This is a genomic window from Catenibacterium sp. RTP21428st1_D7_RTP21428_210409, assembly GCF_040227455.1.
GTDB classification, from domain to species: Bacteria; Bacillota_I; Bacilli_A; order Erysipelotrichales; family Coprobacillaceae; genus Catenibacterium; species Catenibacterium mitsuoka_A.
Map to the genome: position 1 here is coordinate 1 of NZ_JBEHVX010000011.1, position 43,235 is coordinate 43,235.

Here is a 43,235-nt window from a genome sequence, read left to right on the forward strand (position 1 = left end):
TATTTCTGAGTGAACTGATAAAGAGAAGCTTTCTTAGGCTTTAATACTTTGTTTGACATATGATTATACCTCCATCTAATTTCTAATCTAATTGTAGAACAGATGGGAAATTCATGTGTCTGGTTCAGCTTCATGAACGCCGTTTAATCGGTGCTTATGAAATTTAATTTTCACTGACCTGTGGTTTGTGGGTATTCAAAAAAAATTATAGTTTCATAGAGAGATAGAATTGATCCACATAACTATGCGCAATCGCAATATTCAGTTCTTCTTTGTATTTACTATTGTTGATTGTTTCTACAAGTTCTTTATTTCTTTGATTCAACTGTTCAATCACTTCTTTACTAGGAATATGATTGGACTTAGAAGAATTATGACTCTTAGAAGTCAAAACAAGATTCCAGATATCATCACTATACATAAATGACCAAGGAATCACATGATCTACACTGATATCATCAGGCTGCAATTCTTTTCCTGTATAGAAATCAATCGGTTTATTCATATTTTCAAGTAATATGTTTTTATATTTAGTGAGATTATTTCTTCTGATCTGATTATCAGAGATACCTTTTACTTTAGATGTAATACGAGGAGCATTATTAAACTTCTCTAATAACTGTGCCCATTTGTAATTAAGTAATTGTGATAAAACAAAGCCATATTCTTTCAATAAGAGTACCTGTTCTTTATTGATTGAGATGTAGAGATACTCTTTATTAAGTACATAAAGATTCTTAGTTTCCTTATTCACATTCATAAAACGCCAAGATACATCATCTTTCAGCTTTCTTGCACATTTCTTCAATACACTCTTATAGAAGTCTTGTTCTTTAGTAAGTTCTTCTTCAGCTTTATCAAACCAGATAGGAATAGAAGACCCTGTTAATTCTTTATACTTGTCAATTAGTAAATCAACCTGTTGAACAATGATAGGTTTCTTTTTAATGTTAGATCCTTGTCTTAAGTTAAAGAAGAATGTCTGATTCCAGTAATACTTCACCATCTTATGAGCTACTGCATCAAAAGTAATTACATTGTTTTCTTCAATGTGATTAAGTGTATAAACATTCTCAAGAATAGCACGTCCCCAGGCTAACTTATATGTATTATCATTATTCATATACTCAATTACGTCAAGCCAATCCTGTATATACTTATTCATACGAATCCTCTACTTATTCTAGATAGATTTTCTTATCAAAGGCACCATTACTATGTGCCTTCTTTTATTTGATAGAAAGTACTTCTTGATGATCAATATGAAGTGTATTCTCTAATGCTTCTAATACTTCTAATACATCAGCTATCTCTTTCTTAATATCTTCACCTTCAGCATTCATTACTTCATGACATTCCTCCAATAACTTGCTTTTTAAACATTTGAGATACTCTTCATCATTGAGTATTCTTGTTGCACAAGTCTTATGATCATTTTCTATGATTTCAGGAATACGATCTCTAATTAGCTTGTTGTAGATATGCTTCATTGGAATCACCTCTTCACTAATCATACAACGAATAAAACAGATATAAAAGCATTGGTGATGATACGATCATCATCTTTTTAAATACGCGAAATTTACATCTTCTCTAATGGAAAGGAGATTCGTAGGGTGGGTATTGCTATCACGTTTACGTGATAGCGTATTCTCAAGTTACGAGGATGTAAAAAGTGTTTAAAAAGATTGATGAAGTGAGTAAGTTATCAGGAGTCAGTAAGCGTACATTACAATATTATGATGATGAAGGTATATTACCTGTTAAGCGCTCAAAGAATAATTATAGACTCTATGATGATGAGACTATGGAAAGACTATGGGAAATATTATGGTATAAAGAAATGGGATTTGATTTAAAAGGAATCAAACTGATTCTAGAAGGAATGAAGCAGGAAACTGTAATAGAAGAGAAAGTAAATAAAATCAATAATACGATAAGAGTATTAGAGGAACAAAAGAAAGTAATAGAATTTATACAGAGATATTCTATTCCAGCAAAGAGTGAAGAGAATAATAAGACTTATAAAGATCAAATTAAACAAATAAGACAAGAACAAGGTATGTAGGAGGGAAGAACTTATGAAAATTAGTAAAATGATTGATGATGTCAAAGATGGTATTGATGAAGCAAGAGTGAAAGTAGTTAAAGCAGTTGATGATGCAGAGTTAGATAGGCGCGCTAAGGAACTAGGAGATGTTGCAGCAGGCAAAGCAAAAGAACTAGGAGATACTGCATCAGAAAAAGCCCATGATGTTGCAGTAAAGATGGATGAAATGAAACGTCAATGGGATTTGAAAAGACTGAAACCAATCTTCTCTGAAGATTTAAATGGTATGCAATATTCACGACTTGTGAGAATTGTAGAAAGAGATAAGAAGTTTGATATAGAAGTATGTAGAGGATCAATTGGATATTGGGCTACCTGTAAGGGTGAGAGATGGGTGAATATCTTTAAAGATTCAGTGAATAAGTTTGGGTTGAATTTCTATCCTTACGAAGAGGTTAATTTCTATTATGTAGATCCTACTGATAAAGATAACTATATTGTGCTAGATGAATATTTTGATCGTTTGAAGCAGGCTCGTGTGAATGAATTACAGAAGATTGCACAAGATTTAGGTGCAAAAAAATTCAGAGTTACATATATGAGAGAAAAATCTTCACTTATTAAGAAGAAGTGGAATGGAAAAGCAGACGGAAAAGCTAAAGATGGAGATGGTACAGTGTCAGTTGATGTTGATAAACTATCAAAACAATACGATAAAGTAGAGATTGAAGCTGAAAATAGTTTCCCAGGACATGAGCCAGCTGAACCTCATGTAAGATATCTGAAGTATGATCAAAATGTTCAAAACTTGATAGATATGCGTATGGATACTAAGGGACCTATAAACCATCAGACACTAAGTATTAAATTAAGCAGTACATCAGGTTTAAAAGAAAATGATGCTGCAAAGCTTGATATGATATTGAAAAGTTTGAAGATGGCTGGGAATACAACTGTATTAAGTGAAGTACAAAATGAAGAGAAAAGCATATTGTATTATGAAGTAGACTTTTAATATAAGGGACTTGGAATGATTTCCAGGTCCCTTTGTCTTATGGTATTTTCATATTCAAAACAACTCTTTTCATATGCTATAATGGTGTTAATCCTATGAATGCATACTTAAGAATAGATAGCTATACCTTTACAGAAAATCTAATAGCTGACTATATCTTACAAGATTCTGCAACAGCTAATATCCGTTTCTCAACCTACTAAAGAAGAAAAACAACAAGAAGTAGAGTGGAGTAGTATTCGCCTTTATTATGCTTGCTTCATTTGCTATTTTTAGAGAAGGAGAAATTCTAATCACATTTATATTGGTTGCATATTGGGCAGCAGGCATATGAAGGTATTGCAGCTCAGAACAATATTTCAAATATAGCACATATAGTTGGTGCAATAATAGGTTATGGATTAAACGTGAAAGCAAAATATGGACTGTATAGATAGCGACGCTTAGTTCAATGTGAAATGAAAGATGGTGTTAACGTGAAAAAAATAATCATACTGCTTCTTTGTTTGGTATTAGTAAGCTGCGGTACAACAAATAAATCAAAAAGTACAACTAAAGACATATTAGAAAATAGTTTCTTTGGAGTTAAGAAAAAGGTAAAAGAAAAGTTGATTTATAAAAAAGATACAAGTATTAATTCTTTTTTGAATAAATATAACGAAATTAATGATCCAGATATTACTAGTGATATGGTAAGTATGAAAAAACTTGAAGGAAAAGATTCGCCTAGTATAGTTGATATATCAAACGAGAAATTAGGGATATGGATACAACGTAAAAACATATTTGGGAATAAAATGGCTGTTGCTATTCTAAATAATTCCGATAATGTGACTAATAACGATCTCAAAGAACAATTCCAAAAGTATTCAAAGGTATTTGATGATAGTTTAACTAATAAAGAAATAGATGAATATTGGGATAAAATGTTAAAGGGTAAGAATAGAGGAAAAAAGTTAAAAAACATAAAGGTAAAAAGAATTATATTCTATGGTAAAGTGATATATTTAATTCTTGAAGGGAAAATATAATTTGATAAGAATAATAAACAAAAAATCATAAGAAGGACAATGAAATAGGTTGAATCTTGGTAATCTTTTTAAGCACTGATTAAAATGATGTGAACAACTTAATTATGATGTTTTCTATAAAAAGTTGAAAACTGAATTTTTGACAGTATAAAATGGCAAGTACGGAAACCTCATGATTTCCAATCCCCCCTCTAGGGGATATTTTTATATACAAAACAACTCTTTCTATATGCTATAATAAGGTTAATCGGAGGTGATCTCATGAACGCATATTTAAGAATTAAAGAATACAATGATAGCTATACTGCAACAGAAAAGCTTATAGCTGAATACATACTAGAAAATGATATTTTACAGGATTCTGCACAGGCACTAGGTGAAAAGACAAATACCTCTGCAGCTGCTATTATCCGTTTCTCAAAGAAAATAGGTTTTAAAGGCTTCAGTGATTTAAAGATGAACTTAGCTCAATCTACTAAAGAAGAAAAACAACAAGAAGTAGATCTCATCTTTGAACCAGAAGATAATATCAGTACATTAGTAGAAAAAGGCTGTAGATTAAATATGAACACAGTCTTAAAAACATACCAGTTAATAAACATAGATACACTAGAAGCATCAATAGACTTACTCAATAATGCTTCTACTATCTATCTCTTTGGTGTAGGTGGTTCATCAGTCATTGGTTTAGATATCTACCAAAAACTCATGCGTATAGGCAAGAAGGTGATCTATAACGCTGATTTACATGTACAGATGACCTTTGCCCAAAGCATGGATCAAAATGATGCAGCACTTATTATCAGTTACTCAGGTTCTACAACTGGTTTAGTAGATGTTGCTAGAGTGTTACATGAAAAACAAATACCATTTATCTCTATTACACAGATCAACTCTAATCCAATTTCTAAACTAAGTACCTACTCACTTAAAGTACCAAGTGAAGAAAAAGCCTTGCGTATTGGTGCAGTCTCTTCTCGTATCTCTTCATTTGTGATAACTGACTTATTGTACTATGGTGTATTTAAGAAGAACTTTGAAGAACATAAAAAGAATCTCATAGATTCTAAAGACAATGTCTCTATACTCAAAAAGTAGACTCATATTTCACTATGAGTCTTTTATTATAGAAATAACATTTCATTTATAATGAAATATACTTGAAATAATATTTCAACAAGTCTATAATGATATTGGAAGGAGGGAACAAGAATGAACTTAAATAACTTAGATACAGAACAGTCAAATCCTGATTCATTACATATAGATGAAATGTCTACGATAGATATTCTTACTACTATTAATAATGAAGATCAGAAGGTGGCTTTAGCTGTAAGAGACGTCTTACCGCAAATTGCAGATGCTGTTGACTGTATCTATCAACAGATGAGTCAAGGTGGCAGATTGATTTATATTGGTGCTGGTACATCAGGGAGATTAGGTGTACTAGATGCATCAGAATGTCCTCCTACCTATGGTGTTGATCCTCAACTTGTACAAGGATTAATCGCTGGTGGGAACATCGCACTCACAACTGCAATAGAAGGTGCAGAAGATTCTCAGGAACTCGCTGTAGAGGACTTAAAGAATATCCACTTAACAGACAAAGATGTTGTATGTGGTATTGCAGCATCAGGCAGAACACCTTATGTCATTGGCGGACTTCAATATGCGCGCACACTAGGATGCCAGACAGTTTCTATCTGTTGTGTTCACAATGGGGAAATATCAAAATACTCCCACTATCCAATTGAAGCAATTACAGGTGCAGAAGTCGTGACTGGCTCTACAAGAATGAAGGCAGGTACTGCACAAAAACTTGTCTTAAATATGCTTTCTACATCTGTAATGATCAAAAGAGGAAAGGTCTATAAAAACCTTATGGTTGATGTACAGCCTACCAATGAAAAACTTAAGATCAGAGCTGTTAACATTGTCTCACAATCTTTAGATTGTTCTGAAGAAGAATCAATCGCATTATTAACTAAATGTCACTACAATGTAAAGATTGCGATTCTATCTGGTTTAACAGGTAGAGATGAAAAAGAATGTGAAGAAGCTCTTCTTAAAAATAATGGAAATATAAGTAAAACTGTAAAAAGTAATCTATAGGAGGATATGAGATGAATAAGTACATTGTAAAAAATCAAAACAATAAACAAAACAAGAATGTCTTTGGTATAACGGATTATGATATCCCTATGTTTGGTTTCAAGAGTGCATTACTTATTCTTGTTTCTACAATGTTGTCCCTTCTCATCTGTGTCAATGGATTCACTTATCTCCACATCGACTTCAGACTCCCTAATGCACTAATTAGTGGTCTTGCATGTGGACTCAGTGTTGCTTATTCCCAGTATTTCATTGAAAGAAAAGAAGGATTATGTAAAAACTTTTGGCTTGTAACAGGTCTCTTCTCTTTGATGGCCTTTGTATTAATATTAATGATTAAATAATAGGAGATTAAATTATGTTCGATGCAATTACAAATGTCATTGAGGGTAAACTAGCGGGTCCATTAGAAAAACTCTCTAATCAAAGACATTTACGCGCGATCCGTGATGGTATTATTGCGACATTACCGATTATCATTGTTAGCTCATTATTAATGGTTGTTGCTTTTTCTTACAACCAGATGCCTGCAGACTGGGCACTTGCAAAATTCATTAAAGCAAATGCAGTCGCAATTCTTTTACCTTATAGAATGTCAATGTATATCATGACACTCTATGCTGTATTTGGTATTGGTTACTCTTTAGCTAAATCATATGATTTAGATGGTTTAAGTGGTGCAATTATGGCAGAACTTACATTCCTGCTTACAGTTGTACCAGCATCTATTCCAGATGTCACAGATTCAATCGCAGCTCTTGCCACTAAGAATGCTGAATTAAATGCATTTTTACAGCAGCTCCCATCTGGTTATGTTATTCCTGCAGAACACTTAGGTTCAGCAGGTATGTTTATTGGTATTATTTCTGCCTTTATTGGTGTAGAAGTATATCGTTTTACACAGGTGAAAGGATTAAAGATCACTATGCCTGCAGCTGTTCCACCTGCAGTCGCAAGATCATTTGAATCATTGACACCTACTATTATCATTATCTTAGGTATTTCTACACTCACTATGTGGTTAGGTGTAGATGTTCACAGCATTGTAGGTGACCTTATTAAACCTTTAGTCAATGCGACTGATACATTACCTTCTACATTACTCATTATTTTCTTAATCATGTTCTTCTGGTCATTTGGTATTCATGGTGACTCTATTGTCAGCTCACTTGCTAGACCAATCTGGTTAATTCTATTAGATCAGAATACTGCAGCAGTTGCAGCAGGTAAGACTGCCACTCATATTGGTGTAGAACCGTTCTTACAGTGGTTTGTCCATATTGGTGGTTCTGGTGCTACTTTAGGACTTGCGATTCTATTCTGTTTTGCAGCTAAGAGTAAATATGGTAAAACACTCGGTAGAACAACTATCCTTCCTTCACTGTTCAATATCAATGAACCAATGATCTTTGGTGCACCAATCGTATTAAATCCAATGTTGTTAATTCCATTTATCTTAGTCCCATTAGTTCTTGCAACTATTGCTTGGATTGCAACAGCTATGCATTTAGTAAACTGTGCAGTCACTATTGCCCCTTGGACACTTCCTGGCCCAATTGGTGCATATCTTGCATGTGGTGGTGACTGGAGAGCAGCAGTATTAAGTATTGTACTAATTATACTTTCAGTTATTATGTATTATCCATTCTTTAAGATGTATGATAATAAATTATTAGAAGAAGAAAAGGCAAACGAAGCATCTGAAAATTAAGAGGTAACAGAAATGTTGTATATAGGTATAGATGGCGGAGGTACAAAAACAAAGATGGTTCTTTTTGATGAGAACGGAATACGTTTAAAAGAACTAATACTTCCTACAGTACATGTTTTAACTCAGCCACAAGATCAATCTATTGAAATATTAAGAGATGGTGTCAATCAGCTAGATCCTGATCATACTGCCATTATTGGTGCAGGACTTGCAGGATATGGCCAACAGAAAGAACTAAGAGACAAAATAGAATATATATGTAAAGAAGCATTTGGAAATCGACCTTTTGTCGTAGAAAGTGATGTAAGAATTGCGATAGAAGGTGCGTTAGATGGGCATGATGGCATTGTGGTCATTGCAGGAACAGGCAGTATTGCCTTATCACTTAAGAATAATAAGCTCACACGTTGTGGAGGCTGGGGTTATCAATTAGGAGATGAAGGCAGTGCTTATTGGATTGCGAAGAAGATGTTTAATACATTCTGTAAAGAAATAGATGGCAGACTAGAAAAGACAGCTCTTTATGATCTTGTTATGGAAGAATGTCATCTAGATATTGATTATGATATTATCACATTTATGAATCATCTAAATCGTACATCTACTGCATCCTATGCTTATATCAATGGATTAGCTGCCAATCAGGGAGATCCTTATGCGATAGAAATATATAAACAGACAGCATTAGAAATTCGTTCACTTATACAAACACTTTTAAAACAACATGATTCAACACCTCGTATTTCTTATATTGGAGGTGTATTTGATCATGCTTCTCACTATATTCTACCTGTTTTGAATGAAACAATAGATTATCTTATTTCACCTATCCATACACCGGAATATGGTGCTTACAAGCTTGCGAAGAAACTAGGGTGAAAACCTTAGTTTTTTTAATAAAGGAGGAAACTATGAAAAAGACAAAAGATATATTATGGGGTGGAGCCACTGCCAGCAGCCAGTATGAAGGTGGCTATAAAGAAGGCGGTAAAGGCTTAGATACACAAGATTGTAGACCCTATCTAAAAAGAACATCTGATGCGACAACATCTACAAGATTACTTACACAAGATATTATTGATGAAGCAAAGAAATGTGAAGGAATAGGACACTACCCATTTAGACAGGGTAGTGATGGTTACCATCATATTGATGAAGATATTGCCTTACTTAAAGAATTAGGTATTGATATCTATCGTTTCTCAATCAGCTGGGCAAGACTTTATCCTCATGGAGATGAAGAAACACCTAATGAAGAGGGAATTAAGTTCTATGATCATATCTTCAAAGAAGTACATAAAGCAGGTATGAAGATCTTTCTCACAATGAATCATTATGCTGTTCCATTATACCTAGTAGAACATTATGGTGGATGGACAAATAGAAAACTGATTGAATTCTATGAAAGATTTGCGACAGTTGTATTTGAAAACTGGGGAGAATATATTGATTACTTCCTCCCATTTAATGAAATAAATGCTGGATACTTTAGTCCTTATAATGGTGTAGGATTAGTAAAAGAAAAGGATCAGCCTTATAATCAGACACTCGTATTCCAGTCATTACATCATCAATTTGTAGCAAGTGCTAAGACAATTAAGATTGCGAAAAAACTCTCTCCAAAGAGTCAATCAGGCTGTATGGTGGCATGTTTCTGTTATTATCCACTTACATCTACTCCAGAAGATAACTTAAAAGCAGTCAGAGATGAAGAAATCCATCAGTGGTTTGCGATAGATATACTAGCGAATGGTCATTATCCAAGCTATATGGATCGTTTCTTTAGAGAAAATGATATTCATCTAACTGTTACAGAAGAAGATTCAGAATTACTTAAAAAATATACATGTGACTTTGTCAGCTTCTCATATTATTCAAGTTCTATCGCAACATGTAAGGAAGATGGTCAACAGACTGCGGGTAATCTCGTTGTATCTACAAAGAACCCTCATCTTAAGGCAAGTGACTGGGGATGGCAGATTGATCCTGTAGGACTAAGAATCATGTTGAACAAGATGTATGATAGAACACAGAAACCTGTCTTTATATGTGAAAATGGACTTGGCGCACATGATATTATGGAAGATGGTTTGATTCATGATCCATATAGAATAGATTATCTTGAACAGCACTTTAAACAAATTGATGAAGCGATTGATGATGGTGTAGACGTTATTGGCTATATCATGTGGGGTGTGATTGATATCGTTTCTGCAGGAAGCTGTGAAATGGAGAAACGTTATGGCGTTGTTTATGTGGACGCCAATAATCTAGGTCAGGGTACTTATAAGAGATATAAGAAGGATAGTTTTAAGTGGTACCATGACTTTATTGAAAATAAGCATAAACAATTCAACTAAGGAATTCTTTTTAGTATGATAGACATATGGAGGATTTCATATGACTTATATCGGACACTATCAATCTCCTCTAGGAGATATACTTATTGCGACAGATGAAATAGGTGTATATGGCTTATGGTTTGAGAATCAGAAGTATTATGCATCAGGATTAAAAGAACCTTATGAAGAAAAAGATACAGAACTTATTCTAAAAGTAAAAAAATGGCTTGATCTCTATTTTAAGAAAGAACAGCCACCTATTGATTTTCCTCTTCACTTCATAGGTACAGATTTCCAAAAAGAAGTATGGGAAATTTTATGTGATATTCCTTATGGCCATACAATGACTTATGGAGAAATAGCAAATATATTAGCACAAAGAAGAGGTGTTAAAAGATTCTCTGCACAGGCAGTAGGAGGAGCAGTAGGACATAATAGAATAAGTATCATAGTGCCTTGTCATAGAGTATTAGGCAGTAATGGAAGCTTAACAGGTTATGCAGGTGGTATTGATAGAAAAGAAGCGTTATTAAAATTAGAAGCATAATAAAGGGGCACCATCAGGTGCCCCTCATTTTTAATCAAAATCAAACTTATCTGCATTCTTTTCTTTAAAGATTTCAAACAGTTCATTAAGTAGTGCTTCATCATCTACTGAACGATAGTTTTCTTCATCAGAATCATCCTCTGATTCTTCACATTTCAAGATCACTACCTCATCTGATTCTTCATCTACTGGCAATAAAACAACATATGTTTCTTCATTATGTTCAATTAAATCAAGATATTCAAACTCTAATTCATTTCCATCATTATCATTCAATACGACAATATTATCCATTAGTCATCCCTCTTACTATATTCTTCACCATATTTCACAAGACGATCAAATTTCTTCTGGTTCTCTTCATTTTCAAAAGTAATCTTCTTTATAGCGTTCAACTTATAAATAGCTTCAGTACTTTCTTCGAATACTTCATCCTCATACTCGTGTTGCCATTTAGCATTATCCTTATCGATAAGATAAGCCATCTGTTTACCTTCAACTAAGGCTTCTACATAATCTTCAGCTGCTTCACCAATTTCATGATTATTAAATGAATCTTCTTTATGTTCATACTTGCTTAGATATTTAAGTTCAGTATCTACATAACGAGTATAGATTTCTGTAGTGAGTTCTGCATCATTTTCTTCTATTTCCCATCTTTCTTCTAATGCAGTTTTAAAATCCTTATAGAATGCTTCATCAATTGATTGTTCTGTTTGTGTTGGTGTATCAGTTTGTTTAGTAGGATTACTCTGTCCTGTATCCTTATTATTGTTGGTACATGCACTTAAACCAAACACTACCATACACGATAATAATAATTTAAATAGTTTCTTCATAGTGAAACCTCCTTTCATATTAATTATATAGGAAAATGATTTCTAATTGTGAAATAATGCATCATAAAAAATAAATAAGTATAGTATTGAGCTTAAAGCGTGCTTTAAAGATAGAATAGACAAGAAGGGGGGAAATTATGGCTAAAAGAATTAATCCATTAGAAGGATCATTATGGGATAAGATCCTGTCATTCGCATTACCTTTAGCAGCTACAAGTATTATTCAGCAGTTATTCAATTCCTGTGATGTAGCGACTGTAGGACAGTTTTCAGGAAGTCATTCACTAGCGGCAGTAGGGAGTACGGCCCCAATCACTAATCTATTTATCACAATCTTTGTAGGTTTCTCAGTAGGAGCTAATGTGATTATTTCACGTTTCTTAGGAGCATAAAGAGAAGATAGAGCCAATCAGGCCATACATACAGCACTTGTATTATCTATTATTACTGGTTTTATTGTATCTATTATTGGAGAAATTATTGCTCGTCCATTATTAGAACTCATGTTTACACCAACAGAAGTACTACCTCTTGCAGTACTCTACTTAAGAGTATGTTTTATAGGAATGTTCTTCTTAACTATCTATAACTTTGAATCTGCCATACTAAGAGCGGGTGGAGATACCAAAAGATCACTCTACTGTTTAATTGTTTCAGGTACTATTAATGTTGTATTGAATCTAGTATTTGTCATTTTATTTAAGCTAGATGTCGCAGGTGTAGCCTTGGCTACTACGATTGCTGATGCAACTAGTTCTTTATTACTCTTTAGAATTCTGTATAAAGAAGAAGGCGCTTTGCAGGTTAGATTAGACAATATGAAGATGGAATGGGTCTATACAAAAGAAATACTTATTATAGGTATTCCTGCTGCAATACAAGGAATAAAGATGTATCCAGTCTATTAGATGGTGTATGTTACTTGGTGCACTTTTTACAGGTGCTATCAGTGCACTCTTCGTATCATTCTCACCAGTCCTAGCAGGAATCTTTACATCAGATCCTGCCATTGTGAAAATAGCCTGTATCCGTATTTCTATTGTAGTCACATTTGAAGTAATCAATATGACTATAGAAATCATGTCAGGTGCACTCAGAGGACTAGGAAATCCAATGATCTCTACAGTACTCTGTATCATCTTCACATGTGCATTAAGACTTGCCTGGATCTTTATTGCCTTCGCAAGAATCCATACATTCCAGTCAGTGTTAGTTGTCTACCCAATCAGCTGGGCAGTGACTTCTGCATCCATTGTGATTGCCTATTTAGTTGTAAAAAAGAAAAAACTCACGAATGTCTAAGCCGGTTCTCTGGCTTTTCTTTTGGGCTTCTTTTTCACTTGTATTTACAATATAATTAATATTAGGAGGGGAAAGTGTGAAACAACATAATACATTTACACTTAAAGATTTCATTATTAGGGCAGTCACTGAATATTGTGTTACTCTCATTATATTCTGTTTATTTATCTTTAAAGTGATTCCGGGCTGTTCGTTACTACAATCTAAGCTTGTATTATTCTTGCTTACAGTACTTAGCTTTGGACTCATCTACTTTAAAAGGATGATAGAAGAAACTACTTAAGCATTGCGACAAACGTACTCATACCTTTTGGTATCTATACAACACTTGCCTATATGTTACTTCTTCCTATACCGCTAGGAATAGTATGGGTATTACTTATTGGTCTTGATTTAGTTTATGTAGGATTTTATTTCTATAAAGTAAAAAGAAGAAACTATAACTCACTCTTTGAAAAATTACAGCTTGTGATTGGTTTAGCTTCTCTCTTATCACTTGTCATTGTATTAAGTGTTACTTTGTTTGGTTCTTCTATCATACAATCATCTACAAAGATTACAAATAATACAGATGTCTATATGAGAAAATATGATGAAAAATCACTTAAAAACTTACATAACTGGTCTAAACTCACACGTAAAGAGAAGCTCAATACATTGCAGACTATATGTAATAACAAAAGAGACTATCTCGGTATATCTGCAAGAATCAAAGTAGGGGCTGGAAGTCACTTAACACATGCCTGTTGTCAGTATAATAATAAATCAAAAGAAATTACTTTTGATATCAGTCAATTAGATCATGCATCTTCTACAACTCTACTAGAGGCATTGCTTCATAGTTCATATCATGCTTATGAATATGCCCTTGTAGAATCTTATGACACAATGAGCAGTGATTATAGTAAGTTGTTTGACTATCGTATCATTGACACTTATAAGAAAGAATTCTCTACCAAAGTTACAAATAAGGCAAAATACTACAATCAGATCAACGAATCTAATGCAAGATCTTATGCTACAGATGCCCTGCAAGACTATCAAAATAAGTTAAAAAAATAGAAAACACAAAAAATGAACAATACAGGATTGTATTGCTCATTTTTTGTATATACGTCCTTTACAATTTAAAATATTGTACAGAATTTAGTACAATCTATTGTCAAAGTGATAAAAAGTTACTAAAAAATAGACACACATGTTTAGAATTTAGTAAATACAGTAATAAAAATGAGAATTGTCACTAAAATACAAAAATTTGTGTGAAATTATGTTGACAGTATACAATTTTTAGACTAAACTAATCACCATAGTAGAAAACAAATACTACAGGAGGAGAATATATGAAAACAGGTAAAACAGTAAAAGTATTGCTTACCGCTGCAACTGCTGCAGGAATGTTAGCTGGCTGTGGTTCTAAGACAGATACTGATACATTCAGATTTGCAAGTGAATTAGATATCCAGGGTATGGATTCTACAGTTGTTGATGATGGTATGTCATTCAACGCAGTTCACGCTATTACAGATGGTTTAACAGCCGTTAACGAAAAAGGTAAGACTGCACCTGCTATTGCTAAGAGCTGGGATGTAAGTGATGATGGTAAGACTTATACATTCCACTTAAGAAATGCAAAGTGGTCAAATGGTGATAAGGTTACTGCAAATGACTTCGTTTATTCTTGGCGTAAGATCATCAAAAATGCTGGTAACTATGCCTATATGTTAGGCAGCGGAGGTGCTTCAGTTAAGAACGCAGATGCACTTATGGAATTAGGTGCTAATGCAACTGATGAACAGATGGCTACTCTTGGTGTTACAGCTAAAGATGATCAGACTTTAGTAGTAGAACTTGAAAACAAAGTTCCATATTTCACAGACTTAATGGCATTCCCATGCTACTTCCCACAGAACGAAAAGTTCGTTGAAAAATGTGGTAAGAACTATGGTACTAAGCCAGAATACACATTATCTAATGGTGCTTATAAAATGACTAAGTGGGTTAAGGGAAACAAAGCAACATTCACTAAGAACGATAAGTACTATGATGCGAAAACAGTAGCAACTAAGAATCTTGAAATGTACTTAGTACAGGATCCTAAGACTGCTGCACAGAACTTCGATAATGGTAAAGTTGACTATGCAAGAATCAACTCTACATTAGTAGATAAGTATAAAGGTAAAGATACATTCACTACTTTCAATGAAGGTTACTTATTCTACTTACAGTTAAACTTCAAGAACGACACTGTTGCTAATAAGAACGTAAGAGAAGCTTTAGCTTATGCAATCAATAGAAAAGATTTATGTGAAAACGTATTAAAAGATGGTTCTAAAGGAGCGACTGGTTTCATTCCATCTCAGTTATCTACTAGCCCAGCTGGTAAAGACTTCCGTGATGATGCAGATAAATATGTAAGCTATGATCAGAAGAAAGCTCAGGAATATTTAGATGCAGCTAAGAAAGAATTAGGTACAGATACAATCACTATTGATTTATTATATGGTACTGATGAATCACCAATGGATACTATGGCTGAATACTTACAGGGTTCATTCTCTAAGTTAAAAGGCTTAAAGGTAAACATGGTTGCAACTGTTAAGAAAGATAGAATCTATAACAGAGAAGCAAATGGTAACTTCCAGGTTGTATGTACTCGTTGGGGACCAGACTACGCAGATCCTACAACTTACTTAAACTTAGCTTTAACTGATAACTCAAACAACTATGGTAAATATGCTAATGCTAAGTTTGATGCATTAATGGAACAGATCCAGAAAGAATCAGATTTAACTAAGCGTTGGGATTTAATGATCCAGGCTGAAAAAGTTATGATGGAAGATATGGCTTATATCCCAGTGTTCGAAAAGGGTGCTGCAGCATTAAAGGCTAAGAACGTAAAAGGATTGGTAGTGGTGCCAGTAGGAACTCCATATACTTTCAAATATGTTAAATTAAAATAACCTCTACTTTGTGTCAAAACAGAGTGGCCTAGGAGATAGCAGAAATGCTGTCTCCTTTTTTTTTTTTTTTTGTGTGTGTGTGTGTGTGTTTTGATTAAACATTTACAATATTTCTGATATTGCTAAAATGTAATGAAATTTTAATATATTTACAAATAAAATGTACAAAACGATTGACTATATCTGACGTAAAGCGTAAACTACACAATTGTTAACATTAATAATAAATTTTGGAGGGAAAATTAATGAAAACAGGTAAAACAGTAAAGGTATTGCTTGCATTAACTACTGCTGCAGGTATGCTTGCTGGCTGTGGTTCTAAGACAGATACTGATACATTCAGATTTGCGAATGATACAGATATCGTTGGTATGGATAGCACAGTCGTTGATGATGCAATGTCTTTCAATGCAATCACTGCCATCACAGACGGTTTAACAACTGTTGATGTGAAGGGCAACACAATCCCTGGTATCGCTAAGAGCTGGGATGTAAGCAACAATGGATTAACTTATACTTTCCATTTAAGAGATGCTAAATGGGCTAATGGTGATGATGTTACTGCGCAGGACTTCGTATACTCATGGCACAGAATCATCAAGAATGCAGGTAACTACGCTTATATGTTAGGTAGCGAAGGTGCTTCAATTAAGAATGCTGATTCTTTAATTGATTTAGGTACTACTGCAACTGATGAACAGTTAAACACACTTGGTATTAAAGCAACTGATGACAAGACTGTTGTCGTTGATCTTGAAAAGAATGTTCCATATTTTGTAGGTTTAATGTCATTCCCATGTTATTTCCCACAGAACCAGAAGTTCGTTGAAAAATGTGGTAAGAACTATGCAACTAAGCCTGAATATATTTTAGGTAATGGTGCTTATAAGATGACTAAGTGGATCAAGGGTAACAAGGCTACATTCACTAAGAATGATAAGTACTATGATGCAAAGTCTGTTAAGACTAAGAACTTAGAAATGTACTTAGTACAGGATCCTAAGACTGCTGCTCAGAACTTCGATAATGGTAAAGTTGATTATGCTACAATCAATTCTACATTAGTAGATAAGTATAAAGGTAAAGATACTTTCAAGGCTATCAGAGAAGGATATCTTGCTTACTTAATCTGTAACTTCAAAGCAGATACTACCGCAAACAAAAACTTAAGACATGCATTATCTTATGCAATCAATAGAAAAGATTTATGTGATAACATCTTAAAAGATGGTTCACAGCCAGCTACTGGTTTTGTACCAGCTCAGTTATGTAAGAGCCCTTCAGGTAAGGATTTCCGTGAAGAATCTGGTAAATATACAGACTATGATGTAAAGAAAGCACAGGAATACTTAGATGCTGCTAAGAAAGAATTAGGTACTGATACAATCACAGTTGATTTATTATATGGTACTGATGAATCTCCAATGGATACTTTCGCAGAATACTTACAGGGTTCATTTACTAAGTTAAAGGGCTTAAAAGTTAACATGGTAGCTACTGTTAAGAAAGATAGAATCTATAACAGAGAAGCAAGTGGTAACTTCCAGATTGCCTGCACTCGTTGGGCTCCAGACTATGCTGATCCAACTACTTTCTTAAACGTTCTTGCAAGCAGTAACTCAAACAACTATGGTAAATGGGAAAATGTGCAGTACAACTCATTATTAAAACAGGCTCAAAATGAAACTGACGTAAATAAACGTTGGAATGAATTGCTTGAAGCTGAAAAAGTAATGATGGACGATATGCCAAATATTCCAGTTGTTCAAACTGGTACAGCTGCATTACAGGCTAAGAACGTTAAGGGATTAGTTCATAATACAGTAAGTACTCCATACGTATTCAAATATGTAACACTTAAATAACATACAAAGAGGCAGGCAACTGCCTCTTTTATATTGATAATTCATGCTATACACTTTAGTATTAATAATAAGGAAGTGATAGAATGAGAAATAAGAATATATTCACAATACCTAATATATTATCTATGTTCAGATTGTTGCTGTTGCCGGTAATTGTATATATGTATATAAACCAAAAGGATTATGTCTTAACAGGAATATTATTGGTTATATCAGGCCTGTCTGATTTGTTAGATGGATATATAGCTCGCACATTTAATATGATGAGTGATCTAGGTAAAATACTTGATCCTGTAGCGGATAAAGCAACCCAAGCAGTAGTACTTCTATGTCTTATGACACGCTTTAGATGGCTTGTTATTCCTTTCATATGCATTCTTATTAAAGAACTGTTTATGAGTTGTATTGGTATGGTTGTTATTAAAAAAACAGGAGAAGTAAATGGGGCAGTGTGGCATGGTAAAGTTGCTACATGCATGTTAGATTTTATGATTATTGTGCATATTGTCTTCTATAAGATTTCCTATACTTTTTCTATTGTTCTTACAATTATCTCTACACTTCTTATTCTTCTATCATTCTATCTATATGCAAAAGAGAATATCAACATACTAAAAAAGGTGGGTTAAATCCCACCTTTTAGCTTCTTACTTTGAAATATGTTGCTGAAGTATCCTTTAAAGCGTCTTCTAAATCTTTAAGTTCTACTTTATCAGTAATATAAATATGATCTTCACCAAATGAATAGTATTCATCATAATTTAAATTGAGTGGCTGTTCACTTCTTACATAATACTTAGAAGATGTAATAGGATAGACGTTTTCAGTATAATCATAATCATGTGTCCATACATCTTTCTTAGCTGTCTTAATAATATCAGCCACTACAGCACTTGCAGTGACATAACGTCCTGCACCCTTACCATAGAATAATACGTTTTCTAGATAATCACATGTAATTTCTACTACATTATAAGCATCCATGACATTACCTACAATTTCACTCATTGGAACGAGAGTAGGAGATACATCAATACCTAAACCATTTTCTAGTTTTTTACTCATCGCAATCAACTTAATTCTATAACCAAGCTTCTTTGCATAATCCATATCTTTCTTAGTGACATTACGAATACCAGTACATTTGATCTTATCAAAATCAAAGAATGTACCAAAAGCATTCATAGTAAGAATATAGATTTTATGTGCTGCATCATAACCATCTAAATCTAGTGCAGCATTGGCTTCTACATAACCAAGATTCTGAGCAATCTTCAATGCTTCCTCAAAATCAAGATTATCTCTTTCCATTAAAGTGAGAATGAAGTTGGTTGTACCATTTAAGATACCTTCAACCTTATTAATATTGTTTGCTACTAGATCTTCCTTAGCAGGTACAACAACTGGAATACCTCCACCAACACTTGCTTCATAATAAAGGTTGACACCATTTTCTCTGGCAACAGTAAAGAGTTCTTTCGCATCATGGGCAATAAGAGCTTTATTTGCAGTTACTACATGCTTCTTCTTATTTAATGCATCTAAGATGATCTTCTTTGCGATAGTAGTACCACCAATAAGTTCTACTACAACATCCACATCTTCATCATTGATGACTTCATGATAATCCTGTGTATAAATAATACCATCAGGAAGGTCTACATCCTCAAGTGCACAACCGTACTTAACGACTACTTCTTCCCCAATTGTTTTTTCGAGTCTTTCTTTTTCTTTTGTAAGAATATCTACAGTTCCGAAACCAACAGTTCCTAGACCAATAACACCAATAATCATTTAAAATTCCTCCCCAATAGTATTAGAATTGTATAAAATTTACCATATTCATATAATGCTGTCAATTATCCATGAGTTAAAATTTGTATAATATGCGATAAATATTAGAATATTTAGAAATTAAACAAAAAAAGAGGAATTAATCCTCTTTTAAAATATCCTGAATAGCTTCACTTAAGCTTTCTACAACCTTTTCAGCTTTATCTTTAAGTTCATTTGGGGCATAAGTAAATGTATAACCATGTTTGACACTATCTAATAAAGGAAGATCATTCCATGAATCTCCTATACCATATACGTTACTCTCATTAATATTAAAATAATCTACAACATGATTAACTCCTGTTCCCTTAGAACATCCTACACCACATACATCCACATGATTTTTATTCTGGAATGCCGCACATGTATCACTATAATATTCATTAATATAATCCATGGCCTTTTTCGCATCCTCTAAATCCCCTTCAGGAAAATGAAATGAGAATGCGTCTGAATCATTAAATGTAAGTTCATCCAAAGAATCAATAGTAATTCCCCAGCTTTCATCTTCTGGACGATACATATAAATCTCATCCTTATATACAATAGACATATGTACAGGAATCGCTTCTGAGATTTCTCTTACTATATTCATAGGAATTGATTTCTCAAAAATGATTTCTTCTTTCTTATTAAAGATCACACCACCACTTAAAGTAATATAGAAATCAAAGTCTATCTCAGTTAATGGATGCTCTCTATCCCCACCAAAAGGATATTTAATTCCTTCTAACTGTCTTCCTGTACATAATCCAAATAGATTTCCCTGTTTCTGGAATGTACGAATCGCTTCTACATCTTCCTTGTGTACACCATCACTAAAAAATAATGTATTATCAAAATCACTCGCCAAAATTTTCATCTTTTTCTCTCCTATATATATAAGAATAAGGAAAATAGATAAAAAAAGCCATAGTAAAGTGACATAAAACGCTTACATTAAACAAAGGTGGATATTTGTTTATTGTTGCATTCATACGATAGGTGTATAACTAATGCAGAAAATAGGTATGAAATAAATGACTTATGGTCATATTGCCTATTTCCTAAAAAAGATATCCATTATGTTCGTTATTTCACAAAAAAACATGTTAACGCTTTACAAAATTAAGAGTATAATGGATTCATCAACCATGATACATATACATTTGATATGTCTGAATATGTCTGTTTGATATAGATGACGCTTTTTTATCACGATGAATTGTTTTTGGTTGAATTTTAAAATTTTTAGGAGTATTATCCTAGAGAATCAAAAAGAAGGAGGTATGTGGATTGGATAAAATGATTCTTGATATCATAGCTGTAGACCACAGATGTGCTCAGGCTGTAAAAGATGCCAAAAAGAAGAGACAGGATACAACTGCAGATATGAACAGTAAGAAGAAGGAAATCTACGATTCTTTCGTTAAAGAGTATCAGGTTACACTTGATGCAAAGAAGAAAGAGTTACAGGAAAGAATTGACGCAACAAAGAAGAAGAATGAAGAGGATTACAATTCTTCTGTTGAGAAGATCACCAGCCTTTATGAAGCCCACAAGGAGGAGTGGGTTGCATCTATCGTAGACAGATGTAAAGAAGTTTAGAGGTGAGATTATGAGTTTTTCATCTAATGCAGTTCTTGCTAAAGCAAGATCTATGTATGGTAAACATCTCACTCCTGAAAGCTATGATGAACTTTTAAAGAAAAGAACTGTCAACGATGTTGTCAGTTACTTAAAGAGTGAAACAGCATATGGTCCTATTCTTGAAGGTTTGAAAGAAACAAACATTCATAGAGGACAGTTGGAATCACTTCTTGATGAAGAGGAATTCTTACGTGCTATAAGATTGATTCATTATGCACCTAAGGGTGACCAGAAGTTTTATCAGCTAGGTATTATTAGACGTGAAATAGCTGTACTATTGAGTAAAGTACGTTTATTCAATAGTGATGAAACATTGAATTCTGAATTAGATATACCTTCATACCTACCTCGTTATTCAACGTTTGATCTTTATGGCTTGTTAAGTATTGAGGATTATCCATCATTATTAAGATATATGGAGAAAACACGTTATTACCATATATTACAGAAATATATGCCTGTAGATGATGAGAAGATCGATACAAACATGATGGAACTTGATTTCAAACGTGCTTACTATAAGTTATTCGTTGAAACAGTGAAATCTACATTTAAAGGTAAAAAACAGAAGGATCTACTTACTATGATCTATACTCAGATTGAGTTAGAAAATATTACGAAGATCTATAGATTTAAACGATTCTTTAATTCTAAGCCTGAACAAATCAAGAAACAGTTGATCTTGGATTACTCACGTATTCCACAATCAGTAATGAATGAATTGATTGAAACAAAAGATGCAGAGGAGTTCTTAAAAAAGCTTGCTTCATCACCTTACAAGTTATATGTGGATGATCAGGAATTCGTTTATATTGAATACTATACAGATAAAATCAAATATAATCTTGCAAAGAGATATATGAGATTTACTACAGATGCTGCCATGGTTTACATGACATATCTGATTGTATTCGAAAATGAAGTTGAAAATCTAAAACATATCATTGAAGGTTTAAGATATGGTGAAGAGGCTGAAAAAATAGCCCAGCTGCTTATCTACTAGGGGGAATAACATGGCAATAGAAGAAATGGAATTGCTGGACATGACCTTTGATAAGAAATACTTAAAAGAGGTTTTATGTCAGTTAAAAGAAACAAAGTATTTTTATCCTCAGCCAGCTACAAAGATTGTAAATAACGTTAAAGATGTATTTACAATGACACCTGATGAGGATTATAAGAACATGCTTGATGAATTAAAAGAGCTTGCTGAACATGTAAAGCTTGATACATCAAGTGTAAAAGAAGGATCTATTCATTTCGCAAAAGAAGATTATCGTAAGGCACTCGATGATGTGACAAAAGAAGTAAAGCAATATCTTGATATTAAAGAAGAATTTGTGACTGAACGTGGACAGAACCAGGCTGCTTATGAAATCCTAGAAGGTCTTTCTAATACAGAATTAAATATGGATGAGGTTAAAGAATGCGAATATATGGAAGCAAGATTTGGCCGTATTCCTAGAAGAAACAAAGACAAACTTGACTACTATAGAGGACAGTCAATTATGTTCTTAGATCTTGGTGAAGATGCTAAAAGTGTTTATTGTCTTTATATGACAACTAAGGCAGCTATCTTAAAGGTAGATAACATCTTCCAGTCAGTTGGCTTTGAAGAAATTGAAATTCCTGATTTCGTTCATGGTAGAATGGAAGACGCAAAGAAGGAATTACTAGAAGAAATTGAAAGTATGAATGCTTCTATTCGTAAAGCAGACAGCCGTTTAGAAGGTATTAGAGATGCACATGAAGAAGAATTATTAAAGATGTTTGCTGATCTTACTTTTGCTGCTAGAATTGAAGAATTCAAAGTGTTTGTTGTTGATTATCAATCTAAATATGCTATCTATGGATTTGTACCTGTAAGAGTCGCTAAAGATATTAAGAAGGCTTTTGAAAAGTACAACGTAGAATATCAGGACTTGCCTGCAGATATTTATGGTGATCAGCAGATTATTGCACCAACACTTACTAATAACTATCCATGGGCTAAACCATTTGAAGCGATCTCTAAAGTTAAACAGAGTGATCATGTGGATACTACTTTAGCAACTGCAGTACTATTTATCTTAGTATTTGCATTAATGCTAGGTGATATTGGTTTAGGTGTTGTGCTTGTATTACTTGGATTACTTATGAGAAAGAAAACTTCAGGAAAGATGATTAATGTTCTTGGTATTGCATCTTTTGTGGGAGGTTTAATTTATGGTGATGCTTTCTATAGTATTCATCTTTATCCATCAGTAATCCCTGTTGCAGATGCATTTAGTTATCAGCGCTTCATTAATGCGATTCTCTTACTTATTGTAGGACAGTTCTGCATTGGTAAAGTAAAAGCTATCTATAACGAACAATCAATGATTAATAAGGTATTCTCTATCAAGGGTGTCGTTGGCATCGTCATGGGACTTGCAGTAGCTGCTTATGTTGCAATTGCTGTAGATACAACTTGGCATGTCTCTTATTTACCATTAGTTGTTGTACTTGTATTAGGCATTGTATTGAACTTCATTAAGAAAGCGCTCGATAAGAAACAATAGAAGGGAGGATACTATGGCTATCTCAAAACTGCAGCTCGTTGAGATAGAATTCCCTGAAACAATGAGTGATGAAGTATTATCTAAGCTTGTTGATTCAGAAAAATTTCATCCAGAGCCAGCATCAAAGTTTGTGGATTCAGTAAGAGGTCTTAAGGTCATGAATAAGGATAATCCTTATGCTGATTTATTAGGACGTATGGATGAAGCAACTGAAAAGTATGGTATTCATATCAATACATCAGAAAAGCCTCAGATCATCAATATTGTAGAAGCAGATGATTACTTCTGCGAATGTCTTGATGAAGCAAACAAAATCTCACGTGTTAAAAATGAATTACAGGTTATGATTGATGAAAACAATCAGGCCAAAAAGTACTTGAAATATATGAAGGATCTCGATATAGACTTCGATGACCTTTTCTCAAGCGAATATATTCAGGTTAGATTTGGTAAGTTACCTACAATGAATCTTGATAAGTTATCTTATTATGATTCACAGGAATTCTTATTTAAATCAATCTATCAGGATGCAAAGACATGTTATTGTTTCTATATAACATCTCCTTCTAATGCTCCTGAAATAGATAACATATTCTCTTCATTATTCTTTGAACGTATTCATATTCCTGAATTCCTTCATGGAACTCCAGGTGAATCATTAGAAATTATTGAAGAAGAGAATGCAACTGCAGAAGCCTCTATCAAGCAATGTGATGGTAAATTAAGAGATTTATTCAGTAAAAAAGAAAAAGATTTATCAATCATTTATGCTTCATGTCAGGAACTTAATAAGACAAGTGAAGCACAGAGATATGTCGTGGTATTTGGAAACAATGCTGCTATCTATGGTTTCTGTGATAAACATTATGCACACTCTTTAAAAGAAGAACTTGAACAGATGGACAAGGTGCATGTTGAAATCAAACCAGCAATGGGAGATTCAAGACTTTATCCACCTACAAAACTCAAGAGCAACTGGTTCTCAAGACCATTCAAGATGTTCGTTGAGATGTATGGTGTTCCATCTTACACAGACTTTGACCCAACAAATTTCGTTGCGGTAACATATACATTCTTATTCGGTATGATGTTCGCCGATGTTGGTCAAGGTATCCTGCTTTCAATCATTGGTTTCCTTGCTTATAAATTAAAAGGCATGAAGCTTGGTGAAGTAGGTATGCGTATTGGTATTTCATCTGCAATATTTGGTGTAATCTTTGGTTCAGTATTTGGATCAGAAGAAATCCTCGTTCCATTCTTTGCACCAATGGCATCTGAAAATACTATGACGCTATTAGGTGTTGCAATTGGTGTAGGTGTATGTTTAATCATCATCTCAATCCTATTCAATATCTATTTAAATTTAAAGAAGAAACATTGGGGAGAATTATTATTCTCTCAAAATGGTGTCGCTGGTTTAATATTCTATGTTGCAGTATTAGTACTCGCAATGAATATGTTATTAAACCTTGGCTTAAATATCCCAATGGGTATCTATGTCGCAATCTTTATCATTGCCCCACTTGTAATGATCTTCTTAAAAGAACCTCTTACTTACAAACTTGAAGGTAAGAAGATGTTCCCACATGGATTTGGTAACTTCTTTACTGAATCATTCTTCGAGATGATCGAAGTATTGTTGACATTTGTTGCCAACACTATGTCATTCCTACGTGTCGGCGGTTTCGTCTTATCACACGCTGGTATGATGCTTGTTGTTTACACACTAGCTGAAATGGTTGGTGGATTCGGTTATATTATCGTTCTAATTATTGGTAACGCATTTGTAATGTGTCTAGAAGGATTAATTGTCGGTATCCAGGTATTACGTCTTGAATTCTATGAATTATTCAGTCGTTACTATGAAGGTAATGGTAAACCATTTGTATCTATGAAAGAAAGTCTAGAATAACGGAGGAAGAAAAAATGACTACTATCTTAACATTCATTATCCCTGCATTAATTGTTGTATTATTATCTTTACCACTAGTAAATGTATTCAAAGGTAAAGTTACTGCTAAGAGCGCTAAAATGCGTCTTGGTACTCATATCTGTGGTTTCTTTGGTGCTGTAGCACTTGTATTATTCCTTACATATGCAAATAGCCCAGTATTAGCTGCTGGTGCTGACAAGATGACTGGTTCTATCGCTCAGGGTCTTGGTTTCATTGGTGCTGCTCTTGCAACTGGTTTATCTGCTCTTGGTGCTGGTATTGCCGTAGCTGCTGCTGCTCCTGCTGCAATTGGTGCATTCTCTGAAAATGCTGAAAACTTCGGTAAATCATTGATCTTCGTTGCCTTAGGTGAAGGTGTTGCCATCTATGGTCTATTAATCTCAATCTTAATTATCAACACACTATAGGAGATTACTATGAAGTTCTTTCTGATCAGTGATAATATCGATACCCTCACTGGTCTAAGACTCGTGGGTATTGAAGGCAAAGTTGTTCATACCCGTCATGATTTCTTAAGCTTACTTGAAAATAAGATGAGAGATCCTGAAATCGCAATTATCTTGGTCACTACTAAGTTAATTGAACTTTGTCCTGATATTATCTCAGAAATTAAATTAAAACAGCCAAAGCCTCTTATTACAGAGATTCCTGACCGTCATGGACACTCTAAGATTGGTGAAGCCATCGATGGTTATGTCTCTGAGGCAATAGGCGTTAAGCTATAGGAGAGTATACAATGGAAGAAAATCAAGAAGTATTTCTCTCAATGAAGAATGAGATTGAAAAACAGTCTCAAAGAGAAGTCGATGCAATCATGGCTGAAGTAAAGAAGATGGAAGAAGAAGCTTATTCTTCTATGCGTGCTGAAGCTAAGAAAGATGCAGATTTAAGACTTAAACAGGAATTAGATGAAATGCAGTCAGAATCAGCTGCAGAAATTTCTGAATCCCATGTTGAGAGACAGAAAAAGCTTATTAATAAACGTGATGAGTATGTGGCTACAATCTTCAAGAATGCGAGAGAAGAATTAGTCGCATTTACAAAAACACCTGAATACAAAGAATTCATGGTCAACAAGGCTAAGAAACTTGCAGGTGATTATATGCCTCATTCAGTTATTTATGTAAAAGAAGAAGACTTAGGTCTTGCTGATGATTTAAAAGCTGCTTATGGTGATGCTGAAGTGAAAGCTGGAGATATCACTATTGGTGGTTTAATTGTTGAAAACACAGAAAGTTCTATTGTTCATGATGAAACATTAGAATTCGCATTAAAGAATCAGAAAGAATGGTTCAACCAGCATTCTGGTTTAATCATTAATAAATAAAAGAAGGGGGATAAACAAGTTGAAAGAAAATTTAATTTATTCAATCAACGGCCCGGTTGTTAAAGTAAAAGATACAGATGCCTTTTCAATGCTTGAAATGGTGTATGTAGGTAACAGTAAATTAATGGGTGAAGTTATCTCTATTACTAAAGAATTTACTACTATCCAGGTTTATGAAACAACTACAGGTCTTAAACCAGGTGAACCAGTATTCCCAACAGGTCAGCCTATTTCTGTAACACTTGGTCCTGGTATCTTAAGAAATATTTATGATGGTATTGAAAGACCACTAGAAGAAATCGCAAAAGAAAGTGGTGCTTTCATTCCTACAGGTAGTGCTGTAGAACCACTAGATACAAAGAAATTATGGGATGTCACTTTAACTGTTAAAGTAGGTGACCATGTTGAAGGTGGTACTGTATATGCCAAGATTCCTGAAACAGACATGATCGAACATAGATGTATGGTTATGCCAGGTATGTCAGGTACAGTTACTGAAGTAAAAGAAAATGGTCAGTATACAATCAATGATGTAGTTATGGTCTTCACTGATGATGAAGGTGTAGCTCATGAATGTACATTAACTCAGAAATGGCCAATCAAGACACCTCGTCCAGTCAACAAACGTTTACCTATCAGTATGCCACTAGTTACTGGTCAGCGTGTTATCGATACATTGTTCCCTATCGCAAAAGGTGGAACAGCTGCAATCCCAGGAGGATTCGGTACTGGTAAGACAATGACTCAGCATCAGCTTGCTAAATGGTGTGATGCCGATATTATCGTCTATGTAGGTTGCGGTGAACGTGGTAACGAAATGACTCAGGTTCTTGAAGAATTCCGTGAACTCGTTGACCCTAAGAGTGGTAAGCCATTAGTAGACAGAACTGTCCTCATTGCGAATACATCTAACATGCCAGTTGCTGCCCGTGAAGCATCTATTTATACAGGTGTAACACTTGCTGAATATTATCGTGACATGGGTTACCATGTTGCTATCATGGCTGACTCAACATCTCGTTGGGCTGAAGCCTTAAGAGAAATCTCTGGTCGTCTTGAAGAAATGCCAGCAGAAGAAGGTTTCCCAGCTTACTTACCTTCTAGATTATCTCAGTTCTATGAAAGAGCTGGTTATATGGAGAACTTAAATAACACAAATGGTTCAGTTACAATCATCGGTGCCGTATCTCCACAGGGTTCTGACTTCTCAGAACCAGTTACTCAGAATACTAAACGTTTCGTACGTACATTCTGGGCTCTTGATAAAGCATTAGCTTATGCAAGACACTATTTCGCTATCAACTGGAACTTATCTTATTCAGAATATATTCCAGATCTTGAAAGATGGTATTCAAAGAATGTTGATCCTAAATTCATGAGAGATAGACAAGAATTAGCTTCTATTCTTGCAGAAGAAACTAAATTAATGGAAATCGTACAGTTAATGGGTTCTGACGTTTTACCAGATGATCAGAAGCTTGTTATTGAAGTAGCCAGAGTAGTTCGTGTAGGTTACTTACAGCAGAACGCTTTCCATAAAGATGATACTTATGTACCACTTGAAAAACAGCTTAAGATGATGGAAGTAATCCTTTACTTAAATAACCGTTGTCAGCAGGTTGTTGCTCAGGGTAAACCTATTCGTACAATCATTGAAACAGGTATCTTCGATGAAGTTGTTAAGATGAAATATGATGTACCTAATAATGATTTAAGTAAATTTGATTACTATTATAAGAAGATTGATGCAATTTGTGCATCTATTGACTAAGGGGGGGTAACATGGCACTTCAATATGTAGGTTTAAGTGAAATTAATGGACCACTCGTCGTATTAGATCACGTTAAAGATGCATCTTATGATGAAATGGTTGAACTACAGTTAAAAGATGGTTCAACACGTTCTGGTCGTATTGTAGAAATTGAAGGTGAAAGAGTTGTTGTTCAGGTATTTGAAGGAACTAACGCTTTATCACTTGCGAATACTAAGACAAGACTATTAGGTCATCCAATGGAATTACCATTATCAATGGAAATGCTTGGCCGTGTCTTCTCTGGTGCAGGTAGACCAATTGATGGTCTTGGAGATATTTATGCTGAAAAGAGTGCTGATATCAATGGTCAGCCTCTTAACCCAGTTTCTCGTGTATATCCAAGAAACTATATCAACACAGGTATTTCTTCTATTGACTGTCTAATGACTCTAATTAGAGGTCAGAAGCTACCAATCTTCTCAGGTTCTGGTTTACCTCATAACCAGTTAGCTGTACAGATTGTAAAACAGGCTAAAATTGCCGATGAAGCAGGACAAGGCTTCGCTGTTGTCTTTGCTGCAATGGGTGTTACTAATGATGTAGCTAACTACTTCAGAAGATCATTCGAAGAAGCAGGGGTTATGCAGAGAGTAGTTATGTTCATGAATTTATCTAATGACCCAATCATCGAACGTATCTTAACACCTCGTTGTGCATTAACTGCTGCTGAATATCTAGCATTTGAACATGATATGCATGTTCTTGTAATTTATACTGATGTTACTTCTTATTGTGAAGCATTACGTGAATTCTCTTCAAGTAAAGGTGAAATCCCAGGTCGTAAAGGTTATCCAGGTTATCTTTATTCTGACCTTGCTTCATTATATGAAAGAGCTGGTATTGCAAAGGGCGCTAAGGGTTCTGTTACACAGATTCCAATCCTTACAATGCCTAACAACGATATTACACACCCAGTTCCTGACTTAACTGGTTACATCACAGAAGGACAGATTACTCTTGATCCTGAATTAAATGCGACTGGTATTTATCCACCAGTTGGTGTTCTTCCATCACTTTCAAGACTTATGAAGGATGGTATCGGTGAAGGCTTTACAAGAGCTGACCACCAGGATGTTGCCAACCAGTTATTTGCATGTTATGCCCATGTACAGGATGTTAAGTCATTAACATCAGTTATCGGTGAAGATGAATTATCAGAAGCTGATAAGAAATATATGGAATTTGGTCGTCTTTTCGAGCAGCACTTCCTTAATCAGGGATTCGATACAAATAGATCTATCGAAGAAACCCTAGACCTTGGATGGTTACTATTATCAGTTCTTCCAAAGAATACATTGGACCGTATTGATAATGCTGTTGTAGATAAATTCTATGATCATGAAAAAGCAGTCAAAGAATTTAATTTACACGAAGATGTAGTCATCAAAGAATTGAAAGACGCTGTAACTAATGGCTAATCAGGTTGTCCCTACTAAAGGGAATTTGATGGCAACCAAGAAGTCTCTTGAACTTGCTAGACTTGGTTATGACCTGCTCGATAAGAAAAGAAATGTCTTAATTAAAGAAATGATGTCATTACTTGATGATGTAAAAGAAATCCGTGATGACATCACTGATTCTTATGATCGTGCTTATGCAGCATTACGTGAAGCAAATGAATCTTTAGGTATTATTTCTGATGTTGTAGAAGGTGTACCTATTGATGAAGGTATTAGTGTTAAGTATCGTTCAGTTATGGGTGTAGAATTGCCTAAGATTGAATATGAGAAAACACCATTAAGAGTTGGTTATGGTTTTGAACGTGCGAACTCTAAGGTAGACTATGCTTATATCTGTTTCTATCATGTAAAAGAAATGACAGTAAAGCTTGCAGAAGTAGAAAACTCTGTATATCGTCTAGCGAATAATATTCGTAAGACACAAAAGCGTGCTAACGCATTACAGAACATCTCTATCCCACGTTTTGAAGCGACTGTAAAGATGATTACAGAAGCCTTGGATGAAAAGGACAGAGAAGAATTCTCAAGACAGAAAGTTATTAAAGCACAAAAGAATAGACAAGAAGCTGCAAAAAGAAAGGCATAGACTGGTACCTCGTGTACCAGTTTTTTATATGTAGAATAAGAAAACAATCGCTTTGTGCAGTATAAATAAGTAGAGCATAAAGTGAGGTGTATGAAATTATGAGATTTGTCCAGAAATTGAAAAACATGATATCAAGTTGGTTGAATCATTTACTGTACAAAGCTATAATGAGTTTGAAAATTATGGATCATTTAAATTTTCAAATGGAGGGATACAGCATGACAGCAAAGATAGCAATTGTGGATAAACCAATAAAAGCAGATATTACTGATGTAGCAGATTGGTTTTTGTTAAAAGGAAATATGTCAAACAAGAAGATTCAAAAGCTTTGTTATTATGCTGAAGCATGGAGCTTGACTCTTTTAGATCAGGATATAGCTAATCATTCTGAATTCGAAGCATGGGTACATGGTCCAGTAAATCCTACTCTATATCAAACTTTTAAAGGCTATGGATGGCATGAGTTGAAAATTACTAATTGCGAAGAAGTCATGGCTAAAATGGAAAAACTATTTACTCCAGAGCAGGTTGAAGTATTAGAAGCAGTCTGGGATACTTATGGAGAGTATGGGGCTGATCAATTAGAGGCTTTAACCCATACAGAACTCCCATGGTTAGAACAAAGAGAAGGCTTGGGAAAATTTGAAAGTAGCCATAGTGTTATTTCTTCTACTACTATGAAGGAATATTATAAATCTATTGAAGTGAACTAAATGAGTAAAAAAAAGTTAACTGATATTAGCAAAATTAAAGATGAAAAGGTTGTTTTGACAAACCAATCGGCTAATCTTAATAATCATCCGGAAATTAATTTTAAATATTTATGGAAATGCAATGTATGTTGTTTTAACGGCTTAAGTAAGTATTATGGCAAACACAAGGAAGAAAAAGTATTTGATCAATTACAGAAATTTTTATTTGAAGTGGATCAATGTTTAAATGGTAAATGTCTTAATGCTGATGTAAATGGTGCATTAAATATTTTTCGTAAAAGTAATGTTGTGTCCCTTGTGGGGCTATACAGTAGAGGCGAGGTGGACACGCCTGTAAGAATAAGGATTGCCTAGCAATAGCTGGAAACTTAAATATCAAACTTCTTAAAAAGAGCCGTTAGGCTCTCTGAAGCCCATTACCTTTAGGTGATGGGTAGTTCACATTGTTTCAAATATAGACACTGCGAATATTTTGAAAGCAATAGAGTTTCATGGATTGACTCCGACAGATGTATTTACATCAGAGGATGCTAGAGCGTATAAGCCAAGGAAAGAACTGTTTGAGTTTGCATTGAGAACTACGGGACTGAAGGCTGATGAAGTAATCCATATTGGAGATTCTTTGTGTAGTGACGTTAAGGGTGCTTCGTCAGTTGGCATTAATGCTTTGTGGCTAAACAGATTTGGTAAACAGATTCCTAATGGAGTAGAAAGTATATCAAGTTTACTATGTGCTTTAGATAAAAATCTTCAGTCTGATAATAGATTCTGACTGTAGAATATGGGAAAGAAATTAGGATATTACATACGGATTGAGGTGGAGGTTATTATGGAGTATAGAGAAGTACAACGAATTGCAAAGACAACTATTGAATATGCAAAGACCATAATAAAGCCTGGAATGAATTTGTTACATTTAAGAAAATTAAGTGAGCAGAAAATGTTAGAATTAGGGGCAGATTCTTTCTGGTATTGGGATATTGGAGCCTTTGTATTTGCAGGAGATGAAACTACGGTATCGGTATCTGGAAAACATTATGTTACAAGTAATAGGATTATTACAGAAAACGATATTGTGACAATTGATTTAAGCCCTCAGTGTGGAAATATCTGGGGAGACTATGCCAGAACAATAATACTTGAAAATGGTGTGGTAGTAGATAGATGTAAAGTTTCCAATGAAGAGTGGAAAAACGGCTTGGCAATGGAAGACAGACTGCATCATGAATTAGTGGAGTTTGTGAGCAAAGGAACAACATTTGAAGAACTCTATTATCATATTAATGAGATTATTTTGAAGGAAGGTTTCGTTAATCTCGATTTTTTGGGAAACTTAGGTCATTCAATTGTGAAAGATAAGAATGAACGTGTATATATAGAAAAGGGTAATACTCAAAAGATAAGTGATGTAGAATATTTTACTTTTGAACCGCATATAAGCATTCCTGATTCAAGCTATGGATATAAGAAAGAAAATATTTATTATTTTCAGAATGGGAAACTGGTTGAATTATAAAACTCGCACTAGTGGTGCGAGAAATGGAGAAGTGCATGGGAAAGAATGAAATTGTGGGATATGAACCACTTGTGGATGATTTAAAAGATTTAATCCATAAAAAGCAGTATTAGGTTCTGAAATCAATCAATTCAGAAACTGTAAATTTGTATTGGGAAATTGGAGAAGAAATTTATAGACAGCAGGAAGAAAATGATTGGGGAAAATCAATTGTTCAAGTACTCTCAACAGAATTGCAAAAAGAGTTTCCCAGAGCAAAGGGATATTCAGCAGCCAATCTGTGGTGAATGCGTAATTTTTATTTAACTTACCGTGATTCTGAAAAACTCGCACCATTGGTGCGAGAAATTAGCTGGAGCAATAACATCATTATTATGGAAAAGTGTAAGGATGATTTGCAAAGGGAATTTTACATTCAGATGGTGAAAAGATATGGATGGACAAAACGCATCTTAACTAATTTTATCGAAGCACAGACCTATGAGAAATATTTGTTGAATCAGACGAATTTTGATTTAACGCTTCCGGTAGAGCAAAGTGTACAGGCTAAGCTTGCGGTAAAAGATGAATATATATTTGATTTTGCGGAATTGTCACCTGAATACTCTGAACACGAATTAGAAATGCAACTATGATATAAACACACATACAACAAAACAACCATCACTGTAATCAGAAAAATCCTAATAATGCTGCACATATAGCGAACAATAATAACCATGCAGAACAGTGCAATCCTAATAATTCAGCATATCATTCAAGTTGTGGAAATAAGTAACGGCACGAACTAAAAGTGACAATGTACAAATAAATATTTCCATTCCTGTTGGATGGAAAACAGAACTTGAAAACCCTGCACGTATCTATTCTGTTGAGGAAGGTGAGAGTATCATATTTCTTGACTTGCTTCGTATTGAAAATATCTGATACAGTATCACATCATCAGGTATTCTAAATTCATATTTCTGGTATTAAAAGGTAATGTAGAGGAAATATTGAAACAGATATTACAGAAAAATCTATTACCACATTAAGGCTCTTAAAGTGAAGCCTGACCACATACATGTCTTTGTAGATGTACCACAAACTGCTGCTTTCTGTGATGTTGTAAGAACTTTTAAAGATATAAGTGCTATTGAACTATTCAAGGCATTTCCACAATTAATACAATCCTATGCAGGATGCGGTATTTTATGGTCTAGAGGATATTTTGTATCTACAGTAATCAAGTATATTAAGGAGCAGAAAAATGATAACTGATAAAGAGCATAAAAGACATCTTAAACAATTTCATAAGCTTTCTGATAGACATATCTTAGCTGCTGAAACTGATATGTCTTCTTCTAATATACAAAAAGTTGTAAAGCTTTCGAATAAAATCAGAAAAGCAGGGAATGAGCTTGTTGGTCTTATGAGAAAGAATTATAACCAGCTTATGCGTACAAAGAGATACCGTAAATTACTCTTTCTTTATGGTAATTCTAAAGATAAGGATAAACGAAAAACTTATGCTAAACAACTTAATGAAATGCAGAAAGCTTATAATATTACATGGGAATACTGCAGAACGTCCATGATTCCAATAGGCAAGAAATATGGTGTAGACGCTGTATTCGCGCTGACTAAAGCCGAAGATATATGGCATGGTACCGAAAAATGCTTATATGGTAATGGCAATGCCATTCATTTCTCAAAATATGGAGAACTGCCTTGTATTCGTGCAAAGCAGATAAATTGTGGTATACCTATATCCGTTACAGATAATAAACTTCATTTCAAACTTGGCAGGATGGTATTTGGAATACAAATAAATGATAGATTTCAACAGGATGAAGTAGATGCTGTTTTATCATATCTTTCCGAATCTGAGATCTTGGATGACAGGGCTGTCAACACTCTTATTAAAGATGGCTGTTGCATAGATACATACAGACCATGCTATGCTACGCTTGTTCCCAGGATGATAAGAGGTAAATACAGAGTATACCTGCATCTTACTATCGAGGGTAAAGCGAAGCCAAAATATGACAAGCATGGCAATCCAAGACATAAATATGGCAAAGGAATGATCGGTGCTGATATTGGTACACAGACTGTTGCTTATACATCTGATACTGAGGTGGGCTTGAAGAATCTTTCAGAGCGTGGCAACAGTATTCAGACTTCTGAGAGAAAAGAACGTCTGCTTTACCGTGCTATGGACAGGTCAAGACGTGCAACTAATCCGCAGAATTATAATGATGATGGCACTGTTAAAAAAGGTCGCAAGACTTGGAGATATTCTAATCATTATAAGAAATTAAAAGAAAAACATTCTGAATTATGTCGCATCAATGCCATAAACAGACAGCTTGCAATAAATGAAGACGCCAACCATTTAAGAAGTCTTGGAGATGTATTTATCACAGAACCTAAAAATGCAGGCAGGCTTATGAGACGAACCAAAGAAACTACGGTCAATAGCAAGGGTAAGTATAATAAGAAAAAGCGTTTTGGCAGATCCATAAAGAACAGATGTCCTTCTGGGTTTCAAACTGCTGTAGAACAGAAATTCAAGGTATCAGGTGGTATATATATTGAAGTATCTAATGATTACAGAGCAAGTCAATATGACCATACTGTTGATGACTATATTAAAAAGAGATTATCTGACCGAATGTATAAGCTACAAGATGGTACAGAGGTACAAAGAGACTGGTATTCATCATTCCTATTATACTGTTACGATTACAGAACTAAAGATATAGATAAAAACAAATGTATTTCTGAATTTGATAAGTGTTACAACAAAGAAAAAGCACTAATCGAATGGATTAAGGTTAACGAGATCAAGGTATTAAATAGCGAAATTAAGATAGCGTAAAACATATTCAGGGAGATTGACTATACTTCCTTATGAAAGTAGAAATTTACCGTTAATGTGGTCGTTGGACTGCTTGGTAATGAAAGTTCTGATTCAAATAGATTTACACTTGTAACTCCAAAGTCTGAAAATGATGTACGATTACAAGCTACACTTGGCAATCAGAACCCCACGGACTTGCCCGTGGGAGTAGTCAGTTGGAGTGGACTGTGGCAGTGTATTCTACGTGCTAGCATTTGATCCAGGACATGATTTTGATAAACGAGCCTAACTCATTGAGTTAGGCTTTTTCACAATTCCCTTACATTATATGAAAAATTGAAGATTTTTTGTTATATATAGTTATAATGTAACTCATTGGAGGGGACAACATGAAAAAGAACAGCTATTTGTATCATGCTGGTACATCATTTTTCTTTTATTTCGCATTTGCATGTTACAATGCAATGCTTGCTTTATATTTAAGTGATATTCACTTTAATGCACAGCAAATATCACTTATTACTTCATCAGCACCACTATTCTCAATTTTTGCTCAGCCTTATCTAGGAACATTGGCAGACCGCTTCCGTTCACCTAGAAAGGTATCCTTAGTGGCTTTATTTATTACAGTAGTAATGAATGTTATCTTTATGTTCTCACATCAGCTAATTATTCTATTAATTACTAGTGCGACTATTCTTGCCTTATTTAATGCAGTGACACCATTAACGGACAGAATTGGTGTTTCTTCACCTTATGACTTTGGTAAGATCAGATTATGGGGTTCTGTTGGTTATGCCATTAGTGCTCAGTTATGTGGTTTAGTTTATGATGTGATTGCACCTATTTCTATCTTTGTTATTTTCCTCTTTGGTACAATAACAGTTCTTATCTGTATTCTAAGAGTCAATGATCCAGAAGAAGTGCAGACTGAAATAAAAGTAGAATATAGCTCAAAAGAAGCCTATAAGAGCCTCTTTAAGAATAAGCAGTACATTATATTCCTATTAATCTCTTTCTTCTTCTGGGGCGCTTGTACAGCTAATTTCACTTATATCTCAGTATTTATTAAATCAGTAGGTGGAACAGCATCCATGGTAGGTACATACCAGTTATTTGCGACATTATTTGAAGTACCTGCAATACTTGCAACTGACTTTATTATTAAGAAGTTCTCATATAAACATATCATGCTCTTTGCATGTGCCATGTCTATAGTCAACTTTGTTTGGTATGCAACATTACCTAATCCAAATTTAATTGTGGCAGTATTTGTATTCAAAGGCCTATCTACTATTCTCTTTACTATGATTACAGTAAGATTAATCATGGAAATTGTAGAAGATAAGTATGTCTCTACAGCTTTTGGCTTACAGGCAACAGTAGGTAGAGGAATTGGTGCTGCAGTCGTACAGTTAATTGGTGGAAAACTGATTGATAGCTTCTCTACAATGACACCATTCTATTTGTTTTTATCCGTATTAATTGTAACCGCTTTAGCATTATCCTTAACATTTAAAGAAAAACGTGCTTAATACCATAATTCTTACAACATTATTAAATAATTCTTAATCAAAAAAGAGTTGATATATTCAACTATTTTTTATATTTCTTAAAAATTTCTTAAGAAAGTTCTTTATTTTTTTGTACAGAGTGATATAATAGTCATTGTCGTAAAGAAAGGGAGTGGATTACATGGATAAGAAAACTAAAGAAGTTGTAGATTTCATGCTAGATCGTATTAAAACTCAGAAGACAATGTTTATTCCAGTAGTCGCTATTTCAGCATTTGCATTAGTAGGTTATGCAGCAGCTGATAGAACAGCACCTATTGTTCATTCAAATAAGCTTGAAGTACCATTCGGAACAGAATTAAAAGCAAGTGATTTCACTGTATCAGATAATAGAGATACAGTAAGTGTTATTAAAACTGAAATTAATGATACTTCTTATCAGAAGGATCAGATTGGAACTTATAAAGTTAATGTTACTGTAAAGGATGCATTCAACAACGAAACAACTAAAGAAGTTGAAGTTAAAGTTGTTGATACAGAAGCACCTGCATTAGAATCAGTAAATAATGATGGTTATGTAATCGATGTTGAAGCAAACGGCAACAATGATTTAAAACAGTACATCAAAGCAACTGATAATGTAGATGGTGATGTTTCTGATTTCATTACTTTCGATCGTGGCTTAGATACATCTGTTTTAGGTGAACAGGTAATCCATGCAACTGTTGAAGATAACACAGGTAATAAAGCAGAAAAAGACTTTACATTCAATGTTGGTGATACAATTGCGCCAGAAATGAATTTAAAGAATGGTAATATCACTGTTAACTATGGTGATGGTTTCGATATTCACAATTATGTTGATATTAAGGATAACTATGATGTGAACCCTACAGTTAATGTAGAAGGTAATGTAGATACTAGAAATCTAACTGATTCACAGCCAATCAAGGTAACTGCAACAGATAGTTCTGGAAACCAGACTTCAAATGATTATGAAGTAAAAGTTGCAGATATGGCTGGACCAGCAATTACATTAAAGAGCGATAATGTAGATGTGAAGTATGGTACTTCATTTGATCCTAAATCAAACTTAGCATCAGCTATCGATAACTTAGATGGTGATGTAACAGGTAAAGTAGAAATTACTGGAACTGTTAATACAAACAAAGCTGGCGCTTATCGTGTTTATTACAGAGTTACTGATAATGCTGGTAATAGATCTGAAACAAGTGCAAAGATCAATGTATCTGCTGCACCAGTAGTACAAGTAAAAACTAACAACAAGAACTACAAGAGCAAGAAAGGCGTAAGCTATAACTTTGGTGGTCTTGGCGGAGGCGCTGCACAGGGTGGTATCGTTGGAACAGCACGTTCAAGACTCGGCTGTGCATATCGTATGGGTGCTTCTGGACCAACAGTATTTGACTGTTCAGGATTCACTTCTTGGGTATATAGTCAGAATGGTAAATCATTACCTAGAACTGCAGCAGCTCAGTATAGTGGAACTTCAAGAGTATCTAAGGATGGCTTAACAGCTGGTGACTTAGTATTCTTCGCTGGAACTTATAAATCAGGTATTTCTCATGTAGGTATCTATATTGGTGGCGGACAGTTCATCCATGCTGCAAACTCTAAGACAGGTGTAGTTATTTCTTCATTAAATAGTGGATATTATTCTGCACACTATGCAGGAGCAGGTAGAAGATAAGAAGGTTAAAAATAACCTTCTTTTTTTTATGTTGATCATAAGTTTGGAGAACTTCTGCTGTGGGTAAATGATAAGAATATTGTTAAAAGATGCAATAATATTTTTGAATAAATCAATCATAGGATCATTAAGTGAATCAAGGATAGCGCTTCTATTATTAACTTCTTTTTTGTCATGAATAATTAAACTAGGAGAATTATGAACTACCTCGACTTAGTACTTCGTATTTGAAGTCAAGTCTACTAGAATGCTTACGCCTCCGTTTAAGAAGATTGATATTTAAGTCTCCACCTATTGCTAGGCAATCTTTGTTCTATTGCGTGTCCACTTCGCCTCTACTGTATGGGATATTGTACATCTACAACGCTACTTTTATACATGATATTTAATGCACCATTTACTCTTGCTATTCTTAATATAAAAAGACATGAATTGAAAACAGTCTAAAATATGGTAATAAAAGCGCAGAAAAAAAGTCATACACATTTGTGTATGACTCATGTTTTTATCCATTTAATGTATAGCCTTGTGAGTAGTAAACGACTACTGGCATACCAGTTGTAATAGTATTGTACATAGTACCTGCAAAACTTACTGGAAGGTTAACACATCCATGAGAACCACTAGACACATAAAGATTGCCACCAAAACTAGATCTCCAGTTTGCATCATGGAAACCAATACCTCTGTTAAATGGCATCCAATAACTTACAGGAGATTCATAAGGATACTTACCTGTAGCAGGATCCTTAGTACCTCTTAATACTCTATTACGTTCTTTAGAATAAATATAATATGTACCAGCTGGAGTATAACGATCTTTTGTCATCTTACCTGATACACAATCTGACTGAAGAACACACTGACCATTCTTATAAATCCATAGATGCTGACGAGATAAGTCAATTTCAACATAGTTACCACCAAGACCATAATTCTCAGTAGACTGTTCTTTAGCACTATAAGCAGGATCTCTCTTAACAGCCTTACCAGCATTTAAATCTTCTTTAATCTTTGTGATTTCTTCTGTCTGATTCATCTTATAACCATAAGTACCACCATCTACAGTTCTTACACCTAAACCTGTTGCATTAAATGTATGTGTCTTACCAACAGTATTGGCTTTAGCTGCAAGTGTATAAACAAAGCTCTTCATACGTTTATTCCAGATTTCTTCGTTATAGCTATAAGTACCATCTTCATTCTTAACAAGCCATGTTAACATCTTTTCACTATTTAAGACTTCACTCAGATTGTTAGGTAGTTCATAAGTAATAGAAGTCTTTAAATATTTCTTTAATGTTTCAGCTTCAGCTTTAACAGTTTCAGTTGTTTTTCCAGGAACCTTATATGCATCCTTTACTTTAGCAACATTTAAACTAGTTTTCTGAAGACCAACAGCTTTATTCACTGCTTCATAAACAGTTTCCTTATTTAAGCTATTTCCAGCTTTTTCCTTTTCTACAGTAAAAGTACCATTTTCATACTTCATACGTGCATCTGTAGGAGCTGTCTGTTTTTCATCCTTTAACTGATTCTTTCCATAAAGAACAGTCTTTAACTTATTTTCATCATAAGAAGTTTTAGTCTGAATAGTTTTCTTATTTCCCTTATGATTAAATAAGTAGTTCTTGAACCATGTGAATGAATCCTGTTTCTTCAACAACGCTTCAACCTGTCCATCAGGAACATAACTCATATTGATTTCTTTTGCTGAAATAGTTTCGGTAGTCTTATTTCTAAACTTCATTTCTAAAGTGTAGTTTAACTGATTTTCAGCAATCTTCTTTTCTGCATCTGCAACACTTAACTTACCTACATTTACATTATTAATATAAGTAGAAGGTAAGAAGCGATCACTATAAGCTGTACTCATATGATGAATATAGAGGAATACTGATAATCCAAGAATCACGAGTACAGATACAATAATTACAATAATCTTATTTCTTTTCTGCATATTTGTCATGTTATCTTTCTCTCCCTTACACTACTCCTTCTAATGCATTGATTATAGCAAACATTTGTAAAAAGGTAAATCAAGATTTGTGAAATGACTTAAAAATACACAACTTGTACAAAAGAAATTAGTTTTAACTTATTTATTTGTGAATAAATATTGCATAAATAGTGAGGTGTGATTGTTAGTACGTTGTGTGTAGTGACAAAGAATGTACAGAAATGTGTGTAGGTGATTCGAAAATAGTCTCTCTTAAATAAGCAATTCTTCAAATATTGGAGTATTAAATAGTATGGAGGATGTGACTATATGGCAATACCAACAAGTATTAAAACATTATTATCTGGCGATGTTGTTGAATGGGCAAGAATTGAATTAAAACAAACTTGGGATCCAGCAGCATCTTTGAAAACTATATGTGCATTTGCGAATGATCTTGATAATTGGGGCGGTGGATATATTATTATTGAAGTGCAAGAGGTTAATGGAAGACCCATTTATCCTTTAAAGGGTGTGCAACCAGAAAAGCTGGATTCTTTTCAAAAAAGTATTTTTGCGAAATGTAAGCTTCTTAGACCATCGTATACACCTATAATCAGCGTAGAAAAATACCAAGATAAGTATTTTATCGTTATATGGTGTCCAGGTGGAGATAATAGACCATATTCATCACCGAAAACTATGGAGAGAAATGATTAGGAGAAAACTATAAGTAACTGAATATATTGACTGTTATGTTTAAATATACTCATGGAAGAAGTGTTAAAATGAACACATCAATATCACAAATTATAAATCAAAAGATTTTGCTGAACTTCTTGGTGTATCTGTTAAGACATTATAACGTTGGGGCAGAGAAGGAACTTTAAAAGCGAACTGAACTCCAACTAATAGGCGTTATTACACATATGATCAGTATCTTCAATTCAAATGTACAAATATTGAAAATGATAAACATTAGGTGGTTATTTATGTCAGAGTGTCTACGAAGAATCAAAAAGATGATTTAATAAATCAAGTTGCATTTTTAAGACGGTTTTGTAATGTACAAAAGAGGAATTCTTGTAGAGCAGTGTATTGAAGAATATGGAAACTGTGTAACGATTTATTAGATGAAGTAATGAAACTAAAATCAAAAGCATAATTTGAATACCCACAAACCATAGGTTAGTGAAAATTAAATTTTATTAACGCCTAATAAACGGCGTTCATGAAGATGAACTTAATGCATAGATTTTCCGTTTGTTCTATAATTAGATTAGAAATCAGATGAAGAACTCATGCAGGATATTGTTTCAATACCTCATGTGTTCTCCTGTAGGCTGCAATGGGTATCGTAAGTATAAAAAACTGTAGAAAGGGATGAGGAAATTGCTGAAGAGCTTCAAGACGGAAATAAATCCGACAGATGAGCAGAAAGTCAAGATTCGTAAAACAATAGGTACTTGCAGATTTATCTATAATTTCTATCTTGCTCATAATAAGGAGCTTCATGAAAATGGGGAAAAGTTTATGAGTGCTAAGGATAAAATAAAAATGTAGGTAAAAGACAACATAAGAATGTTGGAAAACCTACATAATTATTTTGTCCTTTTTCATTTTATTGATATTATCTTACCGGAGGTAATATCGATGAATTCAAATGATTTTTATCAGCTAGCAGCTGAACTTAATGTAATGGATTTTACTAAAAGTAAACCAAACTATGCAGATCTTGCCAGAAAGTATGGCGTTGATTACAGAACAGTGAAGAAGTATCACGAAGGCTACAAGGGAAAGCCTAGAAACAGGGCAAAGCCAAGCAGGCTTGACCCGTACAAGGAGTTGATTATAGAAAAATTAAGTATTCCCAGAATATCAAGAAAAGGTGTCTATGAATTCCTCATAGATCAGTATGGAGATAGTGAAATAGGTTCATATTCAAACTTCAAGGCTTACTGTAAGAAGCATAAGCTTAAACCATCCAAAGGTGATGCATCAGGTGGAGGAGACACTCGCTATGAGACTAATCCAGCTGACATGGCACAATGTGACTGGAAAGAGAATATGATTCT

The 43,235-nt window shown here is 34.1% G+C and carries 44 protein-coding genes and 3 pseudogenes; 40 read left to right on the top strand and 7 right to left on the bottom strand.

Features of this window, described 5'->3' with window-relative positions:
- Positions 1-205: 205 nt before the first annotated feature.
- Together ABUA27_RS02955 and ABUA27_RS02960 are read right to left on the bottom strand one after the other, a co-directional pair.
- Positions 206-1,165 (bottom strand): HNH endonuclease domain-containing protein, encoded by a 960-nt coding sequence (locus ABUA27_RS02955; protein ID WP_349820202.1) that lies wholly within the window; start codon positions 1,163-1,165, stop codon positions 206-208.
- A gap of 64 nt (positions 1,166-1,229) precedes the next feature.
- Entirely contained in the window at positions 1,230-1,514 is a 285-nt protein-coding gene (locus tag ABUA27_RS02960) for a nucleoside triphosphate pyrophosphohydrolase (RefSeq protein ID WP_330041738.1), read from the bottom strand.
- A 161-nt stretch (positions 1,515-1,675) separates the two neighbouring features.
- On the opposite strand from ABUA27_RS02960, the gene ABUA27_RS02965 reads away from it, so the two are divergent.
- From ABUA27_RS02965 to ABUA27_RS03010, 10 genes are all read left to right on the top strand, one after another.
- Positions 1,676-2,068, top strand: a complete 393-nt coding sequence (locus ABUA27_RS02965) for a MerR family transcriptional regulator (protein ID WP_022426002.1) — start codon at positions 1,676-1,678, stop codon at positions 2,066-2,068.
- A gap of 13 nt (positions 2,069-2,081) precedes the next feature.
- The gene (locus ABUA27_RS02970; protein WP_287967977.1) at positions 2,082-3,065 is read left to right on the top strand and encodes a hypothetical protein; all 984 of its coding nucleotides are present in this window, start codon (positions 2,082-2,084) and stop codon (positions 3,063-3,065) included.
- Between the two features lie 458 nt (positions 3,066-3,523).
- Positions 3,524-4,096, top strand: coding sequence for a hypothetical protein (locus tag ABUA27_RS02975; RefSeq protein WP_349820203.1), 573 nt, complete (start codon positions 3,524-3,526; stop codon positions 4,094-4,096).
- 261 nt (positions 4,097-4,357) lie between these two features.
- Positions 4,358-5,194 (top strand): MurR/RpiR family transcriptional regulator, encoded by an 837-nt coding sequence (locus ABUA27_RS02980; RefSeq protein ID WP_129980465.1) that lies wholly within the window; start codon positions 4,358-4,360, stop codon positions 5,192-5,194.
- A 114-nt stretch (positions 5,195-5,308) separates the two neighbouring features.
- The gene (murQ, locus tag ABUA27_RS02985; protein ID WP_287968430.1) at positions 5,309-6,208 is read left to right on the top strand and encodes an N-acetylmuramic acid 6-phosphate etherase; all 900 of its coding nucleotides are present in this window, start codon (positions 5,309-5,311) and stop codon (positions 6,206-6,208) included.
- Between the two features lie 11 nt (positions 6,209-6,219).
- Positions 6,220-6,552 carry a hypothetical protein gene (locus tag ABUA27_RS02990; protein WP_129980463.1) on the top strand — a complete coding sequence of 111 codons (333 nt, stop codon included), beginning with the start codon at positions 6,220-6,222 and terminating at the stop codon, positions 6,550-6,552.
- A gap of 14 nt (positions 6,553-6,566) precedes the next feature.
- Entirely contained in the window at positions 6,567-7,919 is a 1,353-nt protein-coding gene (locus ABUA27_RS02995; protein ID WP_129980462.1) for a PTS sugar transporter subunit IIC, read from the top strand.
- Positions 7,920-7,931: 12 nt separating this feature from the next.
- Entirely contained in the window at positions 7,932-8,798 is an 867-nt protein-coding gene (locus tag ABUA27_RS03000; protein WP_129980461.1) for an N-acetylglucosamine kinase, read from the top strand.
- A gap of 32 nt (positions 8,799-8,830) precedes the next feature.
- Positions 8,831-10,279, top strand: coding sequence for a glycoside hydrolase family 1 protein (locus ABUA27_RS03005; protein ID WP_129980460.1), 1,449 nt, complete (start codon positions 8,831-8,833; stop codon positions 10,277-10,279).
- Between the two features lie 40 nt (positions 10,280-10,319).
- Positions 10,320-10,808, top strand: a complete 489-nt coding sequence (locus tag ABUA27_RS03010) for a methylated-DNA--[protein]-cysteine S-methyltransferase (RefSeq protein WP_287968431.1) — start codon at positions 10,320-10,322, stop codon at positions 10,806-10,808.
- 30 nt (positions 10,809-10,838) lie between these two features.
- Here ABUA27_RS03010 and ABUA27_RS03015 read toward each other — a convergent pair whose 3' ends face one another.
- The gene (locus ABUA27_RS03015; RefSeq protein WP_129980458.1) at positions 10,839-11,102 is read right to left on the bottom strand and encodes a DUF1292 domain-containing protein; all 264 of its coding nucleotides are present in this window, start codon (positions 11,100-11,102) and stop codon (positions 10,839-10,841) included.
- Positions 11,102-11,647, bottom strand: a complete 546-nt coding sequence (locus ABUA27_RS03020) for a hypothetical protein (RefSeq protein WP_349820204.1) — start codon at positions 11,645-11,647, stop codon at positions 11,102-11,104. The genes ABUA27_RS03015 and ABUA27_RS03020 overlap by 1 nt, the downstream gene beginning before the upstream one ends.
- Positions 11,648-11,784: 137 nt before the next feature.
- Here ABUA27_RS03020 and ABUA27_RS03025 point away from each other — a divergent pair.
- The 7 genes and pseudogenes from ABUA27_RS03025 to ABUA27_RS03055 all read left to right on the top strand — a co-directional run bounded on the left by ABUA27_RS03025 (position 11,785) and on the right by ABUA27_RS03055 (position 18,406).
- Positions 11,785-12,555: pseudogene (locus ABUA27_RS03025) on the top strand (MATE family efflux transporter).
- Positions 12,556-12,562: 7 nt separating this feature from the next.
- Positions 12,563-12,949: an MATE family efflux transporter gene (locus ABUA27_RS03030; protein ID WP_349820205.1), complete on the top strand. Its 387-nt coding sequence runs from the start codon at positions 12,563-12,565 to the stop codon at positions 12,947-12,949.
- Between the two features lie 76 nt (positions 12,950-13,025).
- A complete protein-coding gene (locus ABUA27_RS03035) occupies positions 13,026-13,232 on the top strand; it encodes a hypothetical protein (protein ID WP_349820206.1) in 207 nt (68 codons plus the stop codon).
- A gap of 53 nt (positions 13,233-13,285) precedes the next feature.
- Positions 13,286-14,011 carry a hypothetical protein gene (locus ABUA27_RS03040; protein WP_349820207.1) on the top strand — a complete coding sequence of 242 codons (726 nt, stop codon included), beginning with the start codon at positions 13,286-13,288 and terminating at the stop codon, positions 14,009-14,011.
- A 281-nt stretch (positions 14,012-14,292) separates the two neighbouring features.
- On the top strand, positions 14,293-15,912 hold the full coding sequence (locus ABUA27_RS03045; protein WP_287968437.1) for a peptide ABC transporter substrate-binding protein: 1,620 nt from the start codon (positions 14,293-14,295) through the stop codon (positions 15,910-15,912).
- Positions 15,913-16,157: 245 nt separating this feature from the next.
- A complete protein-coding gene (locus ABUA27_RS03050) occupies positions 16,158-17,777 on the top strand; it encodes a peptide ABC transporter substrate-binding protein (protein ID WP_287846444.1) in 1,620 nt (539 codons plus the stop codon).
- A gap of 83 nt (positions 17,778-17,860) precedes the next feature.
- A complete protein-coding gene (locus ABUA27_RS03055; protein WP_129980453.1) occupies positions 17,861-18,406 on the top strand; it encodes a CDP-alcohol phosphatidyltransferase family protein in 546 nt (181 codons plus the stop codon).
- A gap of 10 nt (positions 18,407-18,416) precedes the next feature.
- On the opposite strand, the gene ABUA27_RS03060 is transcribed toward ABUA27_RS03055, so the two are convergent.
- Positions 18,417-19,571, bottom strand: coding sequence for a homoserine dehydrogenase (locus ABUA27_RS03060; protein WP_129980452.1), 1,155 nt, complete (start codon positions 19,569-19,571; stop codon positions 18,417-18,419).
- Between the two features lie 139 nt (positions 19,572-19,710).
- Entirely contained in the window at positions 19,711-20,475 is a 765-nt protein-coding gene (locus ABUA27_RS03065; protein ID WP_281080554.1) for an HAD-IIB family hydrolase, read from the bottom strand.
- 422 nt (positions 20,476-20,897) lie between these two features.
- Here ABUA27_RS03065 and ABUA27_RS03070 point away from each other — a divergent pair, with 422 nt between their 5' ends.
- The 19 genes and pseudogenes from ABUA27_RS03070 (at position 20,898) to ABUA27_RS03160 (ending at position 39,221) form a co-directional block, all read left to right on the top strand.
- Positions 20,898-21,200 (top strand): hypothetical protein, encoded by a 303-nt coding sequence (locus tag ABUA27_RS03070; protein ID WP_187012230.1) that lies wholly within the window; start codon positions 20,898-20,900, stop codon positions 21,198-21,200.
- 10 nt (positions 21,201-21,210) lie between these two features.
- Entirely contained in the window at positions 21,211-22,245 is a 1,035-nt protein-coding gene (locus ABUA27_RS03075) for a V0D/AC39 family V-type ATPase subunit (protein ID WP_006506827.1), read from the top strand.
- Positions 22,246-22,255: 10 nt separating this feature from the next.
- Positions 22,256-23,782: a V-type ATPase 116kDa subunit family protein gene (locus ABUA27_RS03080; protein ID WP_129980449.1), complete on the top strand. Its 1,527-nt coding sequence runs from the start codon at positions 22,256-22,258 to the stop codon at positions 23,780-23,782.
- 13 nt (positions 23,783-23,795) lie between these two features.
- Positions 23,796-25,694, top strand: coding sequence for a V-type ATP synthase subunit I (locus tag ABUA27_RS03085; protein ID WP_287846423.1), 1,899 nt, complete (start codon positions 23,796-23,798; stop codon positions 25,692-25,694).
- 14 nt (positions 25,695-25,708) lie between these two features.
- Entirely contained in the window at positions 25,709-26,143 is a 435-nt protein-coding gene (locus ABUA27_RS03090; RefSeq protein ID WP_006506824.1) for an ATP synthase subunit C, read from the top strand.
- Positions 26,144-26,152: 9 nt separating this feature from the next.
- Positions 26,153-26,461 (top strand): V-type ATP synthase subunit F, encoded by a 309-nt coding sequence (locus ABUA27_RS03095; protein ID WP_022425824.1) that lies wholly within the window; start codon positions 26,153-26,155, stop codon positions 26,459-26,461.
- An 11-nt stretch (positions 26,462-26,472) separates the two neighbouring features.
- On the top strand, positions 26,473-27,063 hold the full coding sequence (locus tag ABUA27_RS03100; RefSeq protein ID WP_129980446.1) for a V-type ATP synthase subunit E: 591 nt from the start codon (positions 26,473-26,475) through the stop codon (positions 27,061-27,063).
- Positions 27,064-27,082: 19 nt separating this feature from the next.
- Positions 27,083-28,834 (top strand): V-type ATP synthase subunit A, encoded by a 1,752-nt coding sequence (locus ABUA27_RS03105; RefSeq protein WP_022425826.1) that lies wholly within the window; start codon positions 27,083-27,085, stop codon positions 28,832-28,834.
- A gap of 11 nt (positions 28,835-28,845) precedes the next feature.
- Positions 28,846-30,294 carry a V-type ATP synthase subunit B gene (locus tag ABUA27_RS03110; protein ID WP_022425827.1) on the top strand — a complete coding sequence of 483 codons (1,449 nt, stop codon included), beginning with the start codon at positions 28,846-28,848 and terminating at the stop codon, positions 30,292-30,294.
- Positions 30,287-30,922 (top strand): V-type ATP synthase subunit D, encoded by a 636-nt coding sequence (locus tag ABUA27_RS03115; RefSeq protein ID WP_006506819.1) that lies wholly within the window; start codon positions 30,287-30,289, stop codon positions 30,920-30,922. Before ABUA27_RS03110 ends, ABUA27_RS03115 begins: the two co-directional genes overlap by 8 nt.
- A 218-nt stretch (positions 30,923-31,140) precedes the next feature.
- Positions 31,141-31,635 (top strand): Panacea domain-containing protein, encoded by a 495-nt coding sequence (locus ABUA27_RS03120; RefSeq protein ID WP_349820208.1) that lies wholly within the window; start codon positions 31,141-31,143, stop codon positions 31,633-31,635.
- Entirely contained in the window at positions 31,636-31,989 is a 354-nt protein-coding gene (locus ABUA27_RS03125; RefSeq protein WP_349820209.1) for a hypothetical protein, read from the top strand.
- A 100-nt stretch (positions 31,990-32,089) separates the two neighbouring features.
- Positions 32,090-32,407 carry an HAD family hydrolase gene (locus tag ABUA27_RS03130; RefSeq protein ID WP_349820217.1) on the top strand — a complete coding sequence of 106 codons (318 nt, stop codon included), beginning with the start codon at positions 32,090-32,092 and terminating at the stop codon, positions 32,405-32,407.
- A gap of 57 nt (positions 32,408-32,464) precedes the next feature.
- The gene (locus tag ABUA27_RS03135; protein WP_349820210.1) at positions 32,465-33,151 is read left to right on the top strand and encodes a M24 family metallopeptidase; all 687 of its coding nucleotides are present in this window, start codon (positions 32,465-32,467) and stop codon (positions 33,149-33,151) included.
- A gap of 125 nt (positions 33,152-33,276) precedes the next feature.
- A pseudogene (locus ABUA27_RS03140) lies at positions 33,277-33,786 on the top strand (DUF1016 N-terminal domain-containing protein).
- A gap of 409 nt (positions 33,787-34,195) precedes the next feature.
- Positions 34,196-34,411, top strand: a complete 216-nt coding sequence (locus tag ABUA27_RS03145; RefSeq protein WP_349820211.1) for a transposase — start codon at positions 34,196-34,198, stop codon at positions 34,409-34,411.
- A complete protein-coding gene (locus ABUA27_RS03150; protein ID WP_349820212.1) occupies positions 34,401-36,014 on the top strand; it encodes a hypothetical protein in 1,614 nt (537 codons plus the stop codon). The genes ABUA27_RS03145 and ABUA27_RS03150 overlap by 11 nt, the downstream gene beginning before the upstream one ends.
- A gap of 371 nt (positions 36,015-36,385) precedes the next feature.
- Positions 36,386-37,531 carry an MFS transporter gene (locus ABUA27_RS03155; protein WP_349820213.1) on the top strand — a complete coding sequence of 382 codons (1,146 nt, stop codon included), beginning with the start codon at positions 36,386-36,388 and terminating at the stop codon, positions 37,529-37,531.
- Positions 37,532-37,691: 160 nt separating this feature from the next.
- Positions 37,692-39,221: an NlpC/P60 family protein gene (locus tag ABUA27_RS03160; protein ID WP_287969281.1), complete on the top strand. Its 1,530-nt coding sequence runs from the start codon at positions 37,692-37,694 to the stop codon at positions 39,219-39,221.
- Between the two features lie 505 nt (positions 39,222-39,726).
- On the opposite strand, the gene ABUA27_RS03165 is transcribed toward ABUA27_RS03160, so the two are convergent.
- Positions 39,727-41,190, bottom strand: coding sequence for a L,D-transpeptidase family protein (locus ABUA27_RS03165; protein WP_349820214.1), 1,464 nt, complete (start codon positions 41,188-41,190; stop codon positions 39,727-39,729).
- Positions 41,191-41,490: 300 nt separating this feature from the next.
- On the opposite strand from ABUA27_RS03165, the gene ABUA27_RS03170 reads away from it, so the two are divergent.
- The 4 genes and pseudogenes from ABUA27_RS03170 to ABUA27_RS03185 all read left to right on the top strand — a co-directional run.
- Positions 41,491-41,880, top strand: a complete 390-nt coding sequence (locus tag ABUA27_RS03170; RefSeq protein ID WP_349820215.1) for an AlbA family DNA-binding domain-containing protein — start codon at positions 41,491-41,493, stop codon at positions 41,878-41,880.
- Between the two features lie 262 nt (positions 41,881-42,142).
- Entirely contained in the window at positions 42,143-42,262 is a 120-nt protein-coding gene (locus ABUA27_RS03175) for a recombinase family protein (RefSeq protein WP_202981950.1), read from the top strand.
- 281 nt (positions 42,263-42,543) lie between these two features.
- Positions 42,544-42,723: a helix-turn-helix domain-containing protein gene (locus ABUA27_RS03180; protein ID WP_349820216.1), complete on the top strand. Its 180-nt coding sequence runs from the start codon at positions 42,544-42,546 to the stop codon at positions 42,721-42,723.
- Between the two features lie 90 nt (positions 42,724-42,813).
- A pseudogene (locus ABUA27_RS03185) lies at positions 42,814-43,235 on the top strand (IS21 family transposase); the annotation flags it as partial.

Coding starts and splice junctions, on each gene's coding strand:
- ABUA27_RS02955 (WP_349820202.1), bottom strand. CDS start 1,165: ATGAATAAGTATATACAGGATTGGCTTGACGTAATTGAGTATATGAAT.
- ABUA27_RS02960 (WP_330041738.1), bottom strand. CDS start 1,514: ATGATTAGTGAAGAGGTGATTCCAATGAAGCATATCTACAACAAGCTA.
- ABUA27_RS02970 (WP_287967977.1), top strand. CDS start 2,082: ATGAAAATTAGTAAAATGATTGATGATGTCAAAGATGGTATTGATGAA.
- ABUA27_RS02975 (WP_349820203.1), top strand. CDS start 3,524: ATGAAAGATGGTGTTAACGTGAAAAAAATAATCATACTGCTTCTTTGT.
- ABUA27_RS02980 (WP_129980465.1), top strand. CDS start 4,358: ATGAACGCATATTTAAGAATTAAAGAATACAATGATAGCTATACTGCA.
- murQ (WP_287968430.1), top strand. CDS start 5,309: ATGAACTTAAATAACTTAGATACAGAACAGTCAAATCCTGATTCATTA.
- ABUA27_RS02990 (WP_129980463.1), top strand. CDS start 6,220: ATGAATAAGTACATTGTAAAAAATCAAAACAATAAACAAAACAAGAAT.
- ABUA27_RS02995 (WP_129980462.1), top strand. CDS start 6,567: ATGTTCGATGCAATTACAAATGTCATTGAGGGTAAACTAGCGGGTCCA.
- ABUA27_RS03000 (WP_129980461.1), top strand. CDS start 7,932: ATGTTGTATATAGGTATAGATGGCGGAGGTACAAAAACAAAGATGGTT.
- ABUA27_RS03005 (WP_129980460.1), top strand. CDS start 8,831: ATGAAAAAGACAAAAGATATATTATGGGGTGGAGCCACTGCCAGCAGC.
- ABUA27_RS03010 (WP_287968431.1), top strand. CDS start 10,320: ATGACTTATATCGGACACTATCAATCTCCTCTAGGAGATATACTTATT.
- ABUA27_RS03015 (WP_129980458.1), bottom strand. CDS start 11,102: ATGGATAATATTGTCGTATTGAATGATAATGATGGAAATGAATTAGAG.
- ABUA27_RS03020 (WP_349820204.1), bottom strand. CDS start 11,647: ATGAAGAAACTATTTAAATTATTATTATCGTGTATGGTAGTGTTTGGT.
- ABUA27_RS03030 (WP_349820205.1), top strand. CDS start 12,563: ATGTTACTTGGTGCACTTTTTACAGGTGCTATCAGTGCACTCTTCGTA.
- ABUA27_RS03040 (WP_349820207.1), top strand. CDS start 13,286: ATGTTACTTCTTCCTATACCGCTAGGAATAGTATGGGTATTACTTATT.
- ABUA27_RS03045 (WP_287968437.1), top strand. CDS start 14,293: ATGAAAACAGGTAAAACAGTAAAAGTATTGCTTACCGCTGCAACTGCT.
- ABUA27_RS03050 (WP_287846444.1), top strand. CDS start 16,158: ATGAAAACAGGTAAAACAGTAAAGGTATTGCTTGCATTAACTACTGCT.
- ABUA27_RS03055 (WP_129980453.1), top strand. CDS start 17,861: ATGAGAAATAAGAATATATTCACAATACCTAATATATTATCTATGTTC.
- ABUA27_RS03060 (WP_129980452.1), bottom strand. CDS start 19,571: ATGATTATTGGTGTTATTGGTCTAGGAACTGTTGGTTTCGGAACTGTA.
- ABUA27_RS03065 (WP_281080554.1), bottom strand. CDS start 20,475: ATGAAAATTTTGGCGAGTGATTTTGATAATACATTATTTTTTAGTGAT.
- ABUA27_RS03070 (WP_187012230.1), top strand. CDS start 20,898: ATGATTCTTGATATCATAGCTGTAGACCACAGATGTGCTCAGGCTGTA.
- ABUA27_RS03075 (WP_006506827.1), top strand. CDS start 21,211: ATGAGTTTTTCATCTAATGCAGTTCTTGCTAAAGCAAGATCTATGTAT.
- ABUA27_RS03080 (WP_129980449.1), top strand. CDS start 22,256: ATGGCAATAGAAGAAATGGAATTGCTGGACATGACCTTTGATAAGAAA.
- ABUA27_RS03085 (WP_287846423.1), top strand. CDS start 23,796: ATGGCTATCTCAAAACTGCAGCTCGTTGAGATAGAATTCCCTGAAACA.
- ABUA27_RS03090 (WP_006506824.1), top strand. CDS start 25,709: ATGACTACTATCTTAACATTCATTATCCCTGCATTAATTGTTGTATTA.
- ABUA27_RS03095 (WP_022425824.1), top strand. CDS start 26,153: ATGAAGTTCTTTCTGATCAGTGATAATATCGATACCCTCACTGGTCTA.
- ABUA27_RS03100 (WP_129980446.1), top strand. CDS start 26,473: ATGGAAGAAAATCAAGAAGTATTTCTCTCAATGAAGAATGAGATTGAA.
- ABUA27_RS03110 (WP_022425827.1), top strand. CDS start 28,846: ATGGCACTTCAATATGTAGGTTTAAGTGAAATTAATGGACCACTCGTC.
- ABUA27_RS03115 (WP_006506819.1), top strand. CDS start 30,287: ATGGCTAATCAGGTTGTCCCTACTAAAGGGAATTTGATGGCAACCAAG.
- ABUA27_RS03120 (WP_349820208.1), top strand. CDS start 31,141: ATGACAGCAAAGATAGCAATTGTGGATAAACCAATAAAAGCAGATATT.
- ABUA27_RS03125 (WP_349820209.1), top strand. CDS start 31,636: ATGAGTAAAAAAAAGTTAACTGATATTAGCAAAATTAAAGATGAAAAG.
- ABUA27_RS03135 (WP_349820210.1), top strand. CDS start 32,465: ATGGAGTATAGAGAAGTACAACGAATTGCAAAGACAACTATTGAATAT.
- ABUA27_RS03150 (WP_349820212.1), top strand. CDS start 34,401: ATGATAACTGATAAAGAGCATAAAAGACATCTTAAACAATTTCATAAG.
- ABUA27_RS03155 (WP_349820213.1), top strand. CDS start 36,386: ATGAAAAAGAACAGCTATTTGTATCATGCTGGTACATCATTTTTCTTT.
- ABUA27_RS03160 (WP_287969281.1), top strand. CDS start 37,692: ATGGATAAGAAAACTAAAGAAGTTGTAGATTTCATGCTAGATCGTATT.
- ABUA27_RS03165 (WP_349820214.1), bottom strand. CDS start 41,190: ATGACAAATATGCAGAAAAGAAATAAGATTATTGTAATTATTGTATCT.
- ABUA27_RS03170 (WP_349820215.1), top strand. CDS start 41,491: ATGGCAATACCAACAAGTATTAAAACATTATTATCTGGCGATGTTGTT.
- ABUA27_RS03180 (WP_349820216.1), top strand. CDS start 42,544: ATGAGGAAATTGCTGAAGAGCTTCAAGACGGAAATAAATCCGACAGAT.